Source organism: Amycolatopsis orientalis DSM 43388 (assembly GCF_000411975.1).
GTDB classification, from domain to species: domain Bacteria; phylum Actinomycetota; class Actinomycetes; order Mycobacteriales; family Pseudonocardiaceae; genus Amycolatopsis; species Amycolatopsis orientalis_D.
On record NZ_ASXG01000106.1, the window covers coordinates 1 to 57,671 of the forward strand.

Below are 57,671 nucleotides of genomic sequence, written 5' to 3' on the forward strand. Positions count from 1 at the left end.
TGCCGGGTGCCGGGTGCCGGGTGCCGGGTGCCGGGTGCCGGGTGCCGGGTGCCGGGTGCCGGGAGCCAGGTGCCAGGAGGCGGGTGCCGGGAGGCGGGAGCCGGGAGGCGGGAGCCGGGCGGTCGTCGTGGCTTGGTCGCGAGGAATCGACTCTGCCGCGTGGGTTCGACAGCAATTCGGCGATGGGGGCGCCTGGGTTCCTGCGTGATGGTCCATGCGGCGAAACGGGTGGCCAGACGAACCCGCTTGGGGAGAGCGGGCGGACCCGGGGCAGCCCGCCCCCGCATCGTGCCGAACCGCGGACCACCGCGTCGACGGCGGTCGGGACTCGTGCGCCCGGCTGGCAAGTGTCCTGGAACGAGCTTGGCGAGGCGAACCAGTCAAAGTCCGGCGGCGCTCCGCCCCACCGCTCCCATCAGCCCGAGCCCGCCGCGGAATCTCGCTCCGCCGACCCGGCCCCGCCGCCCCGAGCCAAACCTGCCCGCACCCCCGGACACCGAGTTCGTTAGCCTCTGTATCCGGCGAAATGCGTGTTCGGCTCACCCCGCACACCCGCCGCACCCGAACCTCGTGGACTTAGGGAGAGCAGTCGCAGTGCTCCGCACTCATCAAGCCGGCACTCTGCGTGCCGGACAAGCCGGTCAGACCGTCACCCTCACCGGCTGGGTGGCGCGGCGGCGCGATCACGGCGGAGTCATCTTCATCGATCTCCGGGACGCCAGCGGCGTCGCGCAGGTCGTCTTCCGCGAGGGCGAGATGGCCGAGCGCGCGCACGCGCTGCGGTCCGAGTTCTGCGTGAAGGTCGTCGGTGAGGTGTCGAAGCGGCCCGAGGGCAACGCGAACCCGGACATCGCCACCGGCGAGATCGAGGTGCTGGCCACCGAGCTGGAAGTGCTGTCCGAGGCCGCGCCGCTGCCGTTCCCGATCGACGACCGGGTCGACGTCGGCGAGGAGGTCCGGCTCAAGTACCGCTACCTCGACCTGCGCCGCAGCGGTCCGGCGGCGGCGATCCGGCTGCGCAGCGAGGTCAGCCGCACGGCGCGCGAGGTGCTGCACGCGCAGGACTTCGTCGAGATCGAGACGCCGACGATGACCCGCTCCACCCCGGAAGGCGCCCGCGACTTCCTCGTGCCCGCGCGGCTCAAGCCGGGCTCCTGGTACGCGCTCCCGCAGTCGCCGCAGCTGTTCAAGCAGCTGCTCATGGTCGGCGGCATGGAACGCTACTTCCAGATCGCCCGCTGCTACCGCGACGAGGACTTCCGCGCCGACCGCCAGCCCGAGTTCACGCAGCTCGACATCGAGATGAGCTTCGTCGAGCAGGACGACGTCATCGCGGTCGGCGAGGCCATCGTGAAGGCGCTCTGGAAGCTGATCGGCCACGAGATCGAAACCCCGATCCCGCGGATCACCTACCGCGAGGCGATGGCGAAGTACGGCTCCGACAAGCCGGACCTGCGCTTCGACCTCGAGATCACCGAGCTCACCGACTTCTTCTCCGACACGCCGTTCCGCGTGTTCCAGGCCCCGTACGTCGGTGCGGTCGTCATGGCCGGCGGCGCCTCGCAGCCGCGCCGTCAGCTGGACGCCTGGCAGGAGTGGGCGAAGCAGCGCGGCGCGAAGGGCCTGGCGTACGTCCTGGTCAACGAGGACGGCACGCTCGGCGGCCCGGTCGCCAAGAACCTGTCCGAGACCGAGCGCGCGAACGTCGCCGAAGCCGCGGGCGCGAAGCCGGGCGACTGCATTTTCTTCGCCGCGGGCAAGGTTTCCGCCGCGCAGCCGCTGCTCGGCGCCGCGCGCGACGAGATCGGCCGCCGGCTCGGCCTGATCGACGAGGACGCCTGGTCGTTCGTGTGGGTCGTGGACGCGCCGCTGTTCGCGCCGGTCGAGGACATCGGCGACGACGTCGCGGTCGGCTCCGGCAAGTGGACTGCCGTGCACCACGCGTTCACCTCGCCGACCCCGGAGTGGATCGACAAGTTCGAGCAGGACCCGGGCAACGCGCTCGCCTATGCCTACGACCTCGTCTGCAACGGCAACGAGATCGGCGGCGGCTCGATCCGTATCCACCGCGAGGACGTCCAGAAGCGCGTGTTCGCGTTGATGGGCCTCGGCGAGGAGGAAGCGCAGGAGAAGTTCGGCTTCCTGCTCGAAGCGTTCCAGTTCGGCGCGCCCCCGCACGGCGGCATCGCGTTCGGCTGGGACCGGATCGTGATGCTGCTGGCGAAGGCCGATTCGCTGCGCGACGTGATCGCGTTCCCGAAGACCGGCGGCGGCTACGACCCGCTCACCGCCGCGCCCGCGCCGATCACCGCGCAGCAGCGCAAGGAAGCCGGGATCGACGCGAAACCGGCGGTCCCGCAGAGCAAACCGGCTGCCGCCCAGGAGAAGTAGTGGCGACTCGCGGCGTGCCCGGCGAGGGCGGCTGGTAGTGCTGCACCTCAGGGCGATCTGCCCGCCGGAGCGCGCTGACGAGACGCTGGAGCTGCTGCGCACCCACCCGGGCGCGGCACACCTGATCGTGCACCGCGGCGCGTCCGTCTCGCCCGAGGGCGACCTCATCGAGGCGGACATCGCGCGGGAAGCGGCCGACGACATCGTCGACGCCTTGTGCACGCTCGGTCTCGACCGCAGCGGCGGCATCACGATGGAAGCGCTGGACACCGCGCTGTCCGACGCCGCCGACGCGGCCGAGGAAGCCGCTCCCGGCGAAGGCGCGGACGCGGTCGTGTGGCAGGAGCTGCTCGGCCGCACCGGCGAGGAATCGCGATGGAACGCCACTTTTCAGGCATTCCTCGCGATCGCGTGCCTGCTCGCCGCGGTCGGCGTGCTGACCGACTCGTCGGTCACGATCGTCGGCGCGATGGTGGTAGGACCGGAGTTCGGTCCGCTCGCCGCGATCGCGGTGGGCCTGGTGCTGCGCCGCTGGGACCTGGTGCGCCGCGCCGGGGTCGCGCTGGTCGCCGGGTTCCCGATCTCCATGGCGATCACGCTGTTCGGCGTGCTGCTCGGCAGCTCGGCCGGCCTTTTCGACCCCGACGCGATTGTCAACAACCATCAGGTCGATTTCGTGTACCAAGTCGGGCCGGCGTCGTTCGTGGTGGCATTGCTCGCCGGGGCGGCCGGAATGCTCGCGATGACGTCGGCGAAATCGGCGGCGCTGGTCGGCGTGTTCATTTCGGTGACGACCGTCCCCGCGGCCGGTTACGCGATGGTCGCGGCGGTCGCCGGACGCTGGGACCGGACCGGTTTTTCGGTGCTGCAGCTGCTGGTCAACCTCTTCGGAATCGTTCTTGCTGCGGCCATTGTGCTGATAGTTCGCCGACGCAAGCAACGATCCGCCGCGTTGTTGCGTCCGCTTTCCCGTGGGTGATTCCGGGCGCGTCCCGGCGCCCGGAACGTTGTGGTCATGGTTGCTCAGTCACGAGTAGGGTCGGTGACAATGACAGTCGACACCTCCTCCGCCGGCGACGCTGGAGTCCGGGCGGAAGCCGGTGAACTCGCAGTGGCCGCGGCGGTCGCGGCGGGCGAGGCGGTGCTGACGCGCCGGTTCGGGAGCGCGATCACGCTGGTCTCGCCCGAGCACCTCTCCGGAAGCGGCCCGGCGACGGTCGTCCGGGCCCGCGTCGTGTCTTCCTCGTTCGCGCTGCCGCGCACCCTGGTGGTCAAGCACTACCCGGACCCGCCGGAACCCGGCCGGGTCGATCCGTTCGCCCAGGAAGCCGTGAGCTATCAGCTGTTCACCGCACTGGCTCCGGACGAGCGGATGTGCCCGGAACTCCTGGCCCACGACGGCGGCCACCGCGTGCTCGTGATCGAGGACCTGGGCCGCGCCCCCACCCTGCAGGACAAGCTGACCGCCCGCGACTCCCGGGCCGCCGAGCGAGCACTCCTGTCCTGGGCACGCTCGCTGGGCCGCCTGCACGCCAGCACGGCCAGCCGCGAAGCCGATTTCAACGCCCTGCTGCGCCGCCTGGGCGGCCCGATCCGCACCGACGACGACGGTCTGGGCGGACTGGCCGAGGACGTCGAAGAACTCCTCTCCGAGCTGCTGGACGTGGCCGTCCCCGAGGCAGTGCGCGAACGCGTCGCCGAGGCCGTCGCCCAAGCCCGCTCGCCGGCCTTCCGCGCCTTCAGCCCCGTCGAACTGGCCCCGGAAAACAACCTGGTGACGGGCGCGGGAGTCCGCTTCCTGGACTTCGAACGCGGCCGAGTCCGAACCGCCCTGGTCGACGCCTCCTGCCTACGCCTGCCGTTCGTCTCGGACCCGCGCGCGATGGCGCTGCCCGCAGGCATGAGCGAGGCGATGATCGCTGCTTGGCGAGCCGAAATCGTCGACGTGTGGCCGTCCTTCGCCGACGATGTCGAGCTGGCCAAACAGCTGACCATCAGCGAAATGCTGCAAGTCTGGCACGTCACCCGCGACCTGCTCCCGCACTTGAACCTGAGCAGGCACGCGACCCCGGTAAGCCGCGAGGCAGCCCTGGTCACGTGGTGGCGCGAACTGGCAAGGCACGCCGGCTACTCGCGCCTGACCGAGGTAGCCGAACACTCCACGCGAGTCGCCGCCGCCCTCGCCGCCCGCCTGGGCCCGCACGCCGACCTGGCGTTCTACCCTGCCTTCCGCTGACGCGCCCCCGCAGCCTTCACTGCTTTCCGTGAGGGACTCGTTCACGGACCGTGATTCCCTCAGGGTTCCCCTCACGACCCGCCGCCGCCCGTGAGGGACCCCTTCACGGACCTAGATTCCCTCAAGGGGCCCTTCACGACCGGACGGCCACCCTACCGCAGCCGCCGCGGTGCGCCCCAATGCCGCAGTAGTCGCATGTCCCCGCACCCACGGCCACTTCGAGGGCGATCACCCGCACTCGCCAACCCCCACGCGACCACCCACGCGAGCCGCGCCCCGTCGCCAACCAACCGCACCAGTGCACCCACCCATCGAGGCACCCAGCCCCCACCCCGAGTACCGGAAGTTCCCACCTCCGTCCATACCGCGTTACCTCCCCATCACCAGCGGTGAGCCTGCATGCCGGATGGTCTTCGTCGTGACCGTGATCAGCGTCGGAGTCACCCCGGAACCAGCCCCCGTCCACCCAGCCCCAGCCCCGACCCTCCGCCGAGCGACCCGCCTGGCCGTCCTCGGCGACTCCACGGCAGTCGGCCTAGGCGACCCCCTCCCCAACCGGGCCGGTTGGCGAGGCGTGGGCCCGCTGGTCGCGGAGGCGCTGGGCATCGACGAATCCGGCTACCTGAACCCGTCCTTCACCGGTGCGCGCATGGCCTGCGTCCGCACCGAGCAACTCCCGCAGGCGATCGCCCACCGCCCAGACCTCGCCCTGGTCGTGGTGGGAATGAACGACACGCTGCGCCCGGACTTCGACCCCGAGAAGATCGCCGAGGACCTCACCGCCGTCGTCCGCGAGCTGACCGCCGTCGGAACCACAGTCCTGCCAGTCCGTTTCCACGACCACAGCAAGGTCTTCCGCCTCCCGCCGTCGCTGAAGCGAGCCCTCAGCGCTCGCGTCGCGGAGCTGAATGAAGCCATCGACCGGGTCGTGGAAGCAGAAGGCATCGCGTGCCTGAACCTGGACACCCTGCCCGGCGCCTACGACCTCACCGTATGGAGCGTCGACCGGCTGCACCCCTCCGAACTGGGCCACCGCATGCTCGCCCAGGGCTTCACGACCCTTGCCGCGGCAGCCGGTTTCGAGGTGCCGCAACCCGTCAGCCTCACCTGCTCCGGCGGGGTCGAACCCAGCGCGGCTGCCCACCTCGGCTGGCTCGTCGCGAAGGGCGTGCCGTGGCTCTGGCGGCGCGGACGGGAGTTCCTGCCCTACGCCGCGGTGATCATGTGGCGCTCGTTCCGCGAGCGCGTGGGCTGAAGACCCGCAACGCCTCCGCGTCCGACGCCGGATTCCGCACGAAATAGTCGTTCCAGTCGTGAATTCCGGGGTACTCCGACGTTTCCGCCAACTTCCGGCACGCGTCTTCCACGTCGTAAGCAGTACGCCGCAACTCGACGCCAGGACCTAGTCGCGCCCAGTGCGCACCCGTTGTGCCGTAAGGCATTCCGACGCTGCCGGGGTTGACAATGCGGCACCGGTCGGCCAGCCGCAGGAACGGCATGTGGGTGTGCCCGCACACGACCGTCTCGGCCGTGACGCCGTCCAGGACTTCCGCCCACCGCGACAGCGGGCTGTCCACGAGTGCGACCTCTTCGTCGTCGCGCGGAGTGGCATGGCAGAACAGCACTTCGCCGAGCCCGTCGATTTCGAGCGTGACCGTCAACGGCAAGCCGTCGAGCAGCTTCATCTGGTCCGGCCGCAGCTGGGTCGCCGCCCACGGGCCGATCGGGTCCGGGATCTTGGTGGGACCGCCGCCGGCGAGCGTGACGAGTTCGCGATCGGCGTTGCCGCGCACCCACACCGCGCGCTCGCCGAGCGAAGCCAGCCGGTCGAGCGTCTGCCGGGGCAGCGGTCCGGCGGCGTGGTCGCCGCACAGCACCACCAGGTCGGCAGCCTGGACGTCGGGTTCGGCGAGGACCGCGTCGAGCGCGGGCAGCACGCCGTGGATATCGGACAACACCGCGACCGAGGAGACCATCGCCCCAGTCTGCCCCTCCGCGCCCGTCGCGGGGCCGGGCGAGCGGGATTGTCGGGGTGGTCGGATACCGTCGTCTGCGTGGCACAGGACGAACTCTTCACGGTGAACCCCGACCTGGGGCCGCCGCCGGAACCCTCCGGAGCGAACCAAGCCGAACCGCAGGCCGACCCGGCGACGTCGCCGCTCGCGGTCCGGATGCGGCCGCGCACGCTCGACGAGGTGGTCGGCCAGCAGCACCTGCTGCGGGAAGGGGCTCCGCTGCGCCGCCTGGTCGAGGGGGCCGCCCCGGCGTCCGTGCTGCTCTACGGCCCGCCCGGCACCGGCAAGACCACGCTGGCGAACCTGGTGTCGATCGCCACCGGACGCCGGTTCGTCGCGATGTCCGCGCTGTCGGCGGGCGTCAAGGAGGTGCGCGGCGTCATCGAAGAGGCGCGGCGGCGCCGGCAGTACAACACCGAGAACACCGTCCTGTTCATCGACGAGGTGCACCGGTTCTCCAAGACCCAGCAGGACGCGCTGCTCGGCGCGGTCGAAGACCGCACGGTGCTGCTGGTGGCGGCGACCACGGAAAACCCCTCGTTCTCGGTGGTGTCGCCGCTGTTGTCGCGGTCCCTGGTGCTGCAGCTGCGGCCGCTCACCGACGACGACATCGTCGCGGTGCTGGAGCGCGCGCTGACCGACGAGCGCGGTCTCGGCGGCGAACTCACCTTGAGCGACGATGCGCGAGCGCACCTCGTGCGGCTCGCCGGCGGCGACGCGCGGCGCGCGCTCACCGCCCTGGAGGCAGCGGCGGACGCCGCGTCCGCGACGGAGAACAAGACGATCGACCTGGCCGTGGTCGAGTCCACAGTGGACAAGGCGGCCGTCCGGTACGACCGCGACGGCGACCAGCACTACGACGTGATCAGTGCGTTCATCAAGTCGATCCGCGGGTCGGACGTCGACGCGGCGCTGCATTACCTGGCCCGGATGATCGAGGCGGGGGAAGATCCCCGGTTCCTCGCGCGCCGGCTGGTGGTGCACGCCAGCGAGGACGTCGGGCTGGCGGATCCGACCGCGTTGCAGGCCGCGGTGGCGGCGGCGCACGCGGTGCAGTTCATCGGGATGCCGGAAGGGCGGCTCGCCCTGGCCCAGGCGACGATCCACCTGGCTACCGCGCCCAAGTCGAACGCGGTGGTCACGGCGATCGACACGGCGTTGAGCGATGTCCGTTCGGGGAAGATCGGGACGGTGCCGCCGCATCTGCGGGACGGGCACTACGCCGGGGCGAAGCAGCTGGGCAACGCCCAGGGGTACCGGTATCCGCACAACGTGCCGGAAGGGGTGCTGGCGCAGCAGTACCCGCCGGACGAACTGGTCGGGCGGGACTACTACGAGCCCACCCAGCGCGGCGGGGAGCGGACGCTGGCGGAACGGGTTCCCCGGCTGCGGCGGACCATCCGCGGGGAGCGGCAAGGGTGAACGTCCCGGTGAGCGGGGACTGAGTGAAGATCGCCACTTTCTCCGCGGTTCGCGTTTAGCCGGGAACATCCGGGGGCGTCGCCGGTTGCTCCACTTCAAGGAGAAGGGGGCGGCGATGACGCTGTTGACCGTGTGGCCTGACGATCAGCCTGGGCATGTGCTGCTGCGGACCGAGGACACTGGGGCGATCGTCGCCGAGCTCGGACGGGTGGGGGCCCGGTTCGCCCGGTGGCCCGTGGCGGACGACGGCGGTTCGGACGCCGCGTTGCTGGATCGGTACCGGGAGTTGATCGACGCCCGGGTCGCCGGGCCCGGGTATCACGCGGTGGACGTCATCGCCGGGGAGCCTCCCCTGGTGGAGCGCAGCTGGGGCGGAGTCGAGGAGCGGTTTTTCGTCCGGGGGTCCGCGGTGTGGTACCTGCATGCCGGGCGCGAGGTGCACGCGGTGTTGTGCGAGCCCGGGGATGTGCTGACGGTGCCGGCTGGGGTTTCGCATTGGCATGACGGCGGGCCGCGGGGTGGGTATGTGACTGTTCGGGTTCGGCATGCTGGCCCGGATCGGGGCCGGGGGCCGGTGGTGCGGGTGGTGGAGCCGGGGGAGTTTCCTGGGTTTGAGGAGTTGGCTGCCTCGCGGGTTGGCGGGGTGGTGGGTGGGTGAGTCTCGGGGGCGGCTCGTCGCCCTGGCGGGCGACATTGCGCCCAGTCTGGTGGCGTGGGGCACCCCGAAGCTTGATTGTGCTGACGGTCTTGGGGTGCTTGTCAAGGCGGNNAGCACCCCAAGACCGCAGGGAGGCTTCGTATCGGGGTGCAGGGCGGGGGCTGGGTGCCTCGATTGTTGGGTGTAGCGGTTGCGGCTTGTGGGGGTGCGGGCTGGGGCTCGGTGCCTCGCTTTGGGTGCGGTGCTTGCGGCTTGTGGGGGTGCATGGGGTGGGGCTGGGTGCCTCGATGGGTGGGTGCAGCGGCGGCGGTTGTCGGGGCGGGTCCGCGGCTCGCGTGGCTGGGCGCGTGGGGGTCCGCGGTTCCGGTTGCGGGTGGTCCGTGAAGGGCTCCTTGAGGGAATCTAGTTCCGTGAAGGGGCCCCTCACGGAAGGGTGGCCTGGCCGGGAACGGTCGTCGGGGAGCGGATTGTCGTGATCGCCGGGTTGGTGCCGGTCGCGGACGGTATTCCGGCGCGGTGGGGCGCTGATCCTGCCGATTCTCGCGGTGGGCGGCACGATGGCCGGATGAGCACAGTCGCATTCCTCGGCACCGGAATCATGGGCCGTCCGATGGCCGCCAATCTTGCTCGCGCTGGGTTGACCGTGCGGGCCTGGAACCGTACTCGGGCCAAGGCGGAGCCGCTTGCGGCGGAGGGCGTTGCCGTCGTGGGGTCGCCCGGCGAAGCGGTTCAGGGGGCCGATTTCCTGGTCACGATGCTCGCGGACGGGCCGACGGTCGCTGAGGTCTTCCGCGGGCTTTCGCTCGCACCGGGGACGATTTGGCTGCAGACCAGCACCGTCGGCATCGAGTGGGTCGATCGGCTCGCGGAGGCGGCCGTCGCGGCGGGGGTGCCGTTTGTCGATTGTCCGGTGATGGGCACGAAGGGGCCCGCTGAGCAAGGGCAGTTGCAGGTGCTCGCGGCCGGGCCGGACAACGTGCACGACAGCGCTGCGCCGGTGTTCGACGCGATCGGGTCCAAGACTCGCTGGCTCGGCACCGAACCCGGCACGGCGACGCGGCTCAAGCTGGTGATGAACGCCTGGATTCTCGCGCTCACCAACGGCACCGGCGAAAGCCTCGCCCTCGCGAAGGTGCTCGGGGTGGACCCGGAGTTGTTCTTCGACGTCATGAGCGGCACCGGGTTCGACGTGCCTTACGCGCGGATGAAGGGGCCGATGATGCTGTCCGGCGACTACCCGGCCAGCTTCCCGGCCTCGCTCGCGGCGAAGGACGCGCGGCTGGTCGTGGAGGCCGCGGGGCACGCGATCGACGTCGGCGGGGCGGCGGCTGCGTTGGCGCATTTGGAGAGTGCGGTCGACGCGGGCCACGGCGAGGACGACATGGCGGCGGTGTACGAGGGGATCGTCAAGCGCTGAGCAACGACGCGACCCGGTCCACGCCGATGCCGGAGATGAGCAGGCGTTCCTTGGCGTTTCCCAGCAACCGTGCGGTCCACGGGGTGAAGCCGCCATCGCCGACGGGCAGCGGTCCGGAGCCGAAGTCGGCGGTGACGGTGAAGCACAGACCGGAGTAATAGTCGCGGCCGACGGCTCGGTCTGGGGCGTCGGAGACGGCTGCGTCAGGCAAAGCCGCCCGCACGGAAGCGGTGAAGCCGGCGAAGCGGCTGTCCAATGTGGTCACTTGGAACCCGGCGGCGCGGGCGCCCACGCTGCGTACCGCGGCGGTGAGGAAGCGCGCGTGCTCAATCAGGTGTTCACGTTCGAAGGCCAGGCTGCCTCGGTCGCGACCCGCGGTGACGGCCGCGAAGAGGGAGAAGTGCGCGAAGAACCCGGGAGCTGGGGGCTGGGCTCGGACGACGCGCTGCACGGTGGCGAGCCGCACCGGCGAGGAACCGGTGCGGCGGACCGCGGCTTCCAGCGCCAGCCCGTTCGTCGGGTCCGCGGCGACTTCCGTGCCGCGGCCGGTGGGGACGACGCGGTGCTGGGCCAGCCCGGCCACGGCGGAATGGGCGCCGAGCGGGGTGACCGGCGACAGCGTCACTCGTTCGAATTCCGGCGGCGCGGCGGAAAGCAATGCGTCTTCGACCCGCCGCAAGACCTCGAACGGCAAGGGCGCGGGCGGGGTGAACCGGTCCTCGCGGTAGCGGCGCAGGACGTCCGGACCGCGCAGTTTCGCGGCTCGACGGCGGGCTACTTCCAATTGCAACGTCGTCAGGTCGGCGCCGGGGAGGTCTACGAGCACGTCAGCGGCCGGACCGCCCGGCCCGGCCAGCACGCGGTGCAGCGGGCCGCGCCCGTTCGAGGAGTCCATGGGGCGAGGAGACCAGTCCGGACGAGCATCCGCGAACGGTTTTCCGCGACGGCCAGCTCCGCCGCGAGATCGCGTCGGCGTGTTAGCGAGTGGTGTGACCGCCCCCAGGCGGGCGCACCACTCGCTAACACGCCGACTTCCAGGCGATCTCGCCGCGGCGGCGAAGCCGCCGCAATCAGACACAGCCGCAGGCGGTAACCTCACACCACCTAAGACCCCGCACCACCCGAGGAGGGCCCGTGTCGGCAGGGCAGATCGCCGCGCTGATCGCCGCAGGAGCTTTCGTACTGCTGGTCTTGCTGCTGGCGATCCCGCTGCTCAAGCTCGGCCGCACGCTGGACGAGGCGACGATCGCGATCCGCAAGGCGCACGAGAGCAGCGACCCGATCCTGATCGGGGCCAACGAGACGATCACGCACGTCAACACGCAGCTCGAGCGGGTCGACGGGATCACCGCGAACGCACAGGCGGTGAGCGGCAACGTGTCCGCGCTCTCGTCGGTGTTCACCGCGACGCTCGGCGGCCCCCTGGTGAAGACCGCCGCGCTGTCGTACGGGATCAGCAAAGCCCTCCGCGCGCGCCGTAAGAAGCAGGACGCCAAGGCCGCGAAGGCGCAGCGCCCGGCCCGCCGGGGGAAGAAGTGAAGCGGCTGTTCTGGCTCGGGGTCGGGGTCGTCGCCGGGGTCGCGCTGAGCCGCAAGGCGAGCGAAACCGCTCGTCAGGCCACGCCGGCCGGGTTAGCATCGAACTTGGGCGACGCCGTGCGGGAACTCGCGGGCGCCGTCGGTTCTTTTGGCGCCGAGGTGCGCGCCGGGATGAACGAACGGGAACAGGAGCTGCACGACATGGTCGAGGAGCGGACCGCCGCCGTCGCGCCGCCTTCGGGTGCGGGCAGGCACGCCGCACGTCGCCCCGCCCGGCGAGCTCGCCGGGCGGAGGGCTGATCTCCGCGCGCCTTCCGCCGCCTCCGACCCCCGTTTCCTTTCCCCGGCCGAAGCCGGGTCACCAGCACAAGGACTTCACCCGTGGACACACACGAGATCACCGACCGTTTCCTGCGCCACTTCGAGAGCCGGGGCCACACGCGCGTGCCGAGCGCCCCGCTGATCCTCGACGACCCGAACCTGCTGTTCGTCAACGCGGGCATGGTCCAGTTCAAGCCGTACTTCCTCGGCGAGGCCCCGCCGCCCTACCCGCGCGCGACCTCGGTGCAGAAGTGCGTGCGCACGCCGGACATCGACGAGGTCGGCAAGACCACCCGGCACAACACGTTCTTCCAGATGGCGGGCAACTTCTCGTTCGGCGACTACTTCAAGGAAGGCGCGATCGAGAACGCCTGGGAGCTGATCACCAAGTCCCAGGACGACGGCGGCTTCGGCCTCGACCCGGACCGGATCTGGGCGACCGTCTACGAGAAGGACAGCGAGGCGGCCGGGCTGTGGCGCAAGCTCACCGGCCTGCCCAGCGACCGGATCCAGGTCCGCGACGGCAAGGACAACTACTGGGACATGGGCGTGCCCGGTCCCGGCGGCCCGTGCTCGGAGATCTACTACGACCGCGGCCCGGCGTACGGCCGCGAGGGCGGCCCGGTCGCCGACGAGGACCGCTACATCGAGATCTGGAACCTCGTCTTCATGCAGGACGTCCGCGGCGACCTGAGCCCGAAGGCGGGCCACCCGCCGATCGGCGAGCTGCCGAAGAAGAACATCGACACCGGCATGGGCGTCGAGCGCGTCGCGACGATCCTGCAGGGCGTCGAGAACGTGTACGAGACCGACCTGGTGCGCCCGGTGATCGGCCGCGCGGAGGAGTTCTCCGGCCGCCGCTACGGCGCCAACCACGCCGACGACGTGCGCTTCCGCGTCATCGCCGACCACGCGCGCACCGGCGTGCTGCTGATCGGCGACGGCGTCACCCCGGGCAACGACGGCCGCGGCTACGTGCTGCGCCGGCTGCTGCGCCGCATCGTCCGCTCCACGCGGCTGCTGGGCGTGCAGGAGCCGGTGCTGCAGGAGTTCGCGAAGGTCGTCAGCCAGACCATGGGCCCGACCTACCCCGAACTGGTCAGCGGCTTCGACCGGATATCCGAGGTCGTGCGCGTCGAGGAGGAGGCGTTCCTCGCCACCCTCACCAGCGGTTCGCGCATCTTCGACCTGGCCGCGGCCGAGACGAAGAAGGGCGGCGGCGACGTCCTCGCCGGCGACAAGGCCTTCCAGCTGCACGACACCTACGGCTTCCCGATCGACCTGACGCTCGAGATGGCCGCCGAACAGGGCCTGACCGTGGACGAGGCCGGGTTCCGCACGCTCATGGAGGAGCAGCGCAAGCGCGCCAAGGCGGACGCGGCGGCGCGCAAGAGCGGCCACGGCGACCTGTCCGAGTACCGCAAGGTGCTGGAGCAGCACGGCGAAACCGAGTTCCTCGGCTACACCGAGCTGCAGGCGGACGCGAAGGTCGTCGGCCTGCTCGAGGACGGCCTGCCGGTGCGCAGCGTCGCCGCGGGCGGCAAGGCCGAGCTGGTGCTCGACCGCACCCCGTTCTACGCCGAGAGCGGCGGGCAGATCGCCGACACCGGCGTGCTGGTCGGCGACGGCGTCGAGCTGAAGGTCCTCGACGTGCAGAAGATCGTGCCGGGCCTCTTCGTGCACCGCGTCGAGGTCACCCAGGGCGAGGTCGGGATCGACACCCGGCTCACCGGATCGGTGGACGCGAACCGCCGGCTCTCGATCGAGCGCTCGCACTCGGCGACGCACCTCGTGCACGCGGCCGTCCGGGGCGCCTACGGCAAGCGGGCGGCGCAGGCCGGTTCGCTCAACGCGCCGGGCCGGATGCGGTTCGACTTCACCACGCCGGGCGCGGTGTCGACCGACATCCTCACCGAGGTCGAGCAGGAAGTGAACGACTACCTGCAGACCGACGTCGAGGTGCAGAGCTACACCACGACCAAGGACAAGGCGCTCGAGCTGGGCGCGGTCGCGCTGTTCGGCGAGAAGTACGGCAACGACGTCCGCGTCGTCGACATGGGCGAGTACTCGCGCGAGCTGTGCGGCGGCACGCACGTCGCCCGGATCGGCCAGCTGGGCCTGGTCAAGCTGGTGTCGGACGCGTCGGTCGGCTCCGGCGTGCACCGCGTCGAGGCGCTCGTCGGCCCGGACGCGCTCAAGCACGTCCGCAAGGAGCAGTTGCTCGTGTCGCAGCTGGCGAACACGTTCAAGGTGCCGTCCGACCAGCTGCCCGGCCGGATCGAGGACGTCCTGACCCGGCTGAAGAACGCCGAGAAGGAGATCGAGCAGCTGCGCACGAAGCAGGTGCTCGGCTCGGCCGGCGCGCTCGCGGACAAGGCGGAGGACGTCAACGGCGTCTCGGTGGTCGCCGAGGTCGTGCCGGACGTCGACGGCAACGGCCTGCGCGCGCTCGCCTCCGACATCCGCGGCCGCCTCGGCGACCGTGCCGGGGTCGTCGCGCTGTTCGCGCCCGCGGGGGAGAAGGTGGCTTTCGTGGTCGCCACGACCTCGGCGGCGCGCGACAAGGGCATCGCGGCGGGCAAGCTCGTGCCGTCGTTCGCCGAGGCGATCGGCGGACGCGGCGGCGGCAAGCCGGACATGGCCCAGGGCGGCGGCAGCAACCCGGCGGGCGCGGAGCAGGCCGTGACGGCGCTGCGCGCGGCGGTCGCGAACCTTGGCCGCTAATCCCCGGCGAGGCCCGGACCGGCCCGGCGAGGCCGATCCGGGGCGGGGCAGGCGGCTCGCGGTCGATGTCGGCTCTGTCCGGGTGGGAGTCGCGCTGAGCGATCCCGCCCCCGTCCTCGCGAGCCCGCTCGTTACCCTCTCCCGTGATGCGAAGGACGACAGCGATCTGGACCGGCTTGCCGAACTCGTCACCGAACACGAGGTGGTCGAGGTGATCGTGGGCTTGCCGAGGACGCTGGCGAACCGGCAGGGCGCGGCCGCGGACACGGCGCTCGCGTATGCGGAGAAGCTCGCCGGGCGCGTGGGGGACGTGCCCGTGCGGCTGGCGGACGAGCGGTTGACGACGGTCACCGCGTCGCGAATGCTGTCCCAGCGGGGGGTCAAGGGACGCAAGCAGCGCGCCGTGGTGGACCAGGCAGCGGCTGTGGAGATCCTGCAAGCCTGGCTCGACGCCGCCGCCGCGCACCGCGCCCGGAAAGGCGACTCATGACCGACCCCCGCGGCTCCGGCAACCCGGGCGGCCGCCGTCGGCTGCGCAATCCCGACAACCCGGAAATGCCGGACCCCGCACCGGGTTCGGGCGCACCGGGCGGACGGCGCAGGCGACGCGAGCCCGAAGACGAACTCCCTCCCCGCCGCCCGGCGGCCGAGGGCATGCCGCCCGGCGGACGACGGCGTCCTCCCGCCCCGGAAGGACGCCGCCGCGCGCCCGAGGGAGCGCCTCTCCCGGCCGGCGAAGCGCCCCGGCGCGGCGCACCGGACCGGTCGGGTCCGGCCGAACCGCCGCGTCGCCCGGCCGCGGACGCGCCGCCGACCCGGCGTCGTCGTCCGGTCGCGCCGCAGGACCGGCCGAAGCGCTCGGCGGAGGACTGGGATTTGCCGCCGCACGCGGCCGACGACCTTCCGCGCGCCCGCCCGCGCCGCATCACGCCGACCGAGGCGCCGGTGGCCGGAAACGAGCTTCCGGCCGCGGATGCCGAGCCGCCCGCCGGTCGACGCCGTCGCCGCGACGACGTTCCGCCTCCGGTGGACGCCGAACCTCCGGCGGGCCGTCGCCGTCTCGCGGACGCGCCGTCGCCGAGCGAGCCGCCTGCCGGGCGTCGCCGTCGCCGCGAGGACATTCCGCCTCCGGTGGCCGCCGAGCCGCCGTCCGGCCGCCGTCGCCGCGACGAGGCCGACCTGCCGGTGGAGGCTGCCGCGCCGGGTCGTCGCCGGGCACCGGAAATGCCGCCTCCGGCTCGGCGCGCTCCCGCTCCGCCGCTGGACGGCTCCCTGCCGCCGGATCCTCGGTTCGCGGATGCGTCGATGCCCCGCGATCCCCGCTTCGCGGACGCGTCGATGCCGCCGGATCCTCGGTTCGCCGAAGCTTCGATGCCGCGTGACCCCCGCTTCGCGGACGCGTCGATGCCGCCGGATCCTCGGTTCGCCGAGGCCTCGATGCCGCGTGACCCGCGGTTCGCGGACGCGTCCATGCCGCGCGATCCGCGCAACCAGCCGCCGCGCAGGCAGCCGGTCGAGCAGCCCACCGAGGTGATCCCGACTGTGCCCGAGGCCGCGCACGAACCCGAGCACCCGGACGAGCACCGGATCGACGGCCTCTTCGACGACGAGTACGACGAATACGGCGAGTACGAGGACTACGACGAATACGACGGCTACGACGAGGACGGCTACCCCGAAGACGGCGCCGAGCCGCCGGTCGAGGAGCCGCCCGCGAAGAAGCCGCGCAAGAAGCGCAAGCGCGCGCTCGGCTGGATCGCCGCGGTGCTCGTGCTGGTCCTGCTCAGCGGCGGGGCCTGGTTCGGGTACCAGAAGATCTTCGGCTACGCCGACTTCGACGGTTCGGGCGAAGGCGACGCGCTCGTGCAGGTCGAACAGGGCGACACGACGTCCGCGATCGGCGCGAAGCTCGCCGACGCGGGCGTGGTCGCGAGTTCCCGGGCCTTCGTGAAGGCGGGGGCGGAAAACACCGCGCTGAGCAAGATCCAGCAGGGGTACTACCTGCTGCGCCAGCACATGTCCGGCGAGAGCGCGGTCGACCTGATCACCTCGCCGGCGGCGCGGGTCGGGCGGCTGGAAATCCGGCCGTACACCCAGTTCGACGACATCACGCAGCCGGGCGGCAAGGTCACGCCGGGCGTGTTCAGCCTGATGTCGAAGGCGTCGTGCGCCACTTTGAACGGCAAGAGCACCTGCATTTCGGTGGACCAGCTGCGCAAGACGGTCGCCGACGCCGATCTCAAGGCGCTCGGCGTGCCGGAGTGGGCGCTGGCCGACGCGGGCAAGGCGCTGAGCAAGGACAAACGGCTCGAAGGCCTGATCGCGCCCGGCGTCTACGACGTCAAACCCGGCTGGACCGCGACCGAGCTGATCACCGACCTGGTGAAGCAGTCGGCCGACGCGATCCAGGCGGCCGGGCTCACCGCGCAGAACACCGGGCCGGGGATGTCGCCGTACCAGACGCTGATCATCGCGTCGCTCATCGAGCGCGAGGCGATCACCCCGGACTTCGGCAAGATCTCGCGGGTGATCTACAACCGGCTGTCGCAGCGCATCCGGCTGCAGCTGGACTCGACGGTCAACTACGTGCTGGACCGTCCGACGCTGCTCACCAAACCGGAGGACCGGGCGAAATCGGGGCCGTACAACACGTACGCCAACTACGGTCTCCCGCCGACGCCGATCGCGGTGCCCAGCATGGAGGCGATCAAGGCCGCGATCAGCCCGACCCCGGGCGACTGGGCGTACTTCGTGAAATGCGAGAAGGACGGGCATTCCTGCTTCGCGGTCACGAACGACCAGCACAACGAGAACAAGCGCCTGGCGGAGCAGCGTGGCGTCTACTGACCGGCCGCGCCGCGCGGCGGTGCTGGGCAAGCCGGTGGCGCATTCGCTGTCGCCGGTGCTGCACCGCGCGGCGTTCGCGGCGCTCGGCCTGGCCGGCTGGACCTACGACCGGATCGAGACGGACGCCGCCGAACTGCCCGGGTTCGTCGACGGTCTCGGCCCGGAATGGGTCGGCCTCTCGGTCACTATGCCCGGCAAACGGGCGGCGCTCGACTACGCCGCCGAGGTCACTCCGCGGGCGGCCGCGGTCGGTGCGGCGAACACGCTCGTGCGTCGTCCGGACGGCTGGCTCGCCGACTGCACGGACGTCGACGGGGTGACCGGCGCGCTGCGGTATGCCGGTGGCTACTCGCCTTCGGCGAGCGATCAAGCGGTAGTGCTCGGCGCGGGCGGGACGGCGGCGGCCGCGGTGGTCGGATTGGCCGCGCTGGGCGTCACGAAAGTGCGGTTGGTGGTGCGGGAACCGGCGCGGGCCGCGGAAACCGTGGACGCGGCCAAGCGCGCGGGCCTGGACGCGGACGTGCTGCGCTGGTCCGAAACGGATTTCTCGGAGCTGGCGGACCGTACCGCGGTGCTGGTCAATACGGTGCCGCCGGACGCCGTCGTGCCGCACCTGGCGGAGCTGTCCCGGATCGGCAGCGTGCTCGACGTGATCTACCACCCGTGGCCGACCGCGCTGGCCGAGGCGGTCGAACGCCGCGGCGGCCGGATCGCGACCGGGCTCGACATGCTGCTGCACCAGGCTTTCGGGCAAACGGAGCAGTTCACCGGCCGACCGGCCCCGCGCGAGGAAATGCGCGCGGCGCTCCGCGAGGCGAGTGGAAACATCCTGCCGTTGCCGATTTCCTGATATTCTGGCTGGCTGTTTTCAACCAGCATCAGGGGGATCACACGGTGACCAGGCAACAGTTCAGCGAGAACGAAATCCAGGCGGCGTGGGTCGGCGAGGCTCCGAAACACGGCACCACCATCACCCTCGCCGAGTACGACCCGGAATGGCCGCGGCTCTACGAACGCGAGGCAGAGCGGATCCGCGCGGCGCTCGGGGACCGCGTGCTGCTGCTCGAACACGTCGGCTCCACCTCGGTGCCCGGGCTCGCCGCGAAGCCGGTCGTCGACATTCTGCTCGAAGTGCCCGATTCGGACGACGAAGCGGCGTACGTCCCCGATCTCCAAGCGGCGGGCTACCGGCTGGTGATCCGCGAGCCGGAGTGGGAGAAACACCGGTGCTTCAAGGGACCGGACACGAACATCAACCTGCACGTCCATTCGCCGGGCAACGGCCAGACCGAGCGGTACCTGCTGTTCCGCGACCGGCTGCGCACTCATCCGGAGGAGCTGGCGTTGTACCTGGCGAAGAAACGCGAACTCGCCGCGCAGGTGTGGGAGTACGTGCAGAACTACGCCGACGCGAAGAACGATGTGATCGACGAGATCATCGAGCGGGCGCGGAACGCCTGACTTCGCGGCTACGGTGGGCGGCATGAAGATCGCGATTCTCGACGACTACCAGAACGTGGCTCTCCAGTGTGCGGACTGGGAGCCGCTCGGGGCGGAGATCGAGGTGTTCACCGAGCCGTTCGCCGGACCTGACGAGGTGGTGAAGCGGCTGGCCGGGTTCGACGTCGTGGTCGCGATGCGCGAGCGCACGCCGTTCCCGGCCGCCGTGTTCGACCGGCTCCCCGACCTGAAACTGCTGGTCAGCACCGGTCGGCGGAACGCGGCGATCGACCTGGACGCGGCGAAACGGCGCGGCGTGGTGGTGTCGGCGACCGGTGCCCTCGCGTCGCCGACGGTGGAACACACGTGGGCGCTCATCCTGGCCGGCGCGCGCAATCTGCCGGTGGAGTTCCGTTCGATGCGCGAGGGCGGCTGGCAGGTCGGTCTCGGAATGGCGTTGCGGGACAAGACCCTCGGCCTGCTCGGGCTCGGCAGGCTGGGGCCGAGGTCGCGCGGATCGGCCAGGCGTTCGGGATGAAACCGATTGCCTGGAGCCAGAACCTCACTCCGGAGCGGGCGGCCGAGCACGGGGTCGCCGCGGTGTCCAAAGAGGACCTGTTCGCCCAAGCCGATGTGTTGTCAGTCCATTTGGTCCTGTCCGAGCGCACCCGCGGGTTGGTCGGCGCGGCCGAATTCGCCGCGATGAAGCCGACCGCGCTCCTGGTGAACACCTCGCGCGGACCGATCGTGGACGAAGCCGCACTGCTGGACGCGTTGCGCGGCAAGAAGATCGCCGCGGCCGCGCTCGATGTCTACGATGTCGAGCCGCTGCCCGCGGACCATCCGTTGCGGACGCTGGACAACGCGATCCTCACCCCGCACATCGGGTACGTGAGCCGGGAGACGTACGAGATCTTCTACGGCGGCGCGGTGGAGGACATCGCCGCGTTCCAAGCGGGCGAGCCGATCAACGTGCTGAACGGCTAGGGGAACGGCCGGACCTCCGGCGGGTAGACCGTCCCGTCGGCAGGCGCGGTCAGGTCCGCGAAGTACCGCGTCGTCGCGGCGGAAGCGGCCGTGCTGGGCACATCGAGCGTGGTGTGCCCGGCGCCGTCGACCACGACCACGTGGCCGTCGCCGAGTTCTCGCGCGGTGGCCTGGGCGTTGGCGAGCGGCGTGACCGGGTCGTTCCGGTTGGCCAGGATGAGGATCGGGTGCTGGCGCGGCCGGTTCCACGGGCCGAGGTACCGGTCCTCGTCCCGCGCCGGCCAGCCGACGCACTGCGCCATCGAAAACACCGGCGCGATTCCGAAATACGGCTGCCGTTTCGCTTCGGCGGCAGCGAGTTCGGCGTACGCGGCGGGATCCTGCGGGAGTTCGCTGTCCAGGCACTGCACCGCGAGGAAGCCGGGCGAATGCGTCGGCACGCGCGGATCGAGCACCGGCGCGGGCGAGACCGGCGAGGACGGTACGAGCCCGGCGAGCGTCTTGGCCAACCGCGGCCAGCGGGCTGATTGATACAGCGCCCGGTCGATCGTTTCCATCAGCGACGCCACCGTCATGCCGCCGACCGGACCATGGGTCAGCCGGGCGTACACCGAGGCGAACTTCTGCTTCAGGTCACCCCCGGCGAACGCGCATTTGTCCGGTCCGGCAGCGCTGCACGCGGCGAAGAACGCTTCGAGTTCCTGCTGCTGCGCGGTCGCGACGTCGGCGCGCACGTCGACCGGCTTGTTTTGCTGACCGGGCTGTCCAGTGGAGTTCGCGACGAGGTCGAGCGTGCCGTCGAGGACCATCGCGCGCAGCTTGCCGGGGAACAGGTTCGCGTAGGTGCCGCCGAGATACGTGCCGTAGGAATAGCCGTAGAAATTCAGCTGCTGCTCGCCCAGCCCCTGTCGCAGCAAATCCATGTCTCGCGCGACATTCGCGGTCGACAGATGCGACAACTCCGCGCCGGCGCCGGCCGCGCACGACTTGCCGACCGCCGCGCTGGCGGCCCAGAACGCCGCGCTGTCCCGCAGCGGCGAACCAGCCGCGGGCGGCGTTCCCGGGCACTGCACCGGGGCGCTGCCGCCGATCCCGCGCGGATCGAAGCTCACCAGGTCGAACTTGGCTCGCAGTTCTTCCGGGTACCGGGGGCCGAACCGCATCAGCTCGCCGACCCCGTCGGTGCCCGGTCCGCCGAAATTGATCACCAGCGACCCGACGCGGTGCGCGGGATCGGTGGCGGGCATGCGGATCACCGACAGATTCAGCTTCGCGCCGCCGGGATCGCGATAGCTCAACGGAACCGGCGCGGTCGCGCATTGAAAACCGCCGCCGTGGCACGGCGCCCAGTCGAGCTCGGGGACTGCGGCGCCGTTGGTGCCCAACGGAAGCGGGGCGTCCGGCGCGGGCAACGCCTGCGGCGTTTGGGTTTGCGCGGCCGGTGCGGAACAGCCCGCGACGAGCAGCACCAGCGCGGCTAGCGCGGACCGGAGTCTCACGCGGAGAGTTCCGCCAGCACAGCGTCGGTGAACGGCGGCCACACTTGCGCGGCCCACGGCCCGAACGACCGGTCGGCGAGCGCGACGCAGGCGTGGCCCGCGTCCGGGTCCACCCACAGGAAAGTGCCCGACTGCCCGAAGTGGCCGAACGTGCGCGGCGAACTGTTCGCGCCCGTCCAGTGCGGGCTCTTGTGGTCGCGCAGTTCGAAGCCGAGCCCCCAGTCGTTCGGCTTCTGGTGCCCGAAGCCGGGCAGCACGCCGTTCAGGCCGGGGAACGCGATTTCGGTAGCCGCGTTCAGGGTTTCCGGTGCGAGAAGCTTGGGCTCCTGCAATTCCGCGGCGAACCGCAGCAGGTCGTCCACTGTGGACACCGCGCCCGCGGCGGGGGAGCCGTCCAGCCGGGTCGACGTCATGCCCAGCGGTTCGAAAAGCGCTTCCCGCTGGTACTCGGCGAACTCGATGCCGGAGTGTTCGGCCAGCGCGTCAGCCAGCTCCTCGAACCCGGCGTTGGAGTACAGCCGGCGCGTGCCGGGCTCGGCCATCGCCTTGTGCGCGTCGAAAGCGAGCCCGGAGGTGTGCGCGAGCAGATGCGCGACGGTCGAGCCTTCCGGTCCGGCCGGCGTGTCCAGCTCGACCACGCCCTCTTCGATCGCGATGTGCGCGGTGTAAGCGGTGAGCAGCTTGGTGACTGACGCCAGCCGGAACGGGCGGGCCGGGTCGCCGTGGCGTCCGCGCACCTCGCCGGAAGCGGAGACCACCCCGGCCGCGGCGTGGTCCACTGGCCATTCGTCGATCAGGCGCAGGCTCTCCATGCCCGCCAGCGTAATAGGACCCGCTCGCGGGCTGTTTCGCAGTGCCCGGACGCGGCGAACCGTGCGGAGCCCCGGAAGTTCCGGCGCCCCGCACGGTTCGCGTTTTCCCCTGGAACGATATCGCTACTGAGCGTCGAGATCGGTGGCGACCAGCTCGGCGACGGCCTCGACCGCCGCCTCGGCACCGTCTCCTTCGGCGCTGATGACGACCTCGTCGCCGAACGCGGCGGCGAGGGTCATCAGGTTGAGGACGCTGCCGGCGGCCACCGGTTCGCCGCCGTCCTTGGCGATCCGCACCGCCACGGGCTGGGCCGCGGCCGCCTTGGCGACCAGTGCGGCCGGCCGGGCGTGCAGCCCCACCTTGCTGGCCACGGTGACGCGTTTCTCCGGCATGGTGTTCCTCTCTTGCTGTTTCCGGGTGTTACTTCGCGGCCGTGCGCTCGAGGTCGGCCTCGACCGAATCGTCCTCGCGGCCCGGCGTGCGCAGGTTGAACTTGGTGATGACGAAGCGGAACACCACGTAGTAGATCACGGCCAGGACGAGCCCGATCGGGATCAGCAGCCACGCTTTGTGCGCGGTGTCCAGCGACGAGTTCAGCGCGAAGTCGATCGCGCCGCCGGAGAACGAGAAGCCGAGGTGGATTCCCAGCGCGTTGCAGACCGCCAGCGAGATGCCGGTCATCACCGCGTGGAAGATGTACAGCGGCCACGCGACGAACATGAACGCGAACTCGATCGGCTCGGTGACGCCGGTGACGAAGGCGGTCAGCGCGGCCGAGATCATGATGCTGCCGACGAGCTTGCGCTGCTCGGGGCGGGCGGTGTGCACGATCGCGAACGCCGCGGCCGGGAGGGCGAACATCATGATCGGGAAGAACCCGGTCATGAACGCGCCGGAACCCTGCACGTGGTTGAAGAAGTTGGTCAGGTCGCCGCCGCCGAAGATGAACCACACCGGCACGTTCAGCAGCTGGTGCAGGCCGACCGGGATGAGCAGGCGGTTGAGCAGGCCGTAGATCCCGCCGCCGAGGACCGGCGAGCCGACGACCGCCTTGCCCGCCGCGGTGATCGCCTCGTCGACGTACTTGAAGACCAAGCCGAAGACCACGCCGAGCACGAGCATCGCCAGCGCGGTGATGATCGGCACGAACCGGCGGCCGCCGAAGAAGGCGAGCCAGGACGGCAGCTTGATCCGGTGGAACCGCTGCCACAGCAGCGCGGCCACGATGCCGGTCACGATGCCGGTCAGCACGCTGTAGGGCCAGTGGATCGGTGCGCTCTCCCAGCTGGGCTTGTAGCCCTGCTGGCTGCTGATCGGGGCGATCACCTGGATCACGTTGTTGAACACGACCCAGCCGATGACCGCGGCGACGGCGGTCGAGCCGTCGCCCTTGCGGGCGAACCCGACCGCGATGCCGATCGCGAAGATCAGCGGCAGCCAGTTGAAGATGCTGCCGCCCGCGGCGCCGATCACGTCGGCGGCTTTGCCCCAGTTGAGACCGTTCTTGCCGAGGACGTCGTCCTGGCCGAGCCGGTTCAGCAGACCGGCCGCGGGCAGGGTCGCGATCGGCAGCATGAGGCTGCGGCCGAAGCGCTGCAGCCCGGCGAGGCCGCCGCCCTTCTTCTTCCCGCCGGCCCCAGCCGCGGTGGTGGCGCTCATCGGATACCTCCATTGTGGGGTTGGTCGCCGGAACCCGGGGAGTTCCGGTCCAGCTGCATGGTCACCTGGTAGTGGTCGCCCCGGTACCAGGACGTCATGTCCTCGACCGGTTCGCCGCCGGAGCTGGAAACCCGGCGGAACACCAGGAGCGGACTGCCGGTGCGCATGCCGAGCAGGCGCGCCGTCTCGCGGTCCGCGGATTCGGCCCACACCGTCTGGTACGCCTGGTCCGGCCGGCGCGAAAACGCGTCGGCCAGCTGGGCGTACAGGGAACGGGTCAGGTCGAGGTCGAGCAGGCCGGGGGTCCGGCCCGCGTGGTACCAGCCGCGTTCCACGGCCAGCGGAACGCCGTCGGCGCGCCGCAGCCGCACGAGCCGGTGCGCGGGCACGCCCTCGGCCAGGCCGAGCGCGCGCGCCGAAGTCACCGGCGGGACCTCAGTCGAGGTCGAGATCACTTCGGTGGTCGGGGTGAGCCCGCGCCGGCGCATGTCGTCGGTGAACGACATCAGGTACACCTGCAGTTCCATCCGCCGGGCGGCGGTGAAGGTGCCCTTGCCCCGGACCCGGGCCAGCAGTCCTTCCTCGACGAGCTTCCCGATCGCCGAGCGGACGGTGAGCCTCGAAACGCCGTAGTGCTGCGCGAGCTCTCGCTCGGACGGGATCGGCGAGCCCGGTGGGAGCTCGCGCTCCACCAGGCGGCGCAGGATCTCCCGCAGCTGGGCGTGCTTCGGCGTCGGCCCGTTGACCACGCGCTCGGCGGGTTCGGGCGGCGGAACGTGCGCGGCCGCGCTCATCTCGGTGTCGCCCTCCCTCGCCTGTCGCGCACCGGGGCCGGTGCTCGCGTCCGCGCCGGAAGATTGGTACGTTCCGGTCTAGACCAATGATCTGATGGGGCAGGATGCTCCGCAGCGAGAGCGGGTGTCAACCACCGTTATGCGTTCGTGGCCGGGCTCGCCCGGCAAGGCGGCAAACGGCGTAGTAATGGTGGCGGAGCGCACCTGTTCTGAGTGGGAAACCAACGGGATACGAGGAGGCCGCGATGGCGGATGACAGGCCGGAAAAGATTCTCGCGGCGCTCGGCGGCGCGGACAACCTCATCGAGATCGAGGGCTGCATCACGCGGCTGCGGTGCGAGATCGAGGACATGTCCTTGGTGGACGAAGCCGCGCTGAAGTCGGCGGGCGCGATGGGCGTCGTGAAGATGGGCTCGGCGGTCCAGGTCATCGTCGGCCCGGAGGCGGACACCATCGCCAGCGACATCGAGGACTTGATGTGAGCCTGCCGATCCTGAGCCCGGTGGCGGGCGAGGTCGTCCCGATCGCCGAGGTGCCCGACCCGGTGTTCGCCGAGGCGATGGTGGGCCCGGGCATCGCGGTGAAGCCGTCCGGCGGCCGCTCCGACGCGGTCGCCCCGGTCGACGGCACCGTGGTGACGCTGCACCCGCACGCGTACGTCGTGGCCACCGAGGACGGCCGTGCGGTGCTCGTGCACCTCGGCATCGACACGGTCAAGGAAAAGGGCGAGGGGTTCACCCTGCACGTCGTCAAGGGCGAGAAGGTGCGGGCGGGCCAGCCGATCGTGGGCTGGGACCCGGAGGCGGTCGCCGCCAAGGGCTACGCGCCGATCGTCCCGGTCGTCGGGCTCGACGCGTCCGCCGACGTGCTCGCCGGCCTCGAAGGCGGGCGCACGGTCGCCGCCGGCGACGAGTTGTTCACCTGGAACAGCTGATCGGCAGCGCCCTTTGTGGACGGTGACTGTCCACAAAGGGCGATTCCGGTCACGCCGTGACGACTTCGCCGTTCTCGATCTTCACGGCCACTTTGGACAGCGGCTGGCTCGCCGGTCCCTTCTTCACCTCGCCGGTCAGCGCGTCGAACACCGAACCGTGGCACGGACAGCTCGCCTGACCGTTCTGCGGCGGTTTCACGGTGCAGCCCTGGTGCGTGCAGACGACGCTGAAACAGACGACCGTGCCCGCGGAGGGCTGTGCCACGAGCACGTCCTGCCCGTCCGGCGTTTTCGCGGATTTCGCTTGTCCCACCGGCACTTCGGCCAGCGCGATCACCTTTCCGCCCGGCTTCGGGGCGGCCTGTCCCGATCCGCCGTCGCCGCTCCCGCAAGCGGTGAGAGCGACGGCGGCGGTCCCCGCGACAGCCGCGCCGGAGACGAGGACGGAACGGCGGGAGTGAAGTTCGGCAGTCATGTCTCCTGCAACGAACCGGGACGGCTCCGGGTGCCGGTGAACCGTCCCGTTCGCCCGTGCGTGTAGTTCGTATCCGGGATCCGCGCGGAAGGAGACGCCCATGTTGACCACCTGGATGCGAGTGCTGGGCGCGGCGGGCCTGGCCGGCTCCGCCGCGATCCACTTCTTCCTGTACTGGGGCAGCGGTTACGCGGACATCCCCGTGGTCGGGCCGCTCTTCCTGGTGAACGGTATCGCCGGCGTGGTCATCGCGGTCGCGCTGCTCGCCTGGCGACACTGGCTGCCGGCCTTCTTCACGCTGGGCTTCGGAGGCGTGACGCTGCTGGCCTACCTGCTGTCGGTGACGGTGGGCTTCTACGGCGTGCACGACCAGTTCAACAGCCAGTACGAGTACTGGGGCGTGATCACCGAAGCGGTCTGCGTGATCTGCGGCCTGGTGCTGCTGGTGCAGGCGATCCGCGCGAGGACGGCTCAGAACGCGTAGCGGCGCACCTTCTCCGGGTGGATCACGACCCGGACCTGGGGGAGGTCCTGCAGCATTTTCACGCCGGCTTCGGCTTCGGGCGTGCTGAGGTCCCAGTACCGGGCGGCCAGCCTGCGGGCGAGGTCGTGCCCGCCGTCGGCCTCGATCGTGACCCTCCCGGCGACGGACACCCAGCGCTCCGGTTCCCCGACCGGCGCCGCGACGACGATCGACGCGCGCGGATCCTCGCGCAGCTGGCGGATCTTGGCCGAGTCCGGGGCGGTGAACAGCTGGATCGTGCCCTCGTCGGTGGCCTCGAACCACACCGGCCGGGGCTGCGGCGGCCGCGGTCCGGCGGCGACGGTCAGGAATCCGTGCAGGGGACGGCGGAGGAACTCGAGATCGTGGTCGGTCAGAGTGCTCATGCCGGGGATTCAACCGTGGGTGTTCGGACGATCCCATAGGTCATCCGCCGGATTTCCTGTCCATTCGTCTAATCTCGGCGGAGTGGACGCGTTCAGCGATTTGATCCGCGGGGTGCGGGCGCACGGTTCGTTGTTCGGCAGCACGGCCCTGTCCGCGCCGTGGTCGCTGCGCTTCGTGGACGGCGCTCCGCTCACTTTGTGCACGCTCTTGAGCGGCGAGGGCTGGATCGTGCCGGAAGACCACCCGCCGGAGCTGGTGCGCGCCCGCGAGACCATCCTCGTCCGCGGCCCGTTCTCCTTCGTGGACAGCCTGGACACCACCGCCGCGCCGGTCGAATGCGGCGAGTTCTGCGCCACTCCCGACCAGGGCGGCACCCGGCACCGCCTGGGCTGGAACGATCCGCTTGACGGCGACACCACCCTGATCGTCGGCGCGTATCCGGTGCGCAGCCGCGGCCGGATGTCGGCGTTGCTGGACGCGCTGCCGGTCGTCGTCCGGCCGCCTTCCCCGGCGGAGGAAGACCCGGTGCTGGACCATCTGGCCGCCGAACTGGCCGTCGACGCGCCCGGCCAGCAGATCGTCCTGGACCGCCTGCTGGACTGGATGCTGGTCTGCCTCCTGCGGGACTGGTTCGACCGTCCCGGCGGAACCCCGCCGCCGTGGTGGGCCGCCCAGCGGGACCCGGTGGTGGGCGCGGCTCTCCGCCTGCTGCACGAGGACCCGGCCGCCCCGTGGACGGTCGGCACGCTGGCAACGCGGACCGGAGTTTCGCGCTCCACGCTGGCCAAACGCTTCGCGGACCTGGTGGGGGAGCCGCCGATGACGTACCTGACCCGATGGCGGATGACCCTCGCCGCGGATCTGCTGGCCGAACAGCCGTCGATGTCGATTGCGGAGGTGGCGCGCGCGGTGGGGTACTCGGACGCGTTCGGGTTCAGTTCGGCTTTCAAGCGGCTTCGCGGCGTCAATCCGACTGGCTACCGGCGCTCTTCTCACGCCGGGGTTCCCGGCTGAAGGCACCCCCACCGAGTGAACCTTCCGGCGTGTCGCGCACGAGGGGTCCCCTCGCACCCTGATTCGTTTGCCCTGGTCCAGGCGGTGGCGACAGGCTTGGCCACATGGTCCTGATCCCAGTGCTCGCGGCCGGGGCGGTGGTTCCCGTGCTGCTGGTGATGACGAAGAAAGCCGGCGCCCCGGTCTCTGCCGTGCTCGGCCTGACCGCCGCCGTCGCGGCAGTTGCCGTGGCCGCGTCGCGTGCCGACGCGGGCGCGTTCCCGGCGTGGTGGTTGCCGGTGGCGTGGCTGGTCTCGGTGCTCGGCGTACCGCTCGCGCTGGCCGATGCGCGACACCGCCGTCTTCCGGACGTCCTCACCCTGCCCGCTTACCCCGCTGTCGCGCTGACACTCACCCTCGCCGCCGTCAGCGGCGGAGGATGGCGGCTGGCTGCCGGGGCGGTCCTGGGATGCCTGCTGTTCGGCGGGACGCACCTGATCGTGCACCGCTTGTCGGCCGGTGGCCTGGGTCCCGGGGACGTGAAACTGGCCGGGTCCTTCGGCGCTGTCCTGGGCGCGGTCGGCGGGCTGGCTCCCGCGGTGGCGGCGGTGCTGGCGGCGATGGTGAGCCTGGCGGCGGTGGTGCCGAGGTGGCTGATGCGCCGGTTCCGTCGAATGCGGGGGCCTGGGGCTTCTGTCCGGTCCGCCTTCGCGGCAGCGCGCTCACCCGGCATCGAGCCGGCCGGCGGCTTGTCGCCGCGTGCTGAACCGGAAGGAGGATCCGGCGAGCCGACGTCGAGTCTCGTACCGCGGGAGGCTGAGCCGGTTCGGCCGTCCGTGCCGGCCGACGTCGGCTTGGTGCGGCCCGCCCGCGTCCGCGCCGGTCCGCTCCGCGTCCCGTATGGCCCGGGCCTCGTTCTGGCCACCTGGGCGTGCGCGGTCTTCCCAGCCGCTGGAACGGGCATCGCCTGAGGCCAGGGGCTCTGCCCGGCCCGCGGACCGGCCGTGACAGGATTGGCCGGTGCTGCGCTGGATCACCGCTGGAGAATCGCACGGACCCGCCCTCGCCGCTGTGCTCGAAGGGCTGCCTGCCGGGGTGGAGGTGACGACCTCGGACCTGTCCGCGCAGCTCGCGCGGCGCCGGCTCGGGTTCGGCCGCAGCCCGCGGATGGGCTTCGAGACCGACCAGGTCCAGTTCCTCGGCGGGGTCCGGCACGGGGTCACCCAGGGCGGCCCGATCGCCGTCCAGATCGAGAACGCCGAGTGGCCCAAGTGGGAGAAGGTCATGGCGGCCGACCCGGTCGACGAGGCCGAGCTCGCCGGGCTCGCCCGCAACGAGCCGCTGACCCGGCCCCGCCCGGGGCACGCCGACCTGCCCGGGATGCAGAAGTACGGCTTCGACGAGGCCCGTCCCGTGCTGGAGCGCGCCAGCGCCCGCGAGACGGCCTCGCGGACCGCGCTCGGCACGGTCGCGCGGAACTTCCTGCGGCAGCTGCTCGGGGCCGAGGTGTTGAGCCACGTCGTCTCGATCGGCGGGGCGGAGGCTCCCGACGGCCCGCTTCCGCAGCCGGGCGACCTCGCCGCGATCGACGAGAGCCCGGTGCGCGCGTTCTCGGCCGAGGGGACCGAGGCGATGGTCGCCGAGGTCGACGCGGTGCGGAAGGCCGGCGACACCGTCGGCGGCGTGATCGAGGTGATCGTCTACGGCCTGCCGCCGGGCCTCGGCTCGCACGTGCACTGGGACCGGCGTCTCGACGCGCGGCTCGCCGGCGCGCTGATGGGCGTGCAGGCGATGAAGGGCGTCGAGGTCGGCGACGGTTTCACCACCGCACGCCGCTGGGGCAGCCAGGCACACGACGAGATCGACCGCGGCACCGGGCCGGTCGGCGTCACGCGCCGGTCGAACCGCGCGGGCGGGCTCGAGGGCGGCATCACCAACGGCGAACCGCTGCGGGTGCGCGTCGCGATGAAGCCGATCTCGACCGTGCCCAAGGCACTGTCCACAGTGGACGTCCGGACCGGCGAGCCCGCCGTGGCGATCCACCAGCGCTCCGACGTGTGCGCGGTGCCGCGCGCGGGCGTGGTGCTGGAATCGGTCGTGGCGCTGGTCGTCGCGGACGCGGCGCTGGAGAAGTTCGGCGGCGACTCTCTGGCCGAGACCCGGCGCAACGCGCAGGCGTACCTGAAGGCGCTCGAGGAGCGCTGGTGAGCCCGCGCGCGGTTGTCGTCGGACCGCCGGGCTCCGGCAAGAGCACGGTCGGCCCGCTGCTGGCCGCCGCGCTCGGCGTGAGCTTCCGCGACACGGACGACGACATCGTCGCCCGTGCCGGACGCGCCATCTCGGACATCTTCGCCGACGACGGCGAACCGGCCTTCCGCGCGCTCGAGGAGGAAGCGGTCGCCACCGCCCTCGCTGAACACGACGGAGTCCTTTCCCTCGGCGGCGGCGCCCCGCTCGCGCCGGGCACCCGCGCCCGGCTTCGAGACCACACGGTGGTTTTCCTGAACGTCGGGCTCGCCGCCGGAGTGCAGCGCACCGGGATGTCCAGCGCCCGCCCGCTGCTCGCCGGCATCAACCCGCGCGCCACCTTCAAGGCCCTGCTCGACCAGCGGCTGCCGGTGTACCGCGAGGTGGCGACCGTCGAGATCGAGACCGACCACCTGACGCCCGAAGAGGTCGTCGCGGCCGCGGTCGCCGCCCTCGAACCCGAACGGGTCCGCGAACAGTGACCCGCCCCCGGCCCGGACCCGGCCAGCCCGGCGCCGCCCGGCTGTCCGCGCCGAGCCGCGCGCGGTCCGCGGCCTGGCCCCGGCCCGGCCAGCGAGACCGGCCAGCCTCACGTCTTTTGGAGACCGCTCCGCGAGACCGGCGAGCCTCACGTCTTTTAGAGACCGGTCGGCGAGACTGGCTGGCCTGGTGTCGGCTGGAGACCGGTCGGCGAGACCGGCGAGCCTCACGTCTTTTAGAGGCCGGTCGGCGAGACTGGCTGGCCTGGTGTCGGCTGGAGACCGGTCGGCGAGACCGGCGAGCCTCACGTCTTTTAGAGACCGGTCGGCGAGACTGGTCAGCCTGGTGTCGGCTGGAGGCCGGTCGGCGAGACCGACCAGCCTCGCGTCCGCCGGAGACCGGTCCGCGAGACTGGTCAGCCTGGTGTCGGCTGGAGACCGGCCCGCCAGCCCGGCCAGCCTCGCGTCCGCCGGAGATCGGTCGGCGAGGCCGGGTCTGTCGTGACCGGCGAACCCCAGTCACCCCGAACGGTGGGCACCGAGTCGGGTCGTGCGGTACCGGTCAGCCGGTCCCGCCCGCGTCGGCCTTTCCGTTCGGGAACGAGCATCCCGTCCGCGTCGTCCGCGTCGGCCGGAAGCAGCCGATGCCCTCGATCCACCGTCCAGTCCAGGACCGCCCGGTCCGGGAGCAGTGAGGAGAACCGTGTCCGCCACCCCGCCCGTCCGGATCCGGGTCGCCACCGCGCAGCCGTACGACGTGCTCGTCGGGCGCGGCCTGCTCGGCGAACTCACCGAGCAGCTCGCCGACGCGTCGAAGGTCGCGCTGATCCACCCGCCGACGCTCACCGCCACCGCCGAGGCCGTCCGCGACGAGCTGGCCGCCGCCGGACTCGACGCGCATCGCGTCGAGATCCCCGACGCGGAGGACGGCAAGGCCTTCTCGGTCGCCAGTTTCTGCTGGGAGGTGCTCGGCCGGATCGGGCTGGACCGCCGCGGCGTGGTCGTCGGGCTCGGCGGCGGGGCGGTCACGGACCTCGCCGGGTTCGTCGCGGGCACCTGGATGCGCGGCGTCCGGCTGGTGAACGTGCCGACGACGCTGCTCGGCATGGTCGACGCGGCCGTCGGCGGCAAGACCGGGATCAACACCGAAGCGGGCAAGAACCTCGTCGGCGTCTTCCACGAGCCCTCTGCCGTCCTGGTCGACCTCGCGACGCTGGAATCCTTGCCGCGCAACGAACTCGTCGCCGGAATGGCCGAGATCGTCAAGACCGGTTTCATCGCCGACCCGCGGATCCTCGAACTGATCGAGGCCGACCCGGAGCAAGCGCTCGACCCGGCCGGCGACGTGCTCGCCGAACTGGTCCGCCGCTCGATCCAGGTGAAGGCCGACGTCGTCGCGGCCGACCTGCGCGAGTCCGACCTGCGCGAAATCCTCAACTACGGCCACACCCTCGGCCACGCCATCGAACGCCGCGAGCGCTACCGCTGGCGGCACGGCGCGGCGGTCAGCGTCGGCCTGGTGTTCGCCGCGGAACTGGCCCGCCTGGCCGGCCGCCTCGACGACGCCACCGCCGACCGGCACGCTTCGGTGCTCAAGCTGATCGGCCTGCCCACCACCTACGCGCCGGACGCGCTGCCCCAGCTGCTGGAAACCATGAAGGGCGACAAGAAAACCCGCTCCGGCGTGCTGCGGTTCGTCGTCCTCGACGGACTCGGCAAACCCGGCCGGCTGGAAGGCCCCGACCCGTCGCTGCTCGCCGCCGCCTACTCGGCGATCGCGGCCGAGACCCCGGAAAACGGCGGGAGCGTGCTGCTGTGAAAGCGTTCGTGTTCAACGGCCCCAACCTCGGCCGCCTCGGCAAGCGCGAGCCGTCCGTCTACGGCTCCACCACGCACGACGACCTCGCCCAGCTGTGCGTCGCGACCGGCCGGGAACTGGGTCTCGACGTCGAGGTGCGCCAGACCGACCACGAGGGCGAGATGATCGGCTGGCTGCACGAGGCCGCCGACGCGGGCGCACCGGTCGTGCTGAACGCCGGCGCGTGGACGCACTACTCGATCGCCGTCCGCGACGCCGCCGCCCAGCTCACCGCACCGCTGATCGAACTGCACATCAGCAACGTGCACAAACGCGAGGAATTCCGGCACCACAGCGTGCTTTCCGACATCGCGACCGGGGTGATCGCCGGTCTCGGGGTGGAGGGTTACGGGCTCGCGTTGCGGTGGATTGCCGCGCGTTCGTCCTGAGCTGGCGGGCGGAAAGCCACCCCGGGCGGGCGGTTCACGGCCGCCTGGCGTGCTTGCGGTGTCGTGCCCGGCGGGTTGCGGCGTGTTCCCCCTGCACTCGCGGCCGAAATCCACCCGGCAGGCACTTCGTAGCCGCCCGGCGTGCTTGCGGTCTCGTGACAGGCGGGTCGCGACGCATGCCGTTGCCCTCGCGGCCGGAAAACACCTCCGGCGGGCCAAAAGCCGCACCGCGCTCTCCGACAGCGCAACCGCAGTGAGCTGAGGCCTCGGCGGTGCAATGGGGCGTAGCGCAAGCTGCCTGTAAGCAGCGAAGCACCCGGATCCACCGATACAGCCTCCTTTCCCGCACGAAAGCAAGCCCCCGGTAAAACCCGCTGACCGCGCGGCGCATGCGCCATGTCGTTCACCCATCCGGTGCCGTTGTCGCTACACTCGGCGATCATGCACCCGTTTCGTCGTGGGGGTCGGCGACCCGTGCGTCCGCTGCTCTCGCTGCTGATCGCCGGGTCTCTCGTTTCCGGGTGCAGCCAGACGTTGGCCCAGCCGCAAGCCGAGGGCACGGGGCAGGGCGGCATCGCGGGCGGTGCGCCCCAGGCACCGAAGGATCCGCCTCGGGCGGCGGACGTCGCGCTCGCCGCGGGGGCTAGCCGGCAGAGCGGCGGAGTGGTGGCCGCCGGGGCCGCGGACGCGTCCTACAACTACGGCCCCACCGTGATGGTCGAGAACGGCCGCACCCGGATCTGGTGGTGCAGCCAGTACAGCAGCGCGCCGCCGCCGGGCGACGACATCCTCTACGCCGAGGGTCCCTCGGCCGACGGACCGTTCACCGGGCCGGGTGGCGGCGCGCCTCCGGCGGTGCTGTCCGGCGCGCCCGGCAACTTCGACGGCATGCACACCTGCGACCCGTCGGTGCTGCGCGTCGGCGGCACGTACTTCATGTACTACACCGGCGCGGCCGGCGATCACGCGCTCGGCAACGCGATCGGCATGGCCACCAGCCCGGACGGCATCCACTGGACCCGCTCCAACGGCGGCAAGCCGATTCTCGGCGCGTCCCACGACGTCCACCGCGCCAACGTCTACGGCGCCGGGCAGCCTTCGGTGGTCTTCCTCGACGGCTGGTACTACCTGATGTTCACCGACACCACCGGCCGCGCGGCGGGCTGGAACGGGGCGGTCCAGTTCGTGATCCGGGCGCACGACCCGGTGTTCCGCGAGGGCGTGGAAGCGTTGGGGGAGAAGGGCTTCGAGCCTACCGCGTCGACCGCCGCGCCGCGGACGCGTTCGGTGGTCGACGCGTTCAGCGTGGATCTGGAGTGGGTCGGCGCGCTCGACGCCTTCGCCATCGCGCACGAAACCGCGGCCGGCACCACGATCACCTTCTGGGACCGCGATTTCACGATGCAGCCGTACCTGCCGGTCGTGCTCCCGGGTGCGTGGAAGGAAGGCCCCGGCCTCGTCCGCCGTCCCGACGGGCACGCGCCGACGTCGGTCAGCGACCCGTGCGATCTGGTCTCGCTGGACGTCGTGCGCGCCACCGAGATCGGCCCGACCGGCGCGCCGACCGGGCTCAAGCACTTCGGGCTCGACGTGAAGGGCGCGGGCGGCTGCTCGACCCCCGCGCGCACCACGGCGACCTTCGACGGCGTCGCGATGCCGTCGCCGGACCGCATGATCGACCTCTACCGCCGCGGCGAGCGGATCCGGATCGACCGGCGTTCAGTCGCCGCGGTGCTCGCCGGGGAACTGGTCGACCGGCCGCTGCCGCAGGCGCCGGACGTGCCGGTGAAAACCCGCCTGCGCTCGGGCGCGACCGTCGTGCACGCGTACGGCCGCGGCTACGGCATGGTGCTCGACGGGCAGCTTTACGGCTTGCCGGACACGACGATCGTGGACCTCAACGGTTCCGGGGTGCAGGAGATCGACCCGCGACAGTGGGACGACGCCGCGCGCGGTTTGCCGCTGGGCGGCTGACCGGCGACGGCTTCGGAGCGGTCCGCGGGGTCGGGCTCGGCGGGAGTTCGAGTTCGCCGGAGCGGCTGCCGGTGCCGGCCTCGTCCTCGTCGTCCGGTTCCGGCTCGGCATCCTCGGAGGCCTCCTCCGCCGGACGGCGCATCCGGCCGCCCACGAACAACCCCAGCCCGGCGGGCACCAGCACCAGCAACGCGGAGAACGCCGCTCCGCCGGTGAGCGCGGCGCCCAGCTCGGAAACCCCGGTCTGGTCGACGAAAATCGCCCGTCCGATCACATACAGGATGCCCGAGACCACGCCCGCGACCAGGGAGGCGATGAACCACGCGCGCCCCCTGTCGCGCAGGCCGCGCCAGCCGTCGATCGCGCTCCACAGCGCCGCCACGCCGACCAGTACGGCGATGGTGAGCGACGTGAACAGCGTCTGGCCGGTCGGGTGGAACACGGACCACTTGGCGAGCAGCGTCATCGCGGCGGCGTGCACGACCGCCATGACCAGCCCGCGCGTCAACCAGGCACCCAGCATGGACGGAGTGTAGGCGCGCCGAAGTTAACCGCCAGTAGGCCGCCCTCCTCGCCGCGCCGCAATCACGCCGGAACCGCCGCCGGACCAGCGCCGGAAGGACGCCCGGACACCGCTGGTTAAGCTGGCCGGGTGCCGGAAATCCACGCTCACCGCCGCGCCGCGCTCGCTGCCCTGCTCCACGAGAACGGGGTCGACGCGCTGCTGGTCACCGATCTGCTCAACATCCGCTACCTGACCGGGTTCACCGGGTCGAACGCCGCGCTGCTGCTGCACGCGGGCGGCGACGCGAAGACCCTGTTCTGCACCGACGGGCGCTACACGACCCAGTCGGAGGCGGAGGTGCCCGACCTGGAGCGCGTGCTGGACCGCGCCAGTGCCCGCGCGCTCGCGGCGCACGCGGCGGAGCAGCTCGCAGACTACGGCCGGACCGGGTTCGAAAGCCAGCACGTGAGCGTCGAGGAGCACGAGAACCTCAAGGTGCGCTTCGACCGGGTCGAGCTGGTCCGCACGCCGGGGCTGGTCGAGCAGCTGCGGATGGTCAAGGACGAGGTCGAGATCGCCGCCCTGCGCGCCGCGTGCGCCGCCGCCGACCGTGCGCTGGCCGCCTTGCTCGAGGCCGGGGGAGTGCGGCCGGGCCGGACCGAGCTGGAAGTGGCTCGCGACCTGGAGAACCGGATGCTGGAGCACGGTTCGTCCGGGGTCTCCTTCGAATCCATCGTCGCCGCCGGGCCGAACTCGGCGATTCCGCACCACCGCCCCACCGGAGCCGAACTGCGCCGCGGCGACTTCGTGAAGTTCGACTTCGGCGCGACGGTCGACGGCTACCACTCGGACATGACCCGCATGGTCGTCCTCGGCGAACCCGCCGACTGGCAGCGCGAGATCTACGACCTCGTGCACCGCGCGCAGGCGGCGGGCGCCGAGGCGGTCCGTCCGGGTGCCGTGGTGTCCGAAGTGGACGCCGCGGCGCGCTCGGTGATCGCCGACGCCGGGTACGGCGAGCAGTTCGCGCACGGTCTCGGCCACGGCGTCGGGCTGGAGGTGCATGAGGCACCGAGTCTCGCCGCGGCGGGCGTCGGTACACTGTCCGCCGGTATGGCGGTCACCGTCGAGCCTGGCGTGTACCTCGCGGGGCGCGGTGGCGTGCGCATCGAGGACACGCTCGTCGTGCGGGACTCCGGACCCGAACTCCTCACCCTGAGCACCAAGGACCTCGTGGCCGTCTGACGGCCGCGGCCGAAGAGATCGAACACAGGAGACCTGAAGACTCGTGGCCACCACCAACGACCTGAAGAACGGACTCGTCCTCAACCTGGACGGCCAGCTGTGGAGCGTCACCGCGTTCCAGCACGTCAAGCCGGGCAAGGGCGGTGCGTTCGTGCGCACCACGCTCAAGCACGTGCTGACCGGGAAGGTCGTCGACAAGACCTTCAACGCAGGCACGAAGGTCGAGACGGCCACGGTGGACCGCCGGAACATGACGTACCTGTACCGGGACGGCGCCGACTTCGTCTTCATGGACGGCGACACCTACGACCAGATCACCGTGCCCGCCGAGACCGTCGGCGACAACGCGAACTACATGCTCGAGAACACCGAGGTCCAGGTCGCGGTGCACGACAACGAGCCGCTGTACGTCGAGCTGCCGACCTCGGTCGAACTGGTCATCCAGCACACCGACCCGGGCCTGCAGGGCGACCGCTCCACCGGCGGCACCAAGCCGGCGACGCTCGAGACCGGCGCGGAGATCCAGGTCCCGCTGTTCCTCTCGACCGGCGAGAAGATCAAGGTCGACACCCGCGACGGCCGATACCTCGGCCGCGTCTCCAGCTGATGGCGGACAAGCTTCCCCCGCACCCGAACCGCGGCGGCGCGATCAGCAGGCGGCAGGCCCGCCGGCGCGCGGTCGAGATGCTGTACGAGGCCGCCCAGCGGTCCGCCGACCCGGTCACGCTGCTGGCCGACCGGGTCGGCGCGGTCGAGGTCGACCCGGTCGCGGACTACACGATCACCGTCGTGGAGGGCGTCACGGCCCACCGCGAGCGGATCGACGAACTCCTCGCCGAACACTCGCAGGGCTGGACGCTCGAGCGGATGCCGCCGGTCGACTTGGCTGTGCTGCGCGTCGGCGTGTACGAGATGCTGTGGTCGGAGGACGTCCCCGACGCGGTCGCGATCGACGAAGCGGTCGGCCTCGCGAAGGAACTTTCGACGGACGACTCGCCCCGGTTCGTCAACGGCGTGCTCGGCCGCATCGGCACGATCGCCGACCGGCTGCGCGCGATCCTGTAGCCCGGAGGTAACCCGGCCGGGGGAAAGCGCCACCTGAATGGCCGCTGCCTGATCGGGGCACCGCCGGTTCCGCGGCGGCCGGTGCGAGGGGCGGCGGAGAGAAAATTGATCACCGAGCGGAATCGGAATCGGTCGGCGAGCGCCCCTCGCGACGGTTCGGCCGGCCCGGTTTCGCGTCAATCCGGCGAGGTTCGGACGGCGGGCTTCCGATCTTGCTGCGGTGAGTGAGCACCCCGCCGGAGCGGGTGTCGGAACCGCCGGCGGGCACCGGGAAATCGCGGCGGGGCAAGCCTTTCCGGCGGCCGGGAGGACATGGTCTGGCGGGGGAGTGGCGAGGCCGGTTACCGGGAGCCTTGGCGGGGGAAAGCGGCGAAGCCGGATGCCGGGAGCCTTCGCGGGGAGCTGCGAAGCCGGTTGCCGGGAGTTCTGGTGGGGAAGCAGCAAAGCCGGAGATTGAGAGCCCTAGCCGGAAACGGCGAAGCCGAACGCCCGGAGTCCTGGTGAGAAGCGGCGACGCCCGAGGTCGAGAGCCTTAGCGGGGAGCTGCGAAGCCGGATGCCGGGAGTCCTGGTGGGAAGCAGCGCAGCCGAATCCTGGGAGTTTTGGCGGGTAGAGGGCGACGTCGGAGGTTGAGAGCGTTAGCGCGGAGCGGCGATGCCGAACGCCGGGAGTCTTGGCGGAAAAGGGCGACGTCGGAGGTTGAGAGCCTTAGCGGGAAGCTGCGATGCCGGATGCCGGAAGCCCTGGCGGGGAATGGCGAGGCCAGTTGCCGGGAGTCTTGGCGGGGAAGCGGCGAGGTCGAAGGTTGAGAGCCCTAGCCGGAAGCGGCCAAGCCGAATGCCGAAAGCCCTGGCGCGAAACCACGCTCGGGGAGAACGTTCCCATCGCAGAAAGCCGGTCGCGAGCGGAGCGAAACCCCAGGCCAGGCAAGAGAATCCGCCAGCGTCTGAAGTTCGCGGCGGAGAGTCAGCCCCGGCGGGGAACCAAGTTCCGGCGCGGAAATGCGCCGGAATCCGCCGCGGGTTCTCTTCCGGGCGGAACAACACGGGAGAGCAGGATTCACCGCGCGCGGCGGAACGAAGCAGGTCAAAGGTCAGCGGGCAGCCCGGAGCACCCGAGGCCGACCCGGCTCGGCGCGGCCGGATCCCCGAAGCGCGGCGGGCGTTCCCGGTTCCCCGGGTGCGGGAAGCCCGCCGCGTCGTGCACGGCCGCTGCCGCCATCAGTGCTCAGTCCTCTTTGGACGGGCGGGCTTCCGGCGGGAGGACGCCCCAGTCGATGAGCTGCTCGGTCAGCTCGCCGGGGGTCATGTCGTAGATGATGGCGAGCGAGCGCAGGTCCTCGGTGCGGATGGAGAGCACCTTGCCGTTGTAGTCGCCGCGCTGGCTCTGGATCGTGGCCGCGTACCGGGCGAGCGGGCCGACCTTCTCCGCGGGCAGCTGCTGGAGCCGCTCCAGGTTGATCACGATCTTCGTGGCGGGCTCGGCTCCCGAGGGGACCCGGCCCTCCGGCAGCAGTTCGACCACCGGCACGCCGTAGAAGTCCGCCAGCTCGGCCAGCTTCTGGACGGTGACCGCCCGGTCGCCGCGCTCGTACGAGCCGACCACGACGGCCTTCCAGCGTCCGCCGGACTTCTGCTCGACCCCGTGCAGGGACAGGCCTTGCTGCTGGCGGATTCCGCGGAGCTTGGCCCCGAGCGCCTTGGCGTAATCGCCCATCTGGTGGTTCTCCGTTTCATCGCCCCTGCCCAGGCCGGGAGGACCGGGCCGGGGACTCCTCGAGTCGAATACTCAGAGTAATGGTTACGCATAGTTGTCACCAGGTCAAGCAGAAGGTCGGTCCGCGCAGGTGGCGGCCGTGCGCGTACCACCCGGAAGACTGATTGACCGCTCCTGCTACTGTCGGTGCGGTTTCCGGCAGCAGCCGGTTGCCGACGTCCTTTAAGGACCCGTCCAGAGAGGCGGGGAAGGAGGTCCGCCTTGTCGTCACGTCCGCGTGGCGCGGCGGAGCCGGCGGGAGAGCGCGAGCTGCTTTCTGCCGGCGATGTCGCGCGCACGATCGCGAGGATGGCCCACCAGGTCATCGAGAAGACCGCTCTCGGAGCCGGTCCGCCGGAGCAGTACCCGGTGCTGCTCGGCATCCCCACGCGCGGCACCCCGCTGGCCGCGCGCCTCGCCGGGAAGATCGGCGAGTTCGCCGGGGTCGCGCCGCCGCACGGCGCCCTCGACGTCACCCTCTACCGCGACGATCTCCGCCGTCGCCCGCCGCGCGCGCTCGAGCAGACGCAGCTGCCGCCGGACGGGATCGACAACCGGGTCGTCATCCTCGTCGACGACGTCCTGTTCTCCGGCCGCACCATCCGCGCCGCCCTCGACGCCCTGCGCGACCACGGCCGCCCGCGTGCCGTCCAGCTCGCCGTGCTCGTCGACCGCGGCCACCGCGAGCTGCCGATCCGCGCCGACTACGTCGGCAAGAACGTGCCCACCGCGCGCGCCGAAGGCGTCTCCGTCCTGCTGTCCGAAACCGACGGCCGGGACGCGGTGCTGCTGCGCGCGCCGGAAGGAGAAACCCGGTGAAGCACCTGCTCGGCACCGACGGGCTCGACGCGGACACCGCGACCGCCGTGCTCGACACCGCCGACGAGCTGAAGCACACGCTGCTCGGCCGCGAGGTCAAGAAGCTGCCGACGCTGCGCGGCCGCACCGTGATCACGCTGTTCTACGAAAACTCCACGCGCACCCGGGTGTCGTTCGAGATCGCCGGGAAGTGGATGAGCGCGGACGTGATCAACGTCTCGGCGTCCAGTTCCTCGGTGAACAAGGGCGAATCGCTGCGGGACACCGCGCTCACCCTGGCCGCCGCGGGCGCTGACTGCGTGATCATCCGGCATCCCGCCTCGGGCGCCGCGCACCGGCTGTCCGGCTGGCTCGCCGGGCCGGGCACCGCGGTGGTCAACGCCGGCGACGGCATGCACGAGCACCCCACGCAGGCGCTGCTGGACGCGGCGACGCTGCGCGAACGCCTCGGTTCCCTGAAGGACCGGCGGATCGCGATCGTCGGAGACGTCCTGCACAGCCGGGTCGCGCGGTCGAACATCCACCTGCTCAGCACCCTCGGCGCGGAGGTGGTGCTCGTCGCGCCGCCGACGCTGCTGCCGGTCGGCGTGGAAAAGCTGCCGGTCACGGTCTCGCACGACCTCGACGCCGAGCTGCCCGCGGTCGACGCGGTGATGATGCTGCGCGTCCAAGCGGAACGGATGCACGGGGGCTTTTTCCCTTCCGCGCGCGAGTATTCGATCTCCTACGGCCTTTCCGAGCGCCGCCAGGCGCTGCTGCCGGACCACGCCGTCGTGCTGCACCCCGGCCCGATGCTGCGCGGCATGGAGATCTCCTCCGCGGTCGCGGATTCCCCCTCCTCCGCCATTACCGAACAGGTCCGCAACGGCGTGCACGTGCGCATGGCGGTCCTCTACCACCTCCTGGCCAGTGAAGGAGCTGCCGCGTGAGCATCGTGATCAAGGGTGCCCGCCCGTACGGCGAGGGCGAGCCGGTGGACGTCCTGGTCGAAGACGGCGTGATCGCCGCGATCGGCGAGGTGGACGTTCCCGAGGGCGCCGAGGTGCTCGACGCCAAGGGCCAGGTCCTGCTGCCCGGGTTCGTCGACCTGCACACGCACCTGCGCGAACCGGGCCGCGAAGACACCGAGACCATCGACTCCGGTTCCGCCGCGGCCGCGCTGGGCGGCTACACCGCGGTGTTCGCCATGGCCAACACCGATCCGGTCGCGGACAACGCGCTCGTCACCGACCACGTGTGGCGGCGCGGGCAGGAAGTCGGCCTGGTCGACGTCCACCCGGTCGGCGCGGTCACCGTCGGGCTCAAGGGCGAGAAACTCGCCGAACTGGGCACGATGGCCAAGGGCGCCGCGGCGGTGCGGGTCTTCTCCGACGACGGCGTGTGCGTCGCGGACCCGCTGCTGATGCGCCGCGCGCTGGAGTACTCGACCGCGCTCGACGCGGTGATCGCCCAGCACGCCGAGGAACCGCGGCTCACCGTCGGCGCGCAGGCGCACGAGGGCGAGCAGGCCTCGCGGCTGGGTTACGCGGGCTGGCCGGCGTCGGCGGAGGAGTCGATCGTCGCGCGCGACTGCCTGCTGGCGCTGCACGCGAACGCGCGGCTGCACGTCTGCCACGTCTCCACCGCGGGCACGGTCGACGTTCTGCGCTGGGCGAAGGAACGCGGCACGAAGGTGTCGGCCGAGGTCACGCCGCACCACCTGCTGCTGACCGACGACCGGCTGGAGACCTACGACCCGGTCAACAAGGTCAACCCGCCGCTGCGCACCGGCGGCGACGCGGAGAAGCTGCGCGCCGCGCTGGCCGAGGGTGTCGTGGACTGCGTCGCGACCGACCACGCGCCGCACGCCCCGCAGGACAAGGACACCGAATGGGCCGCGGCCCGGCCCGGCATGCTCGGCCTGCAGACCGCGCTGTCGGTGGTCGTGGAGACGATGGTCAAGACCGGCCTGCTCGACTGGCGCGGCGTCGCCCGCGTGATGAGCGAACGGCCCGCGGAGGTCGGAAACCTGGCCGGGCACGGCCGTCCGATCGAGGCGGGCGAACCGGCGAACCTGACGCTGGTCGACCCGGACGCCGAATGGACCGTGCACGGCGCCGACCTGGCCAGCATCGCGGCCAACACCCCGTACGAGGGAATGCGGTTGCCCGGCGTGGTGACGGCGACCCTGCTGCGCGGGCGGATCACCGCGCGCGAGGGGAAGATCTGCTGATGGAGCGGTTGCTGCTGACGCTGGGGATCGTCGCGTTCTTCCTGCTGTGCCTGTGGGGCATGTGGGTCGGCTGGCGGCGCAAGGCGCGTTCGCAGAGCGCCCGGATCGCGCCCTTCCCGGAGATCCCGGCCGACCCCGGCGAGGTCCAGCTCGAATCGACCGGCGTGTACGTGGGCACGACGACCGCGGGCAACTGGCAGGACCGCGTCGTCACGCGGGGCGCGGGCCCGCGCTCGGGAGCGGTCTGGCGGCTGCACCCGGACGGGGTGGCGGTGGAACGCGGCGGGCTCCCGGACTTCTGGATCCCGCGCGGCGCGATCACCGGGATCCGCCGCGACTCCCGGCTCGCCGGGAAGGTCACCGGCACCGACGTGCTGCTGGTGCTCACCTGGCGGCTCGGCGACGTCGAGCTGGACACCGGGTTCCGCGGCGACGACCTCGACGACTATCCACAGTGGATCGAAGAGCTTTCCGATCACGACATCAAGGGAGGTGCCCAGTGAGCACCGGCACTCGCGGCCCCGCCGCCCTGGTTCTCGAAGACGGCCGGGTGTTCCGCGGCGCGGCGTACGGCGCGCGCGGGCGGACCCTCGGCGAGGCGGTGTTCTGCACCGGCATGACGGGGTACCAGGAAACGCTGACCGACCCGTCCTACCACCGGCAGATCGTGGTGCAGACCGCGCCGCAGATCGGCAACACCGGCTGGAACGACGAGGACGACGAATCGGCCCGGATCTGGGTTTCCGGTTACGTGGTGCGGGATCCCGCGCGCACGCCGTCGAGCTGGCGGGCCAAGCGCACGCTGGACGAGGAACTGGTGCGTCAGGGCGTGGTCGGGATTTCCGAAGTGGACACCCGGACGCTGACGCGGCATCTGCGCGAGCAGGGCGCGATGCGTGCGGGCGTGTTCTCCGGCGACGCGCTGGGCACCGACGAGCAGATGGTCGCCGAGGTGCTGGCGAGCCCGCAGATGAAGGGCGCGGATCTCGCCGGCGAGGTCTCCACGGACAAGCCGTATGTCGTTGCGGCGCAAGGCGAAAAGCGGTTCCGGGTCGCGGCGCTGGACCTGGGGATCAAGTCGAACACGCCGCGGCTGATGACGCAGCGCGGCATCGAGGTGCATGTGCTGCCCTCGAGCACGAGCGCGGAGGAGCTGCTGGCGCTGGAGCCGGACGGGGTGTTCCTGTCCAACGGCCCGGGCGACCCGGCGACGACGACGCACGCGACGGCGTTGACGAAAACTGTTCTGGAGCAACGGATTCCGCTGTTCGGGATTTGTTTCGGCAACCAGATCCTGGGCCGCGCGCTGGGCCTGGGCACGTACAAGATGCGCTACGGGCACCGGGGGATCAACATCCCGGTGATCGACGTGGCGACCGGACGGGTCGCGATCACCGCGCAGAACCACGGTTTCGCTCTCGAGGGCGAGCCGGGCCAGCGGTTCGATTCCCCTTACGGGGCCGCGCAAATCAGCCACTACTGCCCGAACGACGACACGGTCGAAGGCGTGCGCGCCTTTGATGTCCCGGCGTTTTCCGTGCAGTACCACCCCGAAGCGGCCGCGGGTCCGCACGACGCCGCGCCGCTGTTCGACGAGTTCGTTGAGTTGATGGAGAAGAAGGCCTGATGCCGAAGAGGACGGACATCCAGCACGTGCTGGTGATCGGCTCCGGGCCGATCGTGATCGGGCAGGCGGCCGAGTTCGACTACTCGGGCACGCAGGCCTGCCGGGTGCTGCGCAGCGAGGGTCTGCGCGTGTCCCTGGTGAACTCGAATCCGGCGACGATCATGACGGACCCGGAGTTCGCGGACGCGACCTACATCGAGCCGGTGACGCCGGACTTCGTGGAGAAGGTCATCGCGGCGGAGCGGCCGGACGCGCTGCTGGCGACGCTGGGCGGGCAGACGGCGCTGAACTGCGCGGTGGCGCTGCACGAGCGCGGCGTGCTGGAGAAGTACGGCGTGGAGCTGATCGGCGCGGACATCGACGCCATCCAGCGCGGCGAGGACCGGCAGAAGTTCAAGGACATCGTGCGCACGGTCGGCGCGGACGTGCCGCGCAGCCGGGTGTGCCACGACATGGACGAGGTCCGCGCGACGGTCGCGGAACTGGGCCTGCCGGTGGTGATCCGGCCGTCGTTCACCATGGGCGGCCTGGGTTCGGGCATGGCGCACACGCCCGAGGACCTGGAGCGGCTGGCCTCGACCGGGCTGAGCGAGTCCCCGGTGACCGAGGTGTTGATCGAGGAGAGCGTGCTCGGCTGGAAGGAGTACGAGCTCGAGCTGATGCGCGACAAGCACGACAACGTGGTGGTCGTGTGCTCGATCGAGAACGTGGACGCGATGGGCGTGCACACCGGCGACTCGGTCACCGTCGCGCCGACGATGACCCTGACCGACCGCGAGTACCAGGTGATGCGCGACGTCGGGATCGCGGTGCTGCGCGAGGTCGGCGTGGACACCGGCGGCTGCAACATCCAGTTCGCGTTCAACCCGGCCGACGGCCGGATGGTCGTGATCGAGATGAACCCGCGCGTGTCCCGTTCGTCCGCGCTGGCGTCGAAGGCGACGGGTTTCCCGATCGCGAAGATCGCGGCGAAGCTGGCGATCGGCTACACCCTCGACGAGATCCGCAACGACATCACCGGCGAGACCCCGGCGTCGTTCGAACCGGCGCTCGACTACGTCGTGGTGAAGGTGCCGCGGTTCGCGTTCGAGAAGTTCCCCGGCGCGGACCCGACGCTGACCACGACGATGAAGTCGGTCGGCGAGGCGATGTCCTTCGGCCGCAGTTTCCCCGAGGCGCTCGGGAAGGCGATGCGGTCGATCGAGACGAAGGCGACCGGGTTCTGGACCCAGCCCGACCCCGAAGGCGCGACGCTGGAGTCCACTTTGGACTCGCTGCGCACGCCGCACGAGGGACGGCTCTACGAGGTCGAGCGGGCGCTGCGGCTGGGCGCGACCGTGCAGCAGGTGCACGAGGCGAGCGGGATCGACCCGTGGTTCATCGACCAGATCGCGCTGATCGGCGAGGTCGGCGCGGAGGTCCGCGACGCCCCGGTGCTGGACGGCGAGCTGCTGCGGCGGGCCAAGCGCACCGGCCTGTCGGACCGGCAGATCGCCGCGCTGCGCCCGGAACTCGCCGGCGAGGACGGCGTGCGGGCGCTGCGGCACCGGCTGGGGGTGCGGCCGGTGTTCAAGACGGTCGACACCTGCGCGGCGGAGTTCGCGGCGAAGACGCCGTACCACTACTCGGCCTACGAGACCGACCCGGCGGCGACGTCGGAAGTCGCGGTGCAGAGCGACAAGCCGAAGGTGCTGATCCTCGGGTCCGGGCCGAACCGGATCGGGCAGGGCATCGAGTTCGACTACTCCTGCGTGCACGCGGCGATCGCGTTGCGCGAGGCCGGGTTCGAGGCCGTGATGGTCAACTGCAACCCGGAAACGGTGTCCACCGACTACGACACGAGCGACCGGCTGTACTTCGAGCCGCTGTCGTTCGAGGACGTGCTCGAGGTCGTGCACGCCGAGCAGCAGTCCGGCACGGTGGCCGGGGTGATCGTGCAGCTGGGCGGGCAGACCCCGCTCGGGCTCGCGCAGCGGCTCGCCGACGCCGGGGTGCCGGTGGTCGGGACGCCGCCGGAGGCGATCGACCTGGCCGAGGACCGCGGCGCGTTCGGCGAGGTGCTGGCCGAGGCCGGGCTGCCCGCGCCGAAGTACGGGACGGCGACGTCGTTCGAGGGCGCGAAGCGGATCGCCGACGAGATCGGCTACCCGGTGCTGGTCCGCCCGTCCTACGTGCTGGGCGGGCGCGGCATGGAGATCGTCTACGACGAGGAGTCCCTGGCCGGCTACATCCGCCGCGCCACGGAGGTCACGCCCGAGCACCCGGTGCTGGTCGACCGGTTCCTCGACGACGCGATCGAGATCGACGTGGACGCCCTGTTCGACGGCGAGGACCTCTACCTCGGCGGCGTGATGGAGCACATCGAGGAGGCCGGCATCCACTCCGGCGACTCCTCGTGCGCCCTGCCGCCGATCACCCTCGGCGCGCAGGACCTCGACGCGGTCCGCCGCTCCACCGAGGCCATCGCCCGCGGCGTCGGCGTCCGCGGCCTGCTCAACGTGCAGTACGCGCTCAAGGACGACGTGCTGTACGTCCTGGAGGCCAACCCGCGCGCCTCGCGGACGGTGCCGTTCGTCTCGAAGGCGACCGCGGTCCCGCTGGCCAAGGCCGCCGCGCTGGTGATGACCGGTTCGACGATCAAGGACCTGCGCACGTCCGGCGTGCTGCCCGCCGAGGGCGACGGCGGCCGGATGCCCGCCGACTCCCCGGTCGCGGTGAAGGAGGCCGTGCTGCCCTTCCACCGGTTCCGCACCCCCGAAGGCCACGGCGTCGACTCCCTGCTCGGGCCGGAAATGAAATCCACCGGCGAGGTCATGGGCGTCGACACCTCGTTCGGGAAAGCATTCGCGAAATCGCAGAGCGGCGCCTACGGATCCCTTCCCACGTCGGGCCGGGTATTCGTCTCGGTCGCCAACCGCGACAAGCGTTCGCTGGTCTTCCCGGTGAAGCGGCTGGCCGACCTCGGCTTCGAGATCCTGGCCACGTCCGGCACCGCGGAAGTGTTGCGGCGCAACGGGGTTGCCTGTTCGGTGGTGCGCAAGCACTCCGAGCCGGACCCGGGCACCGGCGAGCCGAACATCGTCGACGTGATCCTCGCCGGCGACGTCAACATGGTGATCAACACGCCGTACGGAAACAGCGGGCCGCGCGTCGACGGTTACGAAATCCGCACGGCCGCGGTGTCGCGCGACATTCCGTGCGTCACCACGGTGCAAGGCGCGGCGGCGGCGGTGCACGGGATCGAAGCGCTTATTCGCGGCGACATCGGCGTGCGCAGCCTGCAGGACCTCCAGGCGGCGCTGAAGGCGACGTCGTGACCGCGCGCTTCGGAGCCCGACTGGCCGAGGCCGTGGCTGCTCGCGGGTCGCTGTGCGCTGGGATCGACCCCCATCCGGGTCTGATCGAGGCGTGGGGCCTGCCGCTCGACGCGAGCGGGCTCGAACGCTTCGCGCTCAGCGCCGCGGAGGCGCTGGGCGAGGTGGCGGCGATCGTGAAGCCGCAGTCGGCGTTCTTCGAGGCGTTCGGGCCCGCCGGGGTGGCGGTGCTCGAACGCGTCGTGGACGTCGCTCACGACGCCGGAGCGCTCGTCCTGCTGGACGTGAAGCGGGGTGACATCGGCTCGACCATGGCGGCCTACACGGCGGCGTACGTGGCCGAGAAGGCGGCTTTCACCGCCGACGCGGCCACGGTGTCGCCGTACCTCGGCTTCGGCGCTCTCGACGCGGCTGTCACGGCGGCGCGCGAAGCGGGCAACGGGCTCTTCGTGCTCGCGCGCACGTCCAACCCGGAGGCGGACGCGTTGCAGCGCGCGCGGCTCGAAGACGGCCGTACGGTCGCTCAGAGCGTCGTAGACGCAGCTGCGGACCACAACGCAGGTGCTGAGCCGTACGGCGACGTCGGCGTGGTCGTAGGGGCCACTGTGGCTCCTGGGGAAGTCGATCTGAGCCGCCTCAACGGACCGGTGCTCGCGCCCGGTTTCGGCGCTCAGGGGGCGACTGAGGCGGATTTGCGGGCAGTTTTCGGGGACGGCCTCCCCGGGCTGCTCCCGGCGTCCTCGCGCGACCTGCTGCGCCACGGCCCGGACGCAGGCGCGTTACGCCGTGCGGCCCAAGAGGTGAACGGCCGGTTGGCCCGGCTCCGCGGAAAAGGCCAATAGCAGGCCCCGGAATCGCGCTCCACCAGCCACCCCCGCATTGTGGCCCCTGCTCAGGGGTGGGTACCGTCGCGTCACCCACCCAGATGTGAGAACTACCGGAGGAAAACGTGGCACTTCCCCAGCTGACAGAGGAACAGCGTGCTGCGGCGCTGGAGAAGGCCGCCGCCGCCCGCCGCATCCGTGCTGAGCTGAAGGAGCGGCTGAAGCGGGGCGGTACCACTCTGGTCGACGTGCTGAAGCAGGCCGAGGAGAACGAAGTTCTCGGCAAGATGAAGGTTTCGGCCTTGCTCGAGGCGCTCCCCGGCGTCGGCAAGGTCCGGGCCCAGCAGACGATGGAACGACTGGAGATCGCCCCCAGCCGCAGGCTCCGCGGGCTCGGCGACCGGCAGCGCAAGGCGCTGCTGGCCGAGTTCAGCGGCGAGTGAGCGGCGTCGGTCAGGACTACCCGGTGACCCGGGGCGCCGACCGCGGCAGTGAGCCGGTGGCGGGGGAGATCTCCCGCCCCCGGCTCACCGTCGTCTCGGGCCCGTCCGGCGTCGGGAAGTCGAGTGTGGTGGGACAGCTGCGCCGGCTCGAGCCGAACCTGTACTTCAGCGTTTCGGTGACGACCCGGGCGCCGCGGCCGGGCGAGGTCGACGGAAACCATTACCACTTCGTGGATTCCGCCGAATTCGACCGGATGGTGGCCGAGAACCGGCTGCTGGAGTGGGCCGAGTTCGCGGGCAACCGGTACGGGACGCCGCGCGAGCCGGTGGAGAAGGCGCTGGCGGAAGGCCGTCCGGCGGTGCTGGAGATCGAACTGCAGGGCGCCCGCCAGGTCCGGGCCGCGATGCCCGAGGCGCGGCTGGTCATGCTGATGCCGCCGTCCTGGGACGAGCTGGTCGGCAGGCTCACCGGCCGGGGCACCGAGACCGAGGCCGCGGTGGCCGCCCGGCTGGCCGAGGCGGAACGCGAACTGGCCGCGGCCGGGGAGTTCGACGAACGGGTCGTGAACGCCGACGTCGAGGTCGCCGCGCGGCGGTTGCTAGACTTGATTACCGGCGGTGGCGATTCTGCCGCCGATCGATGTGACGATACGGAGCAGCACGAGTGACTGTGCAACAGGCGACGCTGGAAGAGCTCGAAGGCATCACCAACCCGCCGATCGACGACCTGCTCGAAAAGGTCTCCTCGAAGTACGCGCTGGTGATCTACTCGGCCAAGCGGGCCCGGCAGATCAACGACTACTACGCGCAGCTGGGCGAGGGCCTGCTGGAGTACGTGGGCCCGCTGGTCGAGCCCGGCCCCCGCGAGAAGCCGCTGTCGATCGCGCTGCGCGAGATCCACGGCGGGCTGCTCGAGCACACCGAGGGTGAATGACGCCAGGCCCAGGGTCGTCCTGGGCGTGGGCGGCGGCATCGCCGCCTACAAGGCGTGCGAGGTCCTGCGGGGCCTCACCGAATCCGGGCACGACGTCCGCGTCGTGCCCACCGAGGCCGCGCTGAACTTCGTCGGCGCGGCGACCTTCGAGGCGCTGTCCGGGAACCCGGTGCACACCGGGGTCTTCACCGAGGTGCCCGAGGTGCAGCACGTGCGGGTCGGCAAAGAGGCCGATCTCGTGCTGGTCGTCCCGGCGACCGCGAACCTGCTGGCCAAGGCCGCGCACGGGCTCGCCGACGACCTCCTGACGAACACCCTGCTCACCGCCCGGTGCCCGGTCGCCTTCTTCCCGGCGATGCACACGGAGATGTGGGAGCACCCGGCCACCCGCGACAACGTCGCGCTGCTGCGTTCGCGCGGCATGGTCGTCACCGAACCCGCCGCCGGGCGGCTGACCGGCGTCGACACCGGCAAGGGACGGCTCGCCGACCCGGCCGAGATCGTCGACCTGGCCCGGCTGCTGCTCGCCGAGCCGAAGGCGCTGCCGCGCGATCTCGAAGGCCTGCGCGTGGTGATCTCCGCGGGCGGCACCCGCGAACCGCTCGACCCGGTCCGCTACCTGGGCAACTGCTCGTCCGGCAAACAGGGCTTCGCGCTCGCCCGGGTCGCCGCGCAGCGCGGGGCCGAAGTGACGCTGGTCGCCGGGCACACCGACGAACTGCCGTCGCCGGCGGGCGCGACGCTGCGGCGCGTGTCCACGGCGGAGGAAATGCGCAAGGCGGTGCACGCCGCCGCGGCGGACGCGGACGTCGTCGTGATGGCCGCCGCGGTCGCGGATTTCCGGCCCGCCACGCTGGCCGACCACAAGATCAAGAAGTCCGACGACAGCCCGGACCCGGTCATCACGCTCGACCGCAATGCCGACATCCTCGCCGAACTGGTGCGGGCGCGGCGTTCCGGGCAGATCGTCGTGGGATTCGCCGCGGAAACCGGCGACGAGAACGGCAGTGTGCTCGACCACGCCCGGGTCAAGCTCCGGCGCAAGGGCGCGGACCTGCTCGTGGTGAACGCGGTCGGCAACGGGAAGGCGTTCGGCACCGAGGACAACGCGGGCTGGCTGCTGGCCGCGGACGGCACCGAGCAGGTCATCCCGCAGGGAGCCAAGGCCCGGCTGGCGGCCACATTGTGGGATGCCGTAACAGCGTTGATCGAGCGTCGACTCTAGCTACAGGTCCGCTGGGTAGGGTGGGCTGTGCCAGGAGCGCCTGAAATCCGGTGGGGCGCCATCGCTTGACCGAGGGAAGTGACGAGGTCGTGTCTGCGTCCACGAAGAGGCTGTTCACGTCGGAATCCGTGACGGAGGGCCACCCCGACAAGATCTGTGACGCCATCAGCGACTCGATCCTCGACGGCCTGCTGACCAAGGACCCGCGCAGCCGGGTCGCCGTCGAGACCCTGATCACGACGGGCCAGGTGCACGTCGCGGGCGAGGTGACGACCGAGGCGTACGCGGACATCCCCACCATCGTGCGGGACGTCATCCTGCGCATCGGGTACGACTCGTCGGCCAAGGGCTTCGACGGCAACTCCTGCGGCGTGAACGTGGCGATCGGGTCGCAGTCCCCGGACATCGCCCAGGGCGTCGACACCGCGTACGAATCGCGGGTCGAATCGGACGAGGACGAGATCAACCGCCAGGGCGCCGGCGACCAGGGCCTGATGTTCGGCTACGCCTGCTCGGACACGCCCGAGCTGATGCCGCTGCCGATCGCGCTCGCGCACCGGCTGTCGCGCCGGCTGACCGCGGTCCGCAAGGACGGCGTGCTGCCGTACCTGCGCCCGGACGGCAAGACCCAGGTCACCATCGAGTACGCGGGCGAGCAGCCGGTGCGGCTCGACACCGTCGTGGTCTCCACCCAGCACGCGGACGGGATCGACCTCGAGCAGATGCTCGGCGTCGACGTGAAAAAGCACGTCGTGGAGCCGGAGCTGGCCGACCTTGGCCTCGACACGGACAGCACCCGCCTGCTGGTGAACCCCACCGGCCGCTTCGTGATCGGCGGCCCGATGGGCGACGCGGGGCTCACCGGCCGCAAGATCATCGTCGACACCTACGGCGGCATGGCCCGCCACGGCGGCGGCGCGTTCTCCGGCAAGGACCCGTCCAAGGTGGACCGGTCGGCCGCGTACGCGATGCGCTGGGTGGCCAAGAACGTGGTCGCCGCGGGCCTGGCCGGACGGGTCGAGGTGCAGGTGGCGTACGCGATCGGCAAAGCCGCCCCGGTGGGCCTGTTCGTCGAGACGTTCGGCACCGAAACGGTCGACCCGACCAAGATCCAGTCGGCCATCAGCGAGGTCTTCGACCTGCGCCCGGCCGCGATCATCCGCGACCTGGACCTGCTGCGCCCGATCTACGCCCCCACCGCGGCGTACGGCCACTTCGGCCGCCCCGACCTGGACCTCCCCTGGGAAAGCACCGCCCGCGCCGACGCACTGCGCTCCCTGGCCGGCGCCTGACCTTCGTTTGGTCCGTGAAGGGCTCCTTGAGGGAATGAGATTCCCTCAAGGAGCCCTTCACGGCTTTCCGGAACACGGTGATATCCGTGAGGGCCACCCTCACGACCAGCCCAACGCCAGCCGCAACCGCCGCACCCGACAATCGAGGCACCCAGCCCCCGCCCTGCACCCCGATACGAGGCCTCCCTGCGGTTCGGGGGTGCTTGTCAAGGCATCTTTCCCGCCTTGACAAGCACCCCCGAACCGTCAGCACAATCCGGCTTCGGGGTGCCCGCCGCACTGTTCCCCAAGTGCACCTGCTGACGCTCACGACAGACCTGTCGCCCCCGTCTGGTAGAGATCTTCTGGTGACCAGCTCCGAACCCGCCCCGCTGTGGGACCTCCCGGAGCCTTCGCGCTCCGCCCCGGAGCAGAAGGCCACCCCGGCGAAAAAAACCCCGCCCCGCAAACCGGCCCGTTCCCGCAAGGGCCAGCAGACCCCCGCCCCGGAACTCCCGGTCGCGAAGGTCGTCGTGGACATCCCGCTGGCCCACCTCGACCGCACCTTCGACTACCAGGTCCCGGAAAAACTGCACGAATCCGCGGTCCCCGGCTGCCGGGTCCGGGTGCGCTTCGCCGGGCAGCTCGTCGACGGCTACCTCATCGAACGCACCGACAAGACCGAATACGAGCGAAAACTCGCCTACCTGGAACGGGTCACCTCGAGCGAACCCGTCCTCCCGCCGTCGCTGCACGCCGTCTGCCGCTCGGTAGCCGACCGCTACGCCGGGACCCTGTCCGACGTCCTGCGGCTGGCCCTTCCTCCGAGGCACGCGAAGACCGAAGCCGAACCCCCCGCGGAACCGGCCCCCGCCCCCGCCGCGCCGGAGGTCTCCGCCTGGTCCCGCTACCAACGCGGCGAAGCCTTCCTGGAAGCGCTCGCCGAGTCCCGGCAAGCGAACGCGGTCTGGCAAGCCCTCCCCGGCGAGGACTGGCCTCGCCGGCTGGCCGAGGCGGCCGCCACCGCGGCGTCCCAGGGCCGAGGCGCGGTCCTGGTGGTCCCGGACCACCGCGACCTGACCCGCGTGCACGAGGCGTGCGTCGAACTGGTGGGGGAGAAGGGGGTCGCCGCGCTGATCGCCGGTCTGGGCCCGGCCGAACGGTACCGTCGCTGGCTTTCCGTGCTGCGCGGCGCGGTTCGCGTAGTCGTCGGCACGCGCGCGGCGATGTTCGCGCCGGTCGCCGATCCCGGTTTGTTCGTCGTCTGGGACGACGGCGACGACCTGCACCTGGACCCGCACGCCCCGTACCCCCATGTCCGGGATGTGCTGATGGATCGGGCCCACGCCACGAAATCTTCCTTTCTGGTCGGAGGATTCGCCCGGACCGCCGAAGCGCAGTTGCTGGTGGAATCCGGCTGGGCGCACCAGATCCAGGCCGCTCGAGCCGAACTCCGTGCAGCCGCCCCGCGCGTGACCCCGGTCGGCGAAGACTTCGACGTGGCGCGCGACGAAGCCGCCCGGGTCGCCCGTCTTCCGGCGGTCGCGTTCGAGGCCGCGCGCCAAGCTTTCGCGGCCGGGCTGCCGGCTTTGGTCCAAGTCCCGCGCCGCGGCTACGTCCCCGGACTGTCCTGCGGCCAATGCCGGACCCCCGCGCATTGCCGTCGCTGCGCCGGTCCGCTCGCGTTGCCCGGCGGTTCCGCCGACGGCGCGCCGCGCCCGCCCGCCTGCCGGTGGTGCGGCGTCCCGGAGACCGCTTTCCGTTGCCCCGCTTGCGGTTCGGTCCGGTTGCGGGCCGTCGTGGTCGGCGCGAAACGCACCGCCGAAGAACTGGGCCGGGCTTTCCCCGGGGTCCCGGTGCGGACCTCCGGCGCCGCGGAAGTCCTGGCGAGCGTCCCCGGCCGCCCGGCGCTGGTGGTCTGCACGCCAGGCGCGGAACCGGTCGCGGAAGGCGGTTACGGCGCGGCGCTTCTGCTGGACGGGTGGGCGTTGCTCGGCCGTCAGGATCTGCGTGCCGCGGAAGAAACTCTCCGCCGCTGGATGGCCGCCGGGGCGCTGGTCCGCCCGGCGTCGAGCGGGGGCCGGGTGATCGTCGGCGCGGAAGCCGGGCTGGCGGTGGTGCAGGCACTGGTGCGCTGGGACCCGGGATGGCACGCGAGCCAGGAACTGGAACAGCGCCGGGAACTGGGGTTCCCGCCCGCGGTCCGGATGGCGAGCGTCGAGGGGAGCCCGACCGCCGTGGCGAGCGTGCTGGACGACCTCCCGCTCCCGGACAGCGGCGAGGTCCTGGGCCCGGTCCCGCTCGGCGACTACGACGACGAGGGCAACGCGGACCGCGAACGGGCGCTGGTCCGCGTGGCCCGCCCGGAAGGCCGCGCGCTGGCGGCCGCGGTGCGCGACGCGGTGGCCCGCCGGGACGCCCGCAAAGCCGTCGAGCCGGTGCGGGTGCAGCTGGATCCGCTGGCCTTGATTTAGCCGGGGCATCGACGGGCGCGGACGCTCGGCCGACCTGGCGCCCGGAAGCGGTTGGTTCGGTTCGTGCCGGGTTTGGGCGGTGGTCGACGGTGCGGACCGTGTGCCGCCTTGGTACTCGGGAGCGGCTGGCTGAGTTCGTGCCGGGTTTGCTGCGGGGCGGTTCGAGTTGCTGCTGTGCGGTGCGCGACGGCGCGGACTGTGCGGCGGCCTTGGTGCTCGGCGGCGGCTGGCTGGGTTCGCGCCGGGGTGCTCAGCCCGGATTGTGCCGGGCTCGCGAACCCGTGCAGGCAACCGGATCCGCTGCACTCCCTCCGTCCCGCTGCTCATTCCCTCGCCGCGTCCCGTGACCGAAACGGGTTTCCGCACTACTGCCCGGTTCCCGTTTGAACCGATTCGCCCGTGGGTGTATTGGGGGCGTGGAAACCGGGGGAGGGCCGCGACGGCACTGGGCAGCCGGTTGCTCCGTTCGCAGTACTGGGCTGCGGCGTTCGCCGTCTTCGCGCGTGCCGGGCGCGCACCTAGTCTTGAGGCCGGGCGGCCAAGATCAGGACCGCGGCCCGGGCTTCGCGCTCGCGTGCCCCGGCCGGGCGGACAGGAGTCGGCGTTGATGGGCGACGTCTCGATCCGGCCGGCCGAGCTGCCGGACCTCGCGGCGCTGGCGGAAATCCTCGGCGACCCGGGCTTCTTCGAGGACCGGTTGACCCGGCAGGCGAAGGGACTCGGCGTCCTGTTCACCGCGTGGTGCTCGGCGCGGCCGGTCGGCGCCGTGTACCTGTGGCTCGAGGACGCCGAGGAGCCGCCGATCCGCGGCCACCTGCCGGGCGTTCCGCTGCTGAATCACCTGGAAGTGGCCCCGGAAGCGCGCAATCGCGGCATCGGCGCCGCTCTCGTGCGCGCGGCCGAGGACTACCTGGTCGGCCACGGCCACGCGCTCGGCGCGCTCGCGGTCCGCACGGACAACACCCGCGCCGCCCGGCTGTACCGCCGGCTCGGGTACCACGATTGGGGCCACGGCACGGTCGTCTGTTACGCCGAGCGCGTTTCGCCGGACGGCCGCACGGTGTTCGAAGCCGAGCGGTGCCACGTGCTGGTCAAGCGGCTCCCGGACAACCGTCCCGCGCCGCTCGCCGGCCGTACGTGCGGCGACCGCTGAAGGTCAGGACTTCTGCACGGTCTCCGAAATCCCCAGCGTGTCGAACGCGGCGTCCGGGTCGCCCGCCGAACCGTGCCGGGCGCGCAGCGACAGGAGATGCGTCTGCCACGTCTCCCGGTCCTCCTGCCACGCTCGCAGGTAGGCGACGCACAGGTCCGGCTCGATCAGCATGCTGCGGCCGCACGCGGCTTTCAGCGCCGCGATCATCCGTTCCTCGTACGCGCCGGTCAGGTGCGGCGCTTCCTTGACCTGCCGCAGCGTCGTGCGGATGAACGTCCGGCGGCTTTCGAGGAAGTCCGCCCAGTAAGCGGCGTTCGCGTCGGCGATGCCGAGACCGTTGTCCAGCAGGCAGTAAATGCCCTCGGCGAGCGTGTCGCCCAGTTCCTCCGAACGCGCGCGCACGGTGTCGCGATAGGGGTCGTAGTCGCCCTGGTGCGCGGTCCCGGTGACCGCGGTGGCGCGCAGGCCGGTGTCGCTGAGGAGAAAGAACCAGTCCTCGTTGTAGATGTCCGGGAAGAACGAGGAAAACGCGTCCCGCCCGACAGCCAGTGCGCCGCCGCCGACGAACGTGTCCTGCTGCCCTCCGGACTCGCGGTAGGCGTGGCACACCACGGAGTTGTCCGGCATGCCGGTGTTGGCGAGGCCGACCGCCGCGTAGTCGTCGAGCAGGCCCGCCGCCGCGCGCAGGTCGCCGGGTCGCGGAAGGTCGATGTCGTCGTCGAGGAAGAGGATGCGCTGCCAGCCCGCGAGGTCGGCGACGAGCACGCCGAGATTGCGCTTGAAGCTCGTGTCGGCCCGGCGCAGCATCCGATTCGCCCGCTTCTGCAGCAGCTTGCTCGTCTCGAACGGCGGAACGGCGCCGAGACCGGCGGCTTCGTCGGTGTCGATCGCGCGGACGCGCACCCCGGCGCGCTTCGCGGCGAGCACCGCGTCGGACGCGCGCGCGTTCTTGCTGCACAGCAGCAGAAGCGTGGCGTCGACTTCGCGGGCGGCGCGGAAAGCGTGCTTGAGGTAGGCGGCGGGGCGGCCGTTGGGCACGACGATCGCGTCCAGCCGGGCCTGCGGCGCGTCTTCGGCGGCGACGTGGTGCAGCAGCCGCTGATGCGTCGTGTGCTGCGCCGGCGCTGCGACGGTCGCGGTCATGGGAGGCTCGATTCTGGCCACTCGTGCAGCCGGTTCTCTGGCAGGGTCCAGTCCGGGGTGAGCCCCTGGTTGTCGAAGACCGGGACCCGGCTGATGATGCTGAAGGAATCCGCGCCCGCGAAGCGCTGGTCGAGGTAGGCCTGGTTGCGGTCGCGGAAGCGGCGGTCGGTCAGCGCTCGTACGGCCCCGAGGGTGCCGCGGCCGTACATTCCGTTGCACACGGTCACAGTGCGCTTGCGGTTGAGCGGGCTGACGCCGTGGTAGAAGTGCGCGACGTCTTCGATCAGTGTGCCGTTGCGCAGTTTGGCGCTGAACAGCTGGGTGGTCCCGTCCGGGCGGGTCACTTCGAACCCGGTGTCCCGCTGCTCCTCGTCGCCCTTGCGGCTGATCTGGCGGACCGGCACGTCGACCCGGTCGAGCAGCGCGCGGGTCTGCGGGTTCCAGTCGACGCCGCCGAGCAGCACCAGGTGCGCGGTGTACTCGTCGGCCGACAGCGTCGTGTTCTGGTCGGTGGTGCGGAAGGTGACGTTGCTGGCCGGGTTGCACGCGCGGATGTGGCCGTAGAGCTCGAGCAGCGCGTCCGGGTCGGCGTAGGTGTAGAGGTTCACGTAGTCCGGGCTGGACGGGTCGGTGTAGGCGGTGCGGTACTTCTCCGGCAGCTGC

Annotated in this window: 54 protein-coding genes and 2 pseudogenes (1 of these 56 running past the window's edge); 42 read left to right on the forward strand and 14 right to left on the reverse strand. The window is 71.3% G+C overall.

Annotated elements, in window-relative coordinates; genetic code table 11:
- Positions 1-594: 594 nt before the first annotated feature.
- The 4 genes from aspS (at position 595) to L942_RS20690 (ending at position 5,882) form a co-directional block, all read left to right on the forward strand.
- Complete coding sequence (gene aspS / locus L942_RS20675; RefSeq protein ID WP_037362863.1) at positions 595-2,391, forward strand: aspartate--tRNA ligase; 1,797 nt, start codon at positions 595-597, stop codon at positions 2,389-2,391.
- Between the two features lie 37 nt (positions 2,392-2,428).
- Positions 2,429-3,370, forward strand: a complete 942-nt coding sequence (locus L942_RS20680) for a DUF389 domain-containing protein (RefSeq protein WP_037362865.1) — start codon at positions 2,429-2,431, stop codon at positions 3,368-3,370.
- 69 nt (positions 3,371-3,439) lie between these two features.
- Positions 3,440-4,627: a hypothetical protein gene (locus tag L942_RS20685; RefSeq protein WP_037362868.1), complete on the forward strand. Its 1,188-nt coding sequence runs from the start codon at positions 3,440-3,442 to the stop codon at positions 4,625-4,627.
- Positions 4,628-5,033: 406 nt separating this feature from the next.
- A complete protein-coding gene (locus L942_RS20690; RefSeq protein ID WP_037362871.1) occupies positions 5,034-5,882 on the forward strand; it encodes an SGNH/GDSL hydrolase family protein in 849 nt (282 codons plus the stop codon).
- On the opposite strand, the gene L942_RS20695 is transcribed toward L942_RS20690, so the two are convergent.
- Positions 5,848-6,603, reverse strand: a complete 756-nt coding sequence (locus tag L942_RS20695) for a metallophosphoesterase family protein (RefSeq protein ID WP_037362874.1) — start codon at positions 6,601-6,603, stop codon at positions 5,848-5,850. The two genes, L942_RS20690 and L942_RS20695, sit on opposite strands and share 35 nt — an antisense overlap.
- A gap of 78 nt (positions 6,604-6,681) precedes the next feature.
- Here L942_RS20695 and L942_RS20700 point away from each other — a divergent pair, with 78 nt between their 5' ends.
- From L942_RS20700 to L942_RS20710, 3 genes are all read left to right on the forward strand, one after another.
- Positions 6,682-8,064, forward strand: coding sequence for a replication-associated recombination protein A (locus L942_RS20700; RefSeq protein WP_037362877.1), 1,383 nt, complete (start codon positions 6,682-6,684; stop codon positions 8,062-8,064).
- 115 nt (positions 8,065-8,179) lie between these two features.
- Entirely contained in the window at positions 8,180-8,722 is a 543-nt protein-coding gene (locus L942_RS20705) for a hypothetical protein (RefSeq protein WP_037362970.1), read from the forward strand.
- A gap of 565 nt (positions 8,723-9,287) precedes the next feature.
- Positions 9,288-10,139: an NAD(P)-dependent oxidoreductase gene (locus L942_RS20710; protein WP_037362880.1), complete on the forward strand. Its 852-nt coding sequence runs from the start codon at positions 9,288-9,290 to the stop codon at positions 10,137-10,139.
- Here the strand turns inward: L942_RS20710 and L942_RS20715 are convergent.
- Positions 10,129-11,034 carry a hypothetical protein gene (locus L942_RS20715; protein ID WP_037362883.1) on the reverse strand — a complete coding sequence of 302 codons (906 nt, stop codon included), beginning with the start codon at positions 11,032-11,034 and terminating at the stop codon, positions 10,129-10,131. The genes L942_RS20710 and L942_RS20715 overlap by 11 nt on opposite strands.
- A 239-nt stretch (positions 11,035-11,273) precedes the next feature.
- Here L942_RS20715 and L942_RS20720 point away from each other — a divergent pair, with 239 nt between their 5' ends.
- The 8 genes and pseudogenes from L942_RS20720 to L942_RS20755 all read left to right on the forward strand — a co-directional run bounded on the left by L942_RS20720 (position 11,274) and on the right by L942_RS20755 (position 19,996).
- On the forward strand, positions 11,274-11,678 hold the full coding sequence (locus tag L942_RS20720) for a DUF948 domain-containing protein (RefSeq protein ID WP_037362885.1): 405 nt from the start codon (positions 11,274-11,276) through the stop codon (positions 11,676-11,678).
- The gene (locus L942_RS20725; RefSeq protein WP_037362888.1) at positions 11,675-11,977 is read left to right on the forward strand and encodes a hypothetical protein; all 303 of its coding nucleotides are present in this window, start codon (positions 11,675-11,677) and stop codon (positions 11,975-11,977) included. Before L942_RS20720 ends, L942_RS20725 begins: the two co-directional genes overlap by 4 nt.
- 81 nt (positions 11,978-12,058) lie before the next feature.
- Positions 12,059-14,722, forward strand: coding sequence for an alanine--tRNA ligase (gene alaS, locus L942_RS20730; protein ID WP_037362891.1), 2,664 nt, complete (start codon positions 12,059-12,061; stop codon positions 14,720-14,722).
- Positions 14,712-15,212 (forward strand): Holliday junction resolvase RuvX, encoded by a 501-nt coding sequence (gene ruvX / locus L942_RS20735; protein ID WP_037362893.1) that lies wholly within the window; start codon positions 14,712-14,714, stop codon positions 15,210-15,212. The genes alaS and ruvX overlap by 11 nt, the downstream gene beginning before the upstream one ends.
- On the forward strand, positions 15,209-17,569 hold the full coding sequence (mltG, locus tag L942_RS20740; RefSeq protein ID WP_326929351.1) for an endolytic transglycosylase MltG: 2,361 nt from the start codon (positions 15,209-15,211) through the stop codon (positions 17,567-17,569). Before ruvX ends, mltG begins: the two co-directional genes overlap by 4 nt.
- Entirely contained in the window at positions 17,556-18,419 is an 864-nt protein-coding gene (locus tag L942_RS20745; RefSeq protein WP_081655152.1) for a shikimate dehydrogenase, read from the forward strand. Before mltG ends, L942_RS20745 begins: the two co-directional genes overlap by 14 nt.
- A gap of 44 nt (positions 18,420-18,463) precedes the next feature.
- Positions 18,464-19,027, forward strand: a pseudogene (locus L942_RS20750) (GrpB family protein); the annotation flags it as partial.
- Positions 19,028-19,052: 25 nt separating this feature from the next.
- Positions 19,053-19,996, forward strand: a pseudogene (locus L942_RS20755) (D-2-hydroxyacid dehydrogenase family protein).
- On the opposite strand, the gene L942_RS20760 reads toward L942_RS20755, so the two are convergent.
- The 5 genes from L942_RS20760 to L942_RS20780 form a co-directional block, all read right to left on the reverse strand.
- Positions 19,993-21,495, reverse strand: coding sequence for an alpha/beta hydrolase (locus L942_RS20760; protein WP_037362898.1), 1,503 nt, complete (start codon positions 21,493-21,495; stop codon positions 19,993-19,995). The pseudogene L942_RS20755 and the gene L942_RS20760 sit on opposite strands and share 4 nt — an antisense overlap.
- Positions 21,492-22,307: a serine hydrolase domain-containing protein gene (locus L942_RS20765; RefSeq protein ID WP_037362899.1), complete on the reverse strand. Its 816-nt coding sequence runs from the start codon at positions 22,305-22,307 to the stop codon at positions 21,492-21,494. Before L942_RS20765 ends, L942_RS20760 begins: the two co-directional genes overlap by 4 nt.
- Positions 22,308-22,430: 123 nt before the next feature.
- Positions 22,431-22,700 (reverse strand): HPr family phosphocarrier protein, encoded by a 270-nt coding sequence (locus L942_RS20770; protein WP_037362901.1) that lies wholly within the window; start codon positions 22,698-22,700, stop codon positions 22,431-22,433.
- Positions 22,701-22,728: 28 nt separating this feature from the next.
- On the reverse strand, positions 22,729-23,967 hold the full coding sequence (locus tag L942_RS20775) for a PTS transporter subunit EIIC (protein WP_037362903.1): 1,239 nt from the start codon (positions 23,965-23,967) through the stop codon (positions 22,729-22,731).
- On the reverse strand, positions 23,964-24,761 hold the full coding sequence (locus L942_RS20780) for a GntR family transcriptional regulator (protein WP_037362905.1): 798 nt from the start codon (positions 24,759-24,761) through the stop codon (positions 23,964-23,966). Before L942_RS20780 ends, L942_RS20775 begins: the two co-directional genes overlap by 4 nt.
- 245 nt (positions 24,762-25,006) lie before the next feature.
- Here L942_RS20780 and L942_RS20785 point away from each other — a divergent pair, with 245 nt between their 5' ends.
- On the forward strand, positions 25,007-25,243 hold the full coding sequence (locus tag L942_RS20785) for a glucose PTS transporter subunit EIIB (protein ID WP_037362907.1): 237 nt from the start codon (positions 25,007-25,009) through the stop codon (positions 25,241-25,243).
- Entirely contained in the window at positions 25,240-25,695 is a 456-nt protein-coding gene (locus L942_RS20790; protein WP_037362909.1) for a PTS sugar transporter subunit IIA, read from the forward strand. Before L942_RS20785 ends, L942_RS20790 begins: the two co-directional genes overlap by 4 nt.
- A 49-nt stretch (positions 25,696-25,744) precedes the next feature.
- Here L942_RS20790 and L942_RS20795 read toward each other — a convergent pair whose 3' ends face one another.
- The gene (locus tag L942_RS20795) at positions 25,745-26,170 is read right to left on the reverse strand and encodes a Rieske (2Fe-2S) protein (RefSeq protein ID WP_037362911.1); all 426 of its coding nucleotides are present in this window, start codon (positions 26,168-26,170) and stop codon (positions 25,745-25,747) included.
- A 100-nt stretch (positions 26,171-26,270) separates the two neighbouring features.
- Between L942_RS20795 and L942_RS20800 the strand changes: the two genes are divergently transcribed.
- The gene (locus L942_RS20800) at positions 26,271-26,654 is read left to right on the forward strand and encodes a hypothetical protein (protein WP_037362913.1); all 384 of its coding nucleotides are present in this window, start codon (positions 26,271-26,273) and stop codon (positions 26,652-26,654) included.
- Here the strand turns inward: L942_RS20800 and L942_RS20805 are convergent.
- Positions 26,642-27,058 carry a pyridoxamine 5'-phosphate oxidase family protein gene (locus L942_RS20805; RefSeq protein ID WP_037362915.1) on the reverse strand — a complete coding sequence of 139 codons (417 nt, stop codon included), beginning with the start codon at positions 27,056-27,058 and terminating at the stop codon, positions 26,642-26,644. The genes L942_RS20800 and L942_RS20805 overlap by 13 nt on opposite strands.
- Positions 27,059-27,140: 82 nt before the next feature.
- On the opposite strand from L942_RS20805, the gene L942_RS20810 reads away from it, so the two are divergent.
- The 7 genes from L942_RS20810 (at position 27,141) to L942_RS20840 (ending at position 34,999) form a co-directional block, all read left to right on the forward strand.
- Positions 27,141-28,073 carry an AraC family transcriptional regulator gene (locus L942_RS20810; RefSeq protein ID WP_037362917.1) on the forward strand — a complete coding sequence of 311 codons (933 nt, stop codon included), beginning with the start codon at positions 27,141-27,143 and terminating at the stop codon, positions 28,071-28,073.
- A 104-nt stretch (positions 28,074-28,177) separates the two neighbouring features.
- Positions 28,178-29,023, forward strand: a complete 846-nt coding sequence (locus L942_RS20815; protein WP_037362920.1) for a prepilin peptidase — start codon at positions 28,178-28,180, stop codon at positions 29,021-29,023.
- A gap of 49 nt (positions 29,024-29,072) precedes the next feature.
- Positions 29,073-30,260 (forward strand): chorismate synthase, encoded by a 1,188-nt coding sequence (gene aroC / locus L942_RS20820; RefSeq protein ID WP_037362922.1) that lies wholly within the window; start codon positions 29,073-29,075, stop codon positions 30,258-30,260.
- A complete protein-coding gene (locus L942_RS20825) occupies positions 30,257-30,781 on the forward strand; it encodes a shikimate kinase (RefSeq protein WP_200862871.1) in 525 nt (174 codons plus the stop codon). Before aroC ends, L942_RS20825 begins: the two co-directional genes overlap by 4 nt.
- Before the next feature lie 700 nt (positions 30,782-31,481).
- Positions 31,482-32,597 (forward strand): 3-dehydroquinate synthase, encoded by a 1,116-nt coding sequence (aroB, locus tag L942_RS20830; RefSeq protein WP_037362925.1) that lies wholly within the window; start codon positions 31,482-31,484, stop codon positions 32,595-32,597.
- Complete coding sequence (gene aroQ, locus L942_RS20835; protein ID WP_037362927.1) at positions 32,594-33,025, forward strand: type II 3-dehydroquinate dehydratase; 432 nt, start codon at positions 32,594-32,596, stop codon at positions 33,023-33,025. Before aroB ends, aroQ begins: the two co-directional genes overlap by 4 nt.
- Before the next feature lie 483 nt (positions 33,026-33,508).
- Positions 33,509-34,999 carry a beta-xylosidase gene (locus L942_RS20840; RefSeq protein ID WP_037362980.1) on the forward strand — a complete coding sequence of 497 codons (1,491 nt, stop codon included), beginning with the start codon at positions 33,509-33,511 and terminating at the stop codon, positions 34,997-34,999.
- On the opposite strand, the gene L942_RS42070 is transcribed toward L942_RS20840, so the two are convergent.
- Positions 34,923-35,522, reverse strand: coding sequence for a B-4DMT family transporter (locus L942_RS42070; protein WP_051166121.1), 600 nt, complete (start codon positions 35,520-35,522; stop codon positions 34,923-34,925). The genes L942_RS20840 and L942_RS42070 overlap by 77 nt on opposite strands.
- Positions 35,523-35,651: 129 nt before the next feature.
- Between L942_RS42070 and L942_RS20850 the strand changes: the two genes are divergently transcribed.
- From L942_RS20850 to nusB, 3 genes are read left to right on the forward strand one after another with little or no spacing between them, the layout of a single operon-like run.
- Positions 35,652-36,749 carry a M24 family metallopeptidase gene (locus tag L942_RS20850; RefSeq protein ID WP_037362929.1) on the forward strand — a complete coding sequence of 366 codons (1,098 nt, stop codon included), beginning with the start codon at positions 35,652-35,654 and terminating at the stop codon, positions 36,747-36,749.
- 43 nt (positions 36,750-36,792) lie between these two features.
- Positions 36,793-37,356, forward strand: coding sequence for an elongation factor P (gene efp / locus L942_RS20855; protein WP_037362932.1), 564 nt, complete (start codon positions 36,793-36,795; stop codon positions 37,354-37,356).
- Positions 37,356-37,814 carry a transcription antitermination factor NusB gene (gene nusB, locus L942_RS20860; protein WP_037362934.1) on the forward strand — a complete coding sequence of 153 codons (459 nt, stop codon included), beginning with the start codon at positions 37,356-37,358 and terminating at the stop codon, positions 37,812-37,814. The genes efp and nusB overlap by 1 nt, the downstream gene beginning before the upstream one ends.
- A 1,086-nt stretch (positions 37,815-38,900) precedes the next feature.
- On the opposite strand, the gene L942_RS45895 is transcribed toward nusB, so the two are convergent.
- Together L942_RS45895 and bldD are read right to left on the reverse strand one after the other, a co-directional pair.
- Positions 38,901-39,035 carry a hypothetical protein gene (locus L942_RS45895; RefSeq protein ID WP_268745732.1) on the reverse strand — a complete coding sequence of 45 codons (135 nt, stop codon included), beginning with the start codon at positions 39,033-39,035 and terminating at the stop codon, positions 38,901-38,903.
- Between the two features lie 6 nt (positions 39,036-39,041).
- A complete protein-coding gene (gene bldD, locus L942_RS20865; RefSeq protein WP_003096372.1) occupies positions 39,042-39,530 on the reverse strand; it encodes a transcriptional regulator BldD in 489 nt (162 codons plus the stop codon).
- Between the two features lie 261 nt (positions 39,531-39,791).
- On the opposite strand from bldD, the gene pyrR reads away from it, so the two are divergent.
- The 14 genes from pyrR to L942_RS20935 all read left to right on the forward strand — a co-directional run bounded on the left by pyrR (position 39,792) and on the right by L942_RS20935 (position 55,865).
- The gene (gene pyrR / locus L942_RS20870) at positions 39,792-40,388 is read left to right on the forward strand and encodes a bifunctional pyr operon transcriptional regulator/uracil phosphoribosyltransferase PyrR (protein WP_037362936.1); all 597 of its coding nucleotides are present in this window, start codon (positions 39,792-39,794) and stop codon (positions 40,386-40,388) included.
- On the forward strand, positions 40,385-41,317 hold the full coding sequence (locus tag L942_RS20875; protein WP_037362938.1) for an aspartate carbamoyltransferase catalytic subunit: 933 nt from the start codon (positions 40,385-40,387) through the stop codon (positions 41,315-41,317). The genes pyrR and L942_RS20875 overlap by 4 nt, the downstream gene beginning before the upstream one ends.
- A complete protein-coding gene (locus L942_RS20880; protein WP_037362940.1) occupies positions 41,314-42,600 on the forward strand; it encodes a dihydroorotase in 1,287 nt (428 codons plus the stop codon). The genes L942_RS20875 and L942_RS20880 overlap by 4 nt, the downstream gene beginning before the upstream one ends.
- A complete protein-coding gene (locus L942_RS20885) occupies positions 42,600-43,103 on the forward strand; it encodes a PH-like domain-containing protein (RefSeq protein ID WP_037362942.1) in 504 nt (167 codons plus the stop codon). Before L942_RS20880 ends, L942_RS20885 begins: the two co-directional genes overlap by 1 nt.
- Positions 43,100-44,227 (forward strand): glutamine-hydrolyzing carbamoyl-phosphate synthase small subunit, encoded by a 1,128-nt coding sequence (gene carA, locus L942_RS20890; protein ID WP_037362944.1) that lies wholly within the window; start codon positions 43,100-43,102, stop codon positions 44,225-44,227. Before L942_RS20885 ends, carA begins: the two co-directional genes overlap by 4 nt.
- Positions 44,227-47,544, forward strand: a complete 3,318-nt coding sequence (carB, locus tag L942_RS20895; RefSeq protein WP_037362947.1) for a carbamoyl-phosphate synthase large subunit — start codon at positions 44,227-44,229, stop codon at positions 47,542-47,544. Before carA ends, carB begins: the two co-directional genes overlap by 1 nt.
- A complete protein-coding gene (gene pyrF, locus L942_RS20900) occupies positions 47,541-48,383 on the forward strand; it encodes an orotidine-5'-phosphate decarboxylase (RefSeq protein WP_037362950.1) in 843 nt (280 codons plus the stop codon). Before carB ends, pyrF begins: the two co-directional genes overlap by 4 nt.
- 107 nt (positions 48,384-48,490) lie before the next feature.
- Complete coding sequence (mihF, locus tag L942_RS20905; protein ID WP_003096398.1) at positions 48,491-48,808, forward strand: integration host factor, actinobacterial type; 318 nt, start codon at positions 48,491-48,493, stop codon at positions 48,806-48,808.
- The gene (gmk, locus tag L942_RS20910) at positions 48,805-49,476 is read left to right on the forward strand and encodes a guanylate kinase (protein WP_037362953.1); all 672 of its coding nucleotides are present in this window, start codon (positions 48,805-48,807) and stop codon (positions 49,474-49,476) included. Before mihF ends, gmk begins: the two co-directional genes overlap by 4 nt.
- Positions 49,473-49,742 (forward strand): DNA-directed RNA polymerase subunit omega, encoded by a 270-nt coding sequence (rpoZ, locus tag L942_RS20915; protein ID WP_020658117.1) that lies wholly within the window; start codon positions 49,473-49,475, stop codon positions 49,740-49,742. The genes gmk and rpoZ overlap by 4 nt, the downstream gene beginning before the upstream one ends.
- Positions 49,735-50,967, forward strand: coding sequence for a bifunctional phosphopantothenoylcysteine decarboxylase/phosphopantothenate--cysteine ligase CoaBC (gene coaBC / locus L942_RS20920; RefSeq protein ID WP_081655153.1), 1,233 nt, complete (start codon positions 49,735-49,737; stop codon positions 50,965-50,967). The genes rpoZ and coaBC overlap by 8 nt, the downstream gene beginning before the upstream one ends.
- A gap of 89 nt (positions 50,968-51,056) precedes the next feature.
- Positions 51,057-52,259 (forward strand): methionine adenosyltransferase, encoded by a 1,203-nt coding sequence (metK, locus tag L942_RS20925; RefSeq protein WP_037362984.1) that lies wholly within the window; start codon positions 51,057-51,059, stop codon positions 52,257-52,259.
- A 347-nt stretch (positions 52,260-52,606) separates the two neighbouring features.
- Positions 52,607-54,712 carry a primosomal protein N' gene (locus L942_RS20930; RefSeq protein WP_106964959.1) on the forward strand — a complete coding sequence of 702 codons (2,106 nt, stop codon included), beginning with the start codon at positions 52,607-52,609 and terminating at the stop codon, positions 54,710-54,712.
- 607 nt (positions 54,713-55,319) lie between these two features.
- Positions 55,320-55,865, forward strand: a complete 546-nt coding sequence (locus L942_RS20935; RefSeq protein ID WP_037362960.1) for a GNAT family N-acetyltransferase — start codon at positions 55,320-55,322, stop codon at positions 55,863-55,865.
- 3 nt (positions 55,866-55,868) lie between these two features.
- Here the strand turns inward: L942_RS20935 and L942_RS20940 are convergent, their stop codons facing one another.
- On the reverse strand, positions 55,869-57,008 hold the full coding sequence (locus L942_RS20940; protein WP_051166122.1) for a hypothetical protein: 1,140 nt from the start codon (positions 57,006-57,008) through the stop codon (positions 55,869-55,871).
- Positions 57,005-57,671, reverse strand: partial view of a helix-turn-helix domain-containing protein gene (locus L942_RS20945; RefSeq protein ID WP_037362962.1) — the 3' portion only. The gene runs 401 nt beyond the window's last position; the window shows 667 of its 1,068 coding nt (coding positions 402-1,068); the start codon falls outside the window, past its right edge; the stop codon is at positions 57,005-57,007. Before L942_RS20945 ends, L942_RS20940 begins: the two co-directional genes overlap by 4 nt.

Coding starts and splice junctions, on each gene's coding strand:
- L942_RS20805 (WP_037362915.1), bottom strand. CDS start 27,058: ATGAGCACTCTGACCGACCACGATCTCGAGTTCCTCCGCCGTCCCCTG.
- L942_RS20690 (WP_037362871.1), top strand. CDS start 5,034: ATGGTCTTCGTCGTGACCGTGATCAGCGTCGGAGTCACCCCGGAACCA.
- L942_RS20815 (WP_037362920.1), top strand. CDS start 28,178: ATGGTCCTGATCCCAGTGCTCGCGGCCGGGGCGGTGGTTCCCGTGCTG.
- L942_RS20885 (WP_037362942.1), top strand. CDS start 42,600: ATGGAGCGGTTGCTGCTGACGCTGGGGATCGTCGCGTTCTTCCTGCTG.
- L942_RS20765 (WP_037362899.1), bottom strand. CDS start 22,307: ATGGAGAGCCTGCGCCTGATCGACGAATGGCCAGTGGACCACGCCGCG.
- L942_RS20775 (WP_037362903.1), bottom strand. CDS start 23,967: ATGAGCGCCACCACCGCGGCTGGGGCCGGCGGGAAGAAGAAGGGCGGC.
- L942_RS20705 (WP_037362970.1), top strand. CDS start 8,180: ATGACGCTGTTGACCGTGTGGCCTGACGATCAGCCTGGGCATGTGCTG.
- L942_RS20710 (WP_037362880.1), top strand. CDS start 9,288: ATGAGCACAGTCGCATTCCTCGGCACCGGAATCATGGGCCGTCCGATG.
- mltG (WP_326929351.1), top strand. CDS start 15,209: ATGACCGACCCCCGCGGCTCCGGCAACCCGGGCGGCCGCCGTCGGCTG.
- nusB (WP_037362934.1), top strand. CDS start 37,356: ATGGCGGACAAGCTTCCCCCGCACCCGAACCGCGGCGGCGCGATCAGC.
- L942_RS20770 (WP_037362901.1), bottom strand. CDS start 22,700: ATGCCGGAGAAACGCGTCACCGTGGCCAGCAAGGTGGGGCTGCACGCC.
- L942_RS20685 (WP_037362868.1), top strand. CDS start 3,440: ATGACAGTCGACACCTCCTCCGCCGGCGACGCTGGAGTCCGGGCGGAA.
- bldD (WP_003096372.1), bottom strand. CDS start 39,530: ATGGGCGATTACGCCAAGGCGCTCGGGGCCAAGCTCCGCGGAATCCGC.
- L942_RS20715 (WP_037362883.1), bottom strand. CDS start 11,034: ATGGACTCCTCGAACGGGCGCGGCCCGCTGCACCGCGTGCTGGCCGGG.
- L942_RS20940 (WP_051166122.1), bottom strand. CDS start 57,008: ATGACCGCGACCGTCGCAGCGCCGGCGCAGCACACGACGCATCAGCGG.
- L942_RS45895 (WP_268745732.1), bottom strand. CDS start 39,035: ATGGCGGCAGCGGCCGTGCACGACGCGGCGGGCTTCCCGCACCCGGGG.
- L942_RS42070 (WP_051166121.1), bottom strand. CDS start 35,522: ATGCTGGGTGCCTGGTTGACGCGCGGGCTGGTCATGGCGGTCGTGCAC.
- L942_RS20695 (WP_037362874.1), bottom strand. CDS start 6,603: ATGGTCTCCTCGGTCGCGGTGTTGTCCGATATCCACGGCGTGCTGCCC.
- L942_RS20800 (WP_037362913.1), top strand. CDS start 26,271: ATGTTGACCACCTGGATGCGAGTGCTGGGCGCGGCGGGCCTGGCCGGC.
- L942_RS20780 (WP_037362905.1), bottom strand. CDS start 24,761: ATGAGCGCGGCCGCGCACGTTCCGCCGCCCGAACCCGCCGAGCGCGTG.
- L942_RS20935 (WP_037362960.1), top strand. CDS start 55,320: ATGGGCGACGTCTCGATCCGGCCGGCCGAGCTGCCGGACCTCGCGGCG.
- carB (WP_037362947.1), top strand. CDS start 44,227: ATGCCGAAGAGGACGGACATCCAGCACGTGCTGGTGATCGGCTCCGGG.
- L942_RS20795 (WP_037362911.1), bottom strand. CDS start 26,170: ATGACTGCCGAACTTCACTCCCGCCGTTCCGTCCTCGTCTCCGGCGCG.
- L942_RS20785 (WP_037362907.1), top strand. CDS start 25,007: ATGGCGGATGACAGGCCGGAAAAGATTCTCGCGGCGCTCGGCGGCGCG.